48 protein-coding genes and 2 pseudogenes (1 of these 50 running past the window's edge) are annotated in these 57,671 nt (G+C 63.6%); 30 read left to right on the plus strand and 20 right to left on the minus strand.

Features of this window, described 5'->3' with window-relative positions; genetic code table 11:
- Window positions 1-157: 157 nt before the first annotated feature.
- Window positions 158-391 (minus strand): DUF2093 domain-containing protein, encoded by a 234-nt coding sequence (locus X733_RS143165; protein ID WP_023694434.1) that lies wholly within the window; start codon window positions 389-391, stop codon window positions 158-160.
- Between the two features lie 112 nt (window positions 392-503).
- On the opposite strand from X733_RS143165, the gene X733_RS143160 reads away from it, so the two are divergent.
- Window positions 504-1,103, plus strand: coding sequence for a hypothetical protein (locus X733_RS143160; RefSeq protein WP_023819546.1), 600 nt, complete (start codon window positions 504-506; stop codon window positions 1,101-1,103).
- Between the two features lie 17 nt (window positions 1,104-1,120).
- On the opposite strand, the gene X733_RS143155 is transcribed toward X733_RS143160, so the two are convergent.
- Window positions 1,121-2,047, minus strand: coding sequence for a LysR family transcriptional regulator (locus tag X733_RS143155; RefSeq protein ID WP_023819547.1), 927 nt, complete (start codon window positions 2,045-2,047; stop codon window positions 1,121-1,123).
- A 92-nt stretch (window positions 2,048-2,139) separates the two neighbouring features.
- Between X733_RS143155 and X733_RS143150 the strand changes: the two genes are divergently transcribed.
- A complete protein-coding gene (locus X733_RS143150) occupies window positions 2,140-3,033 on the plus strand; it encodes a DMT family transporter (RefSeq protein WP_023819548.1) in 894 nt (297 codons plus the stop codon).
- 79 nt (window positions 3,034-3,112) lie between these two features.
- The gene (locus X733_RS1000000169735) at window positions 3,113-3,739 is read left to right on the plus strand and encodes a hypothetical protein (protein WP_155924255.1); all 627 of its coding nucleotides are present in this window, start codon (window positions 3,113-3,115) and stop codon (window positions 3,737-3,739) included.
- A 187-nt stretch (window positions 3,740-3,926) separates the two neighbouring features.
- On the opposite strand, the pseudogene mutL reads toward X733_RS1000000169735, so the two are convergent.
- Window positions 3,927-5,797: pseudogene (gene mutL / locus X733_RS1000000168520) on the minus strand (DNA mismatch repair endonuclease MutL).
- Window positions 5,798-6,068: 271 nt separating this feature from the next.
- Window positions 6,069-6,971: a LysR substrate-binding domain-containing protein gene (locus X733_RS143145; RefSeq protein ID WP_023682936.1), complete on the minus strand. Its 903-nt coding sequence runs from the start codon at window positions 6,969-6,971 to the stop codon at window positions 6,069-6,071.
- Window positions 6,972-7,060: 89 nt separating this feature from the next.
- On the opposite strand from X733_RS143145, the gene X733_RS143140 reads away from it, so the two are divergent.
- From X733_RS143140 to X733_RS143125, 4 genes are all read left to right on the plus strand, one after another.
- Window positions 7,061-8,611: a trimethylamine methyltransferase family protein gene (locus tag X733_RS143140; protein WP_023753734.1), complete on the plus strand. Its 1,551-nt coding sequence runs from the start codon at window positions 7,061-7,063 to the stop codon at window positions 8,609-8,611.
- Between the two features lie 61 nt (window positions 8,612-8,672).
- Entirely contained in the window at window positions 8,673-10,322 is a 1,650-nt protein-coding gene (locus X733_RS143135; protein ID WP_023819549.1) for an ABC transporter substrate-binding protein, read from the plus strand.
- A 93-nt stretch (window positions 10,323-10,415) separates the two neighbouring features.
- Complete coding sequence (locus X733_RS143130) at window positions 10,416-10,895, plus strand: DUF3828 domain-containing protein (RefSeq protein WP_023694426.1); 480 nt, start codon at window positions 10,416-10,418, stop codon at window positions 10,893-10,895.
- Window positions 10,896-10,899: 4 nt separating this feature from the next.
- Window positions 10,900-11,511: a hypothetical protein gene (locus tag X733_RS143125; RefSeq protein ID WP_023819550.1), complete on the plus strand. Its 612-nt coding sequence runs from the start codon at window positions 10,900-10,902 to the stop codon at window positions 11,509-11,511.
- Window positions 11,512-11,729: 218 nt separating this feature from the next.
- On the opposite strand, the gene queF is transcribed toward X733_RS143125, so the two are convergent.
- The gene (gene queF, locus X733_RS143120; protein WP_023682931.1) at window positions 11,730-12,191 is read right to left on the minus strand and encodes a preQ(1) synthase; all 462 of its coding nucleotides are present in this window, start codon (window positions 12,189-12,191) and stop codon (window positions 11,730-11,732) included.
- 140 nt (window positions 12,192-12,331) lie between these two features.
- Between queF and X733_RS143115 the strand changes: the two genes are divergently transcribed.
- Window positions 12,332-14,377: an NADH:flavin oxidoreductase gene (locus tag X733_RS143115; RefSeq protein WP_023705764.1), complete on the plus strand. Its 2,046-nt coding sequence runs from the start codon at window positions 12,332-12,334 to the stop codon at window positions 14,375-14,377.
- Between the two features lie 220 nt (window positions 14,378-14,597).
- On the opposite strand, the gene X733_RS143110 is transcribed toward X733_RS143115, so the two are convergent.
- Entirely contained in the window at window positions 14,598-15,005 is a 408-nt protein-coding gene (locus tag X733_RS143110; RefSeq protein ID WP_023745497.1) for a hypothetical protein, read from the minus strand.
- A 162-nt stretch (window positions 15,006-15,167) separates the two neighbouring features.
- On the opposite strand from X733_RS143110, the gene X733_RS143105 reads away from it, so the two are divergent.
- The gene (locus tag X733_RS143105; RefSeq protein ID WP_023682928.1) at window positions 15,168-15,602 is read left to right on the plus strand and encodes a MarR family winged helix-turn-helix transcriptional regulator; all 435 of its coding nucleotides are present in this window, start codon (window positions 15,168-15,170) and stop codon (window positions 15,600-15,602) included.
- Window positions 15,603-15,623: 21 nt separating this feature from the next.
- On the opposite strand, the gene X733_RS143100 is transcribed toward X733_RS143105, so the two are convergent.
- A complete protein-coding gene (locus X733_RS143100) occupies window positions 15,624-17,690 on the minus strand; it encodes an EAL domain-containing protein (RefSeq protein WP_023672920.1) in 2,067 nt (688 codons plus the stop codon).
- 308 nt (window positions 17,691-17,998) lie between these two features.
- Here X733_RS143100 and X733_RS143095 point away from each other — a divergent pair, with 308 nt between their 5' ends.
- The 3 genes from X733_RS143095 (at window position 17,999) to X733_RS143085 (ending at window position 20,951) form a co-directional block, all read left to right on the plus strand.
- On the plus strand, window positions 17,999-19,186 hold the full coding sequence (locus X733_RS143095; RefSeq protein WP_023819551.1) for a glycine C-acetyltransferase: 1,188 nt from the start codon (window positions 17,999-18,001) through the stop codon (window positions 19,184-19,186).
- A gap of 88 nt (window positions 19,187-19,274) precedes the next feature.
- The gene (gene tdh, locus X733_RS143090; RefSeq protein ID WP_023819552.1) at window positions 19,275-20,309 is read left to right on the plus strand and encodes an L-threonine 3-dehydrogenase; all 1,035 of its coding nucleotides are present in this window, start codon (window positions 19,275-19,277) and stop codon (window positions 20,307-20,309) included.
- 18 nt (window positions 20,310-20,327) lie between these two features.
- Window positions 20,328-20,951 (plus strand): DUF4304 domain-containing protein, encoded by a 624-nt coding sequence (locus X733_RS143085; RefSeq protein WP_023819553.1) that lies wholly within the window; start codon window positions 20,328-20,330, stop codon window positions 20,949-20,951.
- A gap of 31 nt (window positions 20,952-20,982) precedes the next feature.
- On the opposite strand, the gene X733_RS143080 is transcribed toward X733_RS143085, so the two are convergent.
- On the minus strand, window positions 20,983-21,420 hold the full coding sequence (locus X733_RS143080) for a MarR family transcriptional regulator (RefSeq protein ID WP_023724852.1): 438 nt from the start codon (window positions 21,418-21,420) through the stop codon (window positions 20,983-20,985).
- A gap of 124 nt (window positions 21,421-21,544) precedes the next feature.
- Here X733_RS143080 and hmgA point away from each other — a divergent pair, with 124 nt between their 5' ends.
- Genes hmgA through X733_RS143055 form a run of 5 tightly spaced genes read left to right on the plus strand, consistent with a single transcriptional unit; the run spans window position 21,545 to window position 25,610 of the window.
- The gene (hmgA, locus tag X733_RS143075) at window positions 21,545-22,858 is read left to right on the plus strand and encodes a homogentisate 1,2-dioxygenase (RefSeq protein ID WP_023819554.1); all 1,314 of its coding nucleotides are present in this window, start codon (window positions 21,545-21,547) and stop codon (window positions 22,856-22,858) included.
- A 10-nt stretch (window positions 22,859-22,868) separates the two neighbouring features.
- Window positions 22,869-23,756, plus strand: a complete 888-nt coding sequence (locus X733_RS143070; RefSeq protein ID WP_023672914.1) for an MBL fold metallo-hydrolase — start codon at window positions 22,869-22,871, stop codon at window positions 23,754-23,756.
- A complete protein-coding gene (locus X733_RS143065) occupies window positions 23,753-24,766 on the plus strand; it encodes a fumarylacetoacetate hydrolase family protein (RefSeq protein WP_023805052.1) in 1,014 nt (337 codons plus the stop codon). Before X733_RS143070 ends, X733_RS143065 begins: the two co-directional genes overlap by 4 nt.
- Window positions 24,767-24,780: 14 nt before the next feature.
- Window positions 24,781-25,077, plus strand: a complete 297-nt coding sequence (locus X733_RS143060; protein ID WP_023689625.1) for a hypothetical protein — start codon at window positions 24,781-24,783, stop codon at window positions 25,075-25,077.
- Window positions 25,074-25,610: a DinB family protein gene (locus X733_RS143055; RefSeq protein ID WP_023819555.1), complete on the plus strand. Its 537-nt coding sequence runs from the start codon at window positions 25,074-25,076 to the stop codon at window positions 25,608-25,610. Before X733_RS143060 ends, X733_RS143055 begins: the two co-directional genes overlap by 4 nt.
- Window positions 25,611-25,613: 3 nt before the next feature.
- Here the strand turns inward: X733_RS143055 and X733_RS143050 are convergent, their stop codons facing one another.
- Window positions 25,614-25,838 carry a type II toxin-antitoxin system Phd/YefM family antitoxin gene (locus X733_RS143050; protein WP_023672910.1) on the minus strand — a complete coding sequence of 75 codons (225 nt, stop codon included), beginning with the start codon at window positions 25,836-25,838 and terminating at the stop codon, window positions 25,614-25,616.
- Between the two features lie 57 nt (window positions 25,839-25,895).
- A complete protein-coding gene (gene hppD, locus X733_RS143045) occupies window positions 25,896-27,011 on the minus strand; it encodes a 4-hydroxyphenylpyruvate dioxygenase (RefSeq protein ID WP_023819556.1) in 1,116 nt (371 codons plus the stop codon).
- A gap of 139 nt (window positions 27,012-27,150) precedes the next feature.
- Here hppD and X733_RS143040 point away from each other — a divergent pair, with 139 nt between their 5' ends.
- Window positions 27,151-27,618, plus strand: a complete 468-nt coding sequence (locus tag X733_RS143040; RefSeq protein ID WP_023715237.1) for an Lrp/AsnC family transcriptional regulator — start codon at window positions 27,151-27,153, stop codon at window positions 27,616-27,618.
- Window positions 27,619-27,837: 219 nt separating this feature from the next.
- Here X733_RS143040 and X733_RS143035 read toward each other — a convergent pair whose 3' ends face one another.
- Complete coding sequence (locus X733_RS143035; protein WP_023819557.1) at window positions 27,838-28,176, minus strand: TIGR01244 family sulfur transferase; 339 nt, start codon at window positions 28,174-28,176, stop codon at window positions 27,838-27,840.
- Window positions 28,177-28,383: 207 nt separating this feature from the next.
- Here X733_RS143035 and X733_RS143030 point away from each other — a divergent pair, with 207 nt between their 5' ends.
- On the plus strand, window positions 28,384-28,728 hold the full coding sequence (locus X733_RS143030) for a RidA family protein (protein ID WP_023672906.1): 345 nt from the start codon (window positions 28,384-28,386) through the stop codon (window positions 28,726-28,728).
- Window positions 28,729-28,875: 147 nt separating this feature from the next.
- On the opposite strand, the gene hutC is transcribed toward X733_RS143030, so the two are convergent.
- A complete protein-coding gene (gene hutC / locus X733_RS143025) occupies window positions 28,876-29,616 on the minus strand; it encodes a histidine utilization repressor (RefSeq protein ID WP_023819558.1) in 741 nt (246 codons plus the stop codon).
- A complete protein-coding gene (locus X733_RS143020; RefSeq protein WP_023819559.1) occupies window positions 29,613-30,965 on the minus strand; it encodes a formimidoylglutamate deiminase in 1,353 nt (450 codons plus the stop codon). Before X733_RS143020 ends, hutC begins: the two co-directional genes overlap by 4 nt.
- Window positions 30,966-31,053: 88 nt before the next feature.
- Here X733_RS143020 and hutI point away from each other — a divergent pair, with 88 nt between their 5' ends.
- The 10 genes from hutI to X733_RS142970 all read left to right on the plus strand — a co-directional run bounded on the left by hutI (window position 31,054) and on the right by X733_RS142970 (window position 51,424).
- Window positions 31,054-32,289 (plus strand): imidazolonepropionase, encoded by a 1,236-nt coding sequence (hutI, locus tag X733_RS143015; protein WP_023819560.1) that lies wholly within the window; start codon window positions 31,054-31,056, stop codon window positions 32,287-32,289.
- Window positions 32,286-33,824, plus strand: coding sequence for a histidine ammonia-lyase (gene hutH, locus X733_RS143010; RefSeq protein ID WP_023819561.1), 1,539 nt, complete (start codon window positions 32,286-32,288; stop codon window positions 33,822-33,824). The genes hutI and hutH overlap by 4 nt, the downstream gene beginning before the upstream one ends.
- Window position 33,825: 1 nt before the next feature.
- Complete coding sequence (gene hutG, locus X733_RS143005) at window positions 33,826-34,638, plus strand: N-formylglutamate deformylase (protein WP_023819562.1); 813 nt, start codon at window positions 33,826-33,828, stop codon at window positions 34,636-34,638.
- A 28-nt stretch (window positions 34,639-34,666) separates the two neighbouring features.
- Window positions 34,667-36,337: a urocanate hydratase gene (gene hutU / locus X733_RS143000; protein WP_023750482.1), complete on the plus strand. Its 1,671-nt coding sequence runs from the start codon at window positions 34,667-34,669 to the stop codon at window positions 36,335-36,337.
- A gap of 12 nt (window positions 36,338-36,349) precedes the next feature.
- Complete coding sequence (locus tag X733_RS142995) at window positions 36,350-36,928, plus strand: HutD family protein (RefSeq protein WP_023819563.1); 579 nt, start codon at window positions 36,350-36,352, stop codon at window positions 36,926-36,928.
- Window positions 36,929-37,241: 313 nt separating this feature from the next.
- The gene (locus X733_RS142990) at window positions 37,242-45,821 is read left to right on the plus strand and encodes a glucoamylase family protein (protein WP_023819564.1); all 8,580 of its coding nucleotides are present in this window, start codon (window positions 37,242-37,244) and stop codon (window positions 45,819-45,821) included.
- Window positions 45,822-46,162: 341 nt separating this feature from the next.
- Window positions 46,163-47,935 carry a glucan ABC transporter ATP-binding protein/ permease gene (locus X733_RS142985; RefSeq protein ID WP_023672897.1) on the plus strand — a complete coding sequence of 591 codons (1,773 nt, stop codon included), beginning with the start codon at window positions 46,163-46,165 and terminating at the stop codon, window positions 47,933-47,935.
- A 203-nt stretch (window positions 47,936-48,138) separates the two neighbouring features.
- A complete protein-coding gene (locus tag X733_RS142980; RefSeq protein ID WP_023682911.1) occupies window positions 48,139-48,891 on the plus strand; it encodes a heme ABC transporter permease in 753 nt (250 codons plus the stop codon).
- Window positions 48,892-49,085: 194 nt separating this feature from the next.
- The gene (locus X733_RS142975; protein WP_023742739.1) at window positions 49,086-49,757 is read left to right on the plus strand and encodes an outer membrane beta-barrel protein; all 672 of its coding nucleotides are present in this window, start codon (window positions 49,086-49,088) and stop codon (window positions 49,755-49,757) included.
- 35 nt (window positions 49,758-49,792) lie between these two features.
- Window positions 49,793-51,424 carry a sulfotransferase gene (locus X733_RS142970; RefSeq protein WP_031193773.1) on the plus strand — a complete coding sequence of 544 codons (1,632 nt, stop codon included), beginning with the start codon at window positions 49,793-49,795 and terminating at the stop codon, window positions 51,422-51,424.
- A 47-nt stretch (window positions 51,425-51,471) separates the two neighbouring features.
- Here the strand turns inward: X733_RS142970 and X733_RS142965 are convergent, their stop codons facing one another.
- The 3 genes and pseudogenes from X733_RS142965 to X733_RS142960 form a co-directional block, all read right to left on the minus strand.
- On the minus strand, window positions 51,472-51,768 hold the full coding sequence (locus X733_RS142965) for an addiction module antidote protein (RefSeq protein WP_023672893.1): 297 nt from the start codon (window positions 51,766-51,768) through the stop codon (window positions 51,472-51,474).
- Window positions 51,761-52,065: pseudogene (locus tag X733_RS1000000168530) on the minus strand (type II toxin-antitoxin system RelE/ParE family toxin). The gene X733_RS142965 and the pseudogene X733_RS1000000168530 overlap by 8 nt, the downstream one beginning before the upstream one ends.
- 68 nt (window positions 52,066-52,133) lie before the next feature.
- Window positions 52,134-53,192, minus strand: a complete 1,059-nt coding sequence (locus X733_RS142960; protein WP_023819565.1) for a D-TA family PLP-dependent enzyme — start codon at window positions 53,190-53,192, stop codon at window positions 52,134-52,136.
- Between the two features lie 150 nt (window positions 53,193-53,342).
- Here X733_RS142960 and X733_RS142955 point away from each other — a divergent pair, with 150 nt between their 5' ends.
- Window positions 53,343-54,029, plus strand: a complete 687-nt coding sequence (locus X733_RS142955; protein ID WP_023711606.1) for a D-lyxose/D-mannose family sugar isomerase — start codon at window positions 53,343-53,345, stop codon at window positions 54,027-54,029.
- Window positions 54,030-54,270: 241 nt separating this feature from the next.
- Here the strand turns inward: X733_RS142955 and X733_RS142950 are convergent, their stop codons facing one another.
- The 4 genes in view from X733_RS142950 to X733_RS142935 are tightly spaced (each overlapping or abutting the next) and all read right to left on the minus strand, a layout consistent with a single transcriptional unit that may run on beyond the window.
- Window positions 54,271-55,137, minus strand: coding sequence for an RDD family protein (locus X733_RS142950; RefSeq protein ID WP_023742734.1), 867 nt, complete (start codon window positions 55,135-55,137; stop codon window positions 54,271-54,273).
- Window positions 55,124-56,143, minus strand: coding sequence for a stage II sporulation protein M (locus X733_RS142945; protein ID WP_023819566.1), 1,020 nt, complete (start codon window positions 56,141-56,143; stop codon window positions 55,124-55,126). Before X733_RS142945 ends, X733_RS142950 begins: the two co-directional genes overlap by 14 nt.
- On the minus strand, window positions 56,140-57,450 hold the full coding sequence (locus tag X733_RS142940) for a DUF58 domain-containing protein (protein WP_023724874.1): 1,311 nt from the start codon (window positions 57,448-57,450) through the stop codon (window positions 56,140-56,142). Before X733_RS142940 ends, X733_RS142945 begins: the two co-directional genes overlap by 4 nt.
- On the minus strand, window positions 57,447-57,671 hold the end of the coding sequence (locus X733_RS142935; RefSeq protein ID WP_023724875.1) for a MoxR family ATPase. Its footprint extends 732 nt past the window's final position; only the last 225 of its 957 coding nucleotides appear in the window; its start codon lies beyond the right edge, outside the window; the stop codon is at window positions 57,447-57,449. The genes X733_RS142940 and X733_RS142935 overlap by 4 nt, the downstream gene beginning before the upstream one ends.

A 57,671-nucleotide genomic window follows, 5' to 3' on the forward strand; every position in this document is an offset into this window, starting at 1 on the left:
CCGTCATCAACAAGCGATTCGTGTGTCATCGCAGTGTAGAATCACACCCGATTCCGCAGGGCAACACCTATCTTAGCGCCTATGCCCTTGCGGGGGAGATGTCCGGCAGGACAGAGGGGGGTGTGAAGGAACGCGACCAACGGCTCTGTGCGCGCCTTTAACCCCGGCTGCGCAGGTCCGGATGCATCTCGATCTCGCGGCGCAGCGAGGCGGCGGCGCTGACATAGGGCTCCTGCCTGGCGACGCTCCAATATTTGAGCTCGTCCAGCGGAATGCTCTCGCCGGTCACCGCGCAACGCACGAAGGCGCCGGGGCTGGTGACCTGGAAGTCGCCGTCGAGATAGCGGATACGGGCTTCCTTGCCGCCGGGGCCTTCGAAGCGGTTCATCATGGAGTGGTGCCAAGGTTCATGCTGATTTCATCGCCATAAATTGCCGGCAAGGTCAAGCTTGACGCAATGCTGAGGCGCTATTGTCGCTCCAAACCATTCTTATGGGACCGGTATGGACATTTCATCCGCCCGCCTGACCGCGCTGCTGCGTGAGGCCATGATGTTGGCAGCGTTGCCGTCGACGAAGGCCGATCCGGCGAAAGCAGCACTTATAAAGGCGCTGGTGCAGCCGCCGACGCCGTCCGGCGCGCCTTTGCAGCAGGCAGCGGCGCCGGCGCTGCAGGCGCTGTTGTCCGCAGCCACCGCAAAGGGGCAGCAGACGGGTTCTGCCGAGGTCCTGCAAGCCTATCTGGCCCTTGCTGAACCTGGCGTCGAGGCGCCAGACAAGGTCGCGCCGACAAGGGTCGTTGCGGTCTCGCCGGCAAATGACGACACACAGCGCGATCTGCCGCTGCCGCCGGCCAAGGCCGAAGATGGCGCTCCCGCAAAGCCCGTAGGACTGCCCTGGTTTGCGCTTCTCGCACCCGTGGTTTCGCCGCAGCGCCGCGCTGCCACCACCGATATGCCAATGAAGCGGGAGCAGGCGACGTCTGGGCCGAATGATGCGGCCCAGCCGCAAGGCCGAAAGCAGACGCGTGTCGGTCTGATGGCGCTGGCAACCGGGTTTCTGGCCGTCGCCATTGTCGGGCTAGCCCTGCTGGTGCTTCGCTGAGCACCGAACGATCGCCGCTATCGCTCGGCTTCGAGGAATGCTTCCATCTTGTCCATCGCCAGCCCCGCCTCGACAGCGATACGGCGTGAAAGTTCGGCGGCAGCCCTGCGTGGCCGCCCCAGCGGCCGGTCGAGCCAGTACGACACCGGGTTCAGCGCCGTGCGCTCGTCAACGGCGACGATGCGGCCTGCCTCCAACTGGTGTCCGGTCAGCGGTGGCCGCGCCAGCGCGATGCCGAGCCCGTAAGCTGCGGCGTCGAGCACCAGATTGTAGTCCTCGAAGCGGCGATCCTGCGGGCGCGGGCGGTAGTCCATCCCTTGCGCGGCAAACCAGGCACGCCACCCCGAAGCGTCGGAATCGTTGATCAGCGGAAATTTGAGCAGCCGGGCCGGGTCGCCGCGACCGATCTCGTGGGCAAGGCCGGGCGCGGCGACGGGAAAGACATGTTCCTCGAACAGCTTCACCGAGATGCGGCCCGGAATGCCGCCGCGGCCGCAGCGGACCGACAGGTCGATGCCTTCATCGGCAAGGTCGGCCTGGCGGATGTCGACGTCGAGCACGATGCGCAGCTTGGTGGGATTGTTCTCCAGCGCCGCCATGCGTGGCATCAGCCACAGCCCGCTGACGGAGGGTATCGAGGTCAGCCGCACCACGGCGGTGCCGCGCGGCTCGACCCAGCGGTCGGAATGGCTGGAGATCAGCGCAAAGGCTTCGGCCGTGCGCAGATGCAAGCGGTTGCCCTCGATGGTCAGCGAGACGCCGCGCGCGCCGCGGTCGAACACTTTCAAGCCCAGCCAGTCCTCCAGCTTGGCGATCTGCCGGCTGACGGCGCCGTGGGTGATGTTGAGCTTCTCGGCCGCGGCCGAAAAGCTCCCCGTTCGCGCCGCCGCATCGAAGGCGCGCAGGGTCTCGAGCGGCACCATTGTGTCTGAGCTGTGATCCATAGTCACAGGTGATCCTCGATTTGATCGTTTGTCAACGGCGCCGAAAAGGCGCTTTCTGCCTTTCAACACTCTGGGAACCCGAGGACAGGCAGATGAGCGCAACGACCAGCACGTCGAATCCGACACAGCGGATGGACACCACGGCGGCCATCGCCGTGGCCTTGACGGTGGTTGGCTGGGCCTCGGCCTTTCCCGCGATCCGTGCCGGCCTCGCCGCTTTCGGGCCGCTGGAACTCGGTGCGCTGCGCTTTGCCATTGCCGCGGTGCCGGCGGCGATCTTTCTTGCCGTCAAGCGCCCGGCGCTGCCGAGGCTCGACGAGGTGTGGCGCCTGGTCTTTGGCGGCGCCATCTTCGTCGCGCTCTACACTGTCATGCTCAATTTCGGCGAATTGACGGTTTCGGCGGGTGCCGCCGGTTTCATCATCAATGTCAGCCCGATCTTCACCGCCATCATGGCAATGGCATTGCTCGGCGAGCGCTTCTCAAGCTGGGCCTGGTTCGGCACGGCGATTTCTTTCGCCGGCATCGGCATCATCGCTGTGGCTGACGGCAATGGCTTGAGTTTCGACACCGGCGCGCTGCTGGTTCTTGGCTCCGCGCTGTGCTCGGCCGTCAACACGATCGTCCAGAAGCCGCTCTTTGCCCGCCATCACCCGCTGACCATTTCGGCCTCGAACATGATCCTTGGCGCTCTTTGCCTGGCACCCTTTCTGCCGAGCGGCTTTGCGCAGGCCGCGGTCGCCAACACGGCCGGTATCGGCGCCGTGATCTTTCTTGGCATCGTGCCCAGCCTGATCGCCTATGCCGCCTGGGCAACCGCACTGTCGCGTCTTCCGGCAGCGCGCGCCTCGAACTTCCTCTATCTGGTCTCGCCCATGTCGGCCCTGATCGGCTTCTTCTGGCTGGGCGAAGTGCCGACGCTGCTCGGCATAATCGGCGGTGCGTTGGCCCTCGGCGGCGTGATCGTGGTGAATTTCAAGCGTTAAAACAAAAAGTTGGAACCGTTTCCGGACTCAAACCGGGAACCGTATCCCCAGCATGCAGACACCCGGAGGAAGGACCGTTATGGTGAGTTGCCTGGCTGGGGGATGGAATGGGAAAACTGTTCATATCGGCAATCTTTTGCGTTTTGCTGCTGACCGGGAAAGCCTTCGCTGGCTGGTACCAGGTCGAAAACTACGAAGGGTCATCGGGCCTAATCCAGTCCATCTGTCACTGCAGAGATATGACAGTTTCGGCAGCGGGATTACGGTCGAAGGAAGCTATTTCTACGACGCGAAGCAAAGCCCGATAGCGGTGTACGGCAAGATCACCGGTACCAGCGTCTCCCTTTGCGAGATTGCGGACGACAAGGAATTCGACCGGGGCCTGGTCATGGGATCGAAAACGCCGGTCGACACCGCCCGATGTCCGTTTTCTCTCGACCTTGGCGAAAGCGGCGCAACGGGGACCTGGAACAGAGGCCTGGACAAGTTCCCGATCGTGCTGAAGAAGGTCGCAAGCCTCGACGATACCGGTGAGGCGAAGGTTGACGGGACCGTCGAGATCCCCTTCTGGGCGCAGACAGCCACCCACAGATTTGCCGGGGTCTACGAGAAAGCCGGCTTTCTCGTCTGCATGAGTAAGCTGCGGGTCATCGACAAGAAGAAAAAGAAGGTCGTTCAGGAGATCGTTTTCGATGACGACGATTGAGATGCCGGCATGCTGATGACTCCCATCTACATGAATGTTCTAAAACAGGTTGGGGGAAGCTTCGAGATAATCTCCGTGAATTTTCGCGGCGGTAGCGCCGGCTACTCAACGGATTACGTTTTCTCTCATAGATTCAAGGACTATCGCCTGTTGGTGAATTGAGCGTGTGCCCTGACCTGGCTTGTGCTCACCGCCGTCCGAACAGCCGCTCGATATCGGCAAGCTTCAGCTCGATATAGGTCGGGCGGCCGTGGTTGCAGGTGCCGGATCCCGGCGTCGCCTCCATCTGGCGCAGCAGCGCGTTCATCTCCTCGGCCTTGAGCAGACGGCCGGAACGCACCGAGCCGTGGCAGGCCATGGTGGCGGCAATCTTGTCCAGGCGCTCTTTCAGCGTCTCGACTGTATCATTGTCGGCGATCTCATCGGCAAGGTCGCGCACCAATTGCTGGACATTGGTTTCGCCCAGCATAGACGGCGTCTCGCGCACCGCCACCGCACCGGGGCCGAAGCGCTCGATGCCGAGACCGAACCGGGCAAGTGTCTCCGAATGCATGGCCAGCCGCTCGGCGTCTTCTTCCGGCAGGTCGACGATCTCCGGCAAAAGCAGCATCTGCGAGGGCACCGCGCGTAAGTGCAGCGCATTCTTCAGCGCCTCATAGACCAGCCGCTCATGCGCGGCATGCTGGTCGACGATGATCAGAGAATCCCGGGTTTGCGCGACGATATAGTTTTCGTGCACCTGCGCGCGGGCGGCCCCCAGTGTCGTGCCGAGCAGCGTCTCGGCCGGCTCGGCTGTGCCGGCGCGCGCATCGGCGCTGGCCAGCGGCCCGGAATCGAACGCCGCCTGATCGTTTTCGCGGAAGCCGCCGCTATCAAAGCCCATTTCCAGCGGCCGCTGCGGCGAGCGGTCGAAACCGGCAAAGCCCGACGCGCGGTNAAGCCCGACGCGCGGTGGGCCGCGTCGTAGCTGCGGTGGCCGTTGGCGGGGCCGGCATGGGCGTAGGAAGCAGCCCCCGGCCGGAACGCCGCCATCATACCGGCGGCCCCGCTGGTGGCGGCGCGGATGCCGGCATTGGCCAGCGCCTCGCGAATGGCGCCGACGATCAGCCCGCGCACCAGGCCGGGGTCGCGAAAGCGCACATCGGCCTTGGCTGGGTGGACGTTGACGTCGACGGTCGCCGGATCGAGCGTCAGGAACAGCACGGTCACCGCGTGCCGGTCGCGCGGCAGCACATCGGCGAAAGCGCCGCGAATGGCGCCGGCAATCAGCTTGTCGCGCACTGGCCGGCCGTTGACATAGGCATATTGCTGCAGCGCGTTGGCGCGGGTGAAGGACGGGATCGAGACGTGGCCGGTCAGGTGCACGCCGTCCCGGCTGGCGTCGATAGCGATGGAATTGTCGGGAAACTCGGCGCCCATCACCTGAGCGACGCGGCGCAGGCTGCCCTCGGTACTGTCATCGGTCGCCGGCAATTCCAGCGTCGAGCGGTCCGAGCCGGCCAGCGTGAAGCGCACGGCGGGGAAGGCGATGGCGATGCGCTTGAGCACGTCGCTGGTGGCGGAGCTTTCGGCGCGCTCGCCCTTCATGAACTTGAGCCGGGCCGGCGTGGCGAAGAACAGGTCGCGCACCTCGACCGTGGTGCCGCGGTTGGCCGCCGCCGGTTTGACCGCCGAAACGCGGCCGCCTTCGATGGCGATCTCGGCTGCAGCGTCGCCTGCGGCCGTGCGCGAGCGAACCGACAGTCGCGACACCGAACCAATTGACGGCAATGCCTCGCCACGGAACCCGAGCGAGCGGATATCGTGAATGTTGTCGGCAAGTTTCGAGGTGCAGTGGCGCGCAATGGCCAGCGCCAGTTCCTGTTCGGGGATACCGGAGCCGTCATCGGTGACGCGGATCAGGTTCAGCCCGCCGCCGGCAGTGACGACCTCGACGCGGGAGGCGCCGGCGTCGAGCGCGTTTTCGACCAGTTCCTTCACCACGCTCGCCGGACGCTCGATGACTTCGCCGGCGGCGATCTGGTTGATCATCGTTTCGGAAAGCTGGCGAATGGGCATGGGGGTATTATAGGCGGATTCGAAGGGTGTGCGGAAGGCTTCAATGAATGCCGGACATTGGACGCCAGCGGGACAGCACCCCCCTCTGGCCTGCCGGCCATCTCCCCCGCAAGGAGGGAGATCAGATGTCACGACGGCTTTCGCCAATCTTCAATGCTTGAAGGGTGACGCGAATATGAACTGCCAATCTCCCCCCTTGCGGGGGAGATGTCCGGCAGGCCAGAGGGGGGTGTGAAGGAACTCCGCGATAGTGACTACGCTGCAACCGATTTCAAGCCTGCGCCGCCAGCCAGTCCCTGACTTTCCGCGCATTCTCGCTCAGCTCACGGTTCTTAGGCCAAACCACGTAGAACGCCTTGCCGGTTCTCAGCACATGGTCGGTCACCGGCACCAGCAGCCCCGAAGCCAGGAGCCGTTCGGCCAGATGCCGCCAGCCGAGCGCGATGCCCTGGCCCTCCATGACGCCCTGGATCACGAGGCCGTAATCGTTGATGCGCAGGCCGCGCGCGGTGTTGTCGAGGCTGCCGCCCGCCGACTGGAACCATTCGTCCCAGCTAGCCGCCTCGCGGTAGGGCTCCTCGAGGTGGATCAGGCGATGCGTCGCCAGCTCCGCGACGCTCCTTGGCATGCCGAATTTCGCGAGATAGCTGGCGCCTACGACTGGAAAAATCTCCTCGTCGGCCAGCGGCAGCGAATGATAGTCGGCCCAGTCGCGCGGCTCGCCGCCGCGCACGGCGAGCGGGATGCCCTCGGCGATGATGTCGAGATCGCGGTCGGCGGTCTGGATGCGCAAGTCGATGCCCGGCAGTTCGTCGCGGAACTGCTGCAGCCGCGGCATCATCCAGAACGAGCCGAAGGCGGTCGACGCCGCCAGCGTGACATGACCGCCGGTCGCCTGCAGGCGCAGATCCTCCGCCGATTTGCGGATATGCGACAGGCCGAGTGAGACGTCGGCATGGAAGCGTTCGCCCGCTTCTGTCAGGACGACCTGGCGGTGGCGGCGCTGGAACAGCTGGGCGCCAAGCTGTTCCTCCAACCCGCGCACCGCATAGGAGACGGCGGCCTGCGTCATGCCGAGCTCGCGCCCGGCAGCGGTGAAGCTCGACAGCCGGCCCGCCGCCTCGAAGACGATCAGGCTGCCGGCCGAGGGCAGGAGGTGGCGCAGGCTTCGCATAAGCTGAGCTTATACAAGAGATCAGGATTTTCCAGCATCACATCCATATTTCCTCTCGCTAACTTGGTTGGACGGAATGAGGAGGCTCCATGAACGCACCGGCCACTGAACTGACCGAGCAAACCCACCGCCGCGGCGGCGGTCGCCTCGGACGCAAGGCGCTGAGGAGCGCCCCCGTCACCTCGTTCCCGACGCTGGTCCGCGAGATCCCCACCTACCAGATGGTCCCGGACGAGGCGGTGGAACTGATCCACCAGGAGTCACTCGCCATCCTCGAAGAGGTCGGTTGCGAGTTCCGCGACGACGAGGCGATCGCCATGTGGAAGGCGGCGGGCGCCGACGTGTCCGAGACACGCGTCCGCATCGACCGCGGCCTGCTGATGGAACTGGTCGCGAAGGTTCCGTCCGAATTCACCCTCAATGCGCGTAATCCCGAGCGCACCGTGCGCGTCGGCGGCAAGAACTCCATCTTCGCGCCGATGTATGGCGCGCCTTACGTGCGCGACCTCGACAACAACCGGCGTTATGGCACGCTTGAAGACCTCAACAATTTCCACAAGCTCGCCTACATGGCCCCGGCGCTGCATTCGTCGAGTTCGATCATCTGCGAGCCGATGGAGATCGCGGTGCCGAAACGGCATCTCCACATCATCCATTCGGCGCTGAAGCATTCCGACAAGCCGTTCATGGGCATCGTTACTTCCAAAGACCGGGCCGAAGACACGATGGCGATGGCGGGCATCGTCTTTGGCGAAGATTTCGTTCGCGACAACCCGGTGCTGGTGTCGATCACCAACTGCAACTCGCCGCTGGTGTGGGACGCCACCATGCTGGACGCGATGAAGGTCTATGCGCGCAGCAATCAGCCGCTGATCCTGGCGCCCTTTGCGCTGTGCGGCGCATCGACTTCGGCCTCGGCCGTCGGCGCGGTGGCGCAGGTCAATGCCGAAGCATTGGCCGGCGTCGCTTTCACCCAGCTGCTGCGCCCGGGTTCGCCCCAGATCTACGGCCAGTTCATGGTGACGGTTGACATGAAGACCGGCGCGCCGATGGGCGGCACGCCGGAGGCTGCGCAGATGATGTATCTGATGGGCGCGTTGGCGCGGAAATACAAACTGCCCTGGCGAACCTCCGGCTTCCATGTCGGCTCCAAGCTCAACGACGCCCAGGCCGGCTATGAATCCAACATGCTGATGCATGCCGCCATCCTCGCCGGCGCCAATTACATCTGGCACTCCGCCGGCTGGCTCGAGGCCGGGCTCACCTGCGGCTATTCGAAATTCGCCACCGACTGCGAGCAGCTTGTCGGCTGGTACAAATATGCCGGCGGCCTGTCGTTCGACGACTTCAAGGAGGCCATGGCGGCGATCCGCGAAGTCGGGCCGCAGGGCCATTTCCTCGGCACCCAGCACACGCTCGATCACTACGAGTCGGCATTCTTTATGCCCACCATCATGGATTTCAACTCCTACGAACAATGGAAGGCTGGAGGGGCGAAGGACCACGACACGCGCGGCCGCGAGAAAGCCCGCAACATGCTGGCCGACTATGAAGAGCCGAAACTCGATGAGGGCATTGCCGAGGGCCTCAGGGACTTTATCGCGCAGCGCGAGGAGAGGCTGCCCGACAGCGTTAGCTAAGAGAACGACGAATGAGTTGATAACGGGCGAAGACCCGATGGGAACCGCAAGGGAGAAAGACATGACACTTTTCAAAAGCAATGGCGATCGCGTGCCAACGGCCATCGAGGCGATGGCGCAAGAGACGCGTGCTGGCCGTATGGACCGGCGCGAGTTTCTTGCATTGGCGAGTGCGTTCGGCGCATCGACGGCGCTGGCCTACGGCATGATCGGCCTTGCCGCGCCGGGACAGGCTTTTGCCGAGGAGCCGAAGAAGGGCGGCACGCTGCACATATCGATGTCGGTCAAGGCCCAAAAAGATCCGCGCACCTATGACTGGGTGGAACTCGCCAACATCTCGCGCTGCTGGCTGGAGCCGCTGGTCCGCTACACCAGGGAATTCACCTTCGAGCCAGTGCTGCTCGAAAGCTGGGACATCAATGACGACGCCACTGAATACACGTTGCATGTGCGCAAGGGCATCACCTGGAACAATGGCGATGCCTTCAACGCCGATGACGTGGTCTTTAATGTTACCCGCTGGTGCGAGAAGAATGTCGCCGGCAATTCCATGGCCGCGCGCGTCGGCGGGCTGATCGATGAAAAGTCGGGCAAGGCCAGGGAAGGCGCCATCGCCAAGGTCGACGACAACACGGTCAAGCTGACGCTCAGCGCGCCCGACATTTCGCTGATCCCGAACCTTACCGATTATCCCGCGCTCGTCGTCCACCGCAATTTCGACGCCGAAGGCGCTGATCCGGTCAAGAAGCCGATCGGCACGGGCCCGTTCGAACTGGTCTCCTACGATGTCGGCCAGAAGGCGGTGGTCAAGCGTCGTGAAAACGGCAAGTGGTGGGGCGGCGAAGCGCCGCTCGACAGCGTAGAGTTTATCGACTACGGCACGGATTTCAACGCTTCGATCAACGCCTTCGAATCCGGCGAGATCGACCTCAATTTCGAGACGCCGGCCGACTTCATCGACATCCTGGACAAGATGGGGCTGGAGAAGTCCGAGGTTGCGACGGCAACCACGCTGGTTGCCCGCACCAACGTTACCCACAAGCCCTATGACGACCAGCGGGTGCGCAACGCGCTGCAGATGGCGGTCGACAACAATGCGGTGCTGGAACTCGGTTATGCCGGGCGAGGGACGGTGGGCGAAAACCACCATGTCAGCCCGATCCATCCGGAATATTTCGCGCTGCCCAAGAAGACGCGCGACGCGGCCGGCGCCAAGAAACTGATGGCGGACGCAGGGCAGGCCGATTTCGAGCACGAGCTGATTACCGTCGAGGACGACTGGCAGAAGAACACCGGCGACGCGATTGCCGGCCAGCTGCGCGACGCCGGCATCAAGGTCAAGCGCACGGTGCTGCCGGGCTCGACCTTCTGGAACGACTGGACGAAATATCCCTATTCGATGACCATCTGGTACATGCGCCCGCTCGGCGTCCAGGTGCTGGCGCTTGGTTATCGCACCGGCGAAGCCTGGAATGAATCGGCCTATTCCAACCCGGACTTCGACGCCAAGCTGAAGCAGGCGCTGGCGCTGATCGACGTGGAGAAACGGCGTGAGGTAATGAAGGATGTCGAGCAGATCCTGCAGGATTCCGGCGTCATCATTCAACCCTTCTGGCAGAAGCTCTACAGCCACATGAACAAGAAGGTGAAAAACTACGGCGTCCACCAGACCTTCGAGATGGACCTGCAGAACGTCTGGCTGGATGGCTGAGAGGGTGTAAGCCGGGGCTTCATGAGCCGCAAAAAAGCCGATATGCAGGATGTCTGGTATTGCACCTTGCCGCCAAACGTCCGGAGATCCTGCATGAAACCGATAGTGCTTGCCGCTGTCTTTTCGATTGCCTTGCCAGCGACGGTGCTGGCCGGGCCGGCTTCCAACGCCGTCAAGTTCTTTTATGTGCCTGAAGTGAAATTCGAGGGAGACGCAAAGTACCGCGACCGCTTCACCGAGCCGGTGACCAAGCTGTTCGATCTCAACGACCAGGCAACGAAGAACAAGCCCGACGAAGTCGCCTGCCTCGACTTCGATCCCGGCCTCGACGCCCAGGATTTCGACCAGAAGTCGATTGCCAAGACATTGAAGCTGGCCGAGACCGTCAATGGCGATACGGCCGAAGTCACCGCCACCTTCAGCCTTTTTGCGGAAGGCGATGATTCCAAACGCGAAATGCTGTGGTCGCTGAAGAAAATCGACGGCAAATGGAAGGTTGCCGACATCACCTCCAAGACCAGCAGCTGGACGCTGAGCGCGCTGGAATGCATGCCCGACAAAGCGCCGGAGTGATCCCGTGCTCCGCCGTCTTGCCCTGGCGCTGTCGCCCATTTGCGTGCTGGCGGTGGGTATGAGCGCAGCCGCAGCACAAGGCCTGTTGGGCCCGCCGCCAGCCAATGCGCCGGCCGTGGCGGCACCGGCCGGCGCAGCACCGCCCGCAAATCCACCCGGGACAGCGGTGGAACCGGCGACACCGCCGGTTGGGTGGCCGCCGGCCGACGCCGCACCGGCCGCACCAATTCTGCCGGGATCCCCGACGGCGGTGGTGCGGCCATTTTACGATCAGGTGGGACTGGAGCTCGATCCGACCCAGCGCAAAAACTTCGTCGACCCGGCCAAGACCGTACTCGACAAGAGCGACGCGTTGCGCAAATCCGGGCAGGGCGAATGCCTCGACCCCAACATGGCGCTCGACAATGCCGACTATGACAAGGCCGAGATCGACAACAGCCTGAAGACGCTCGAAGCGATCAATGGCGACCAGGCCAAGGTCATTGTCGCCTTCGTCGTCGCCGGCAATCCACATCGCCTTGAATGGAAGTTCAGGAAGGTCGACGGCGACTGGAAGATATCCGATCTGCTTTCGGTGACCGGTGAATGGGCGCTCAGCCAGTACCAGTGCGAATAATGTTGATTGAGGATCAGCGCCTGCGATCCTTCGCGCCCCTCTCTGTCCTGCCGGACATCTCCCCCACGGGTGGGGAGATCAGCAGTTCCAGCGTCTCGCCCGCTTCGCATCATTTGAGATTAGCGAAAGCCTATGTGGCGGCCAATCTCCCCCCGTGTGCGGGAGATGTCCGGCAGGACAGAGGGGGCGCTGTCCCGCTAAAGGTCCGCAAAATAGCTTCAGCCCCTTCCGCGATAGGGGGCAACGCCGGTGTCGGGCAACCAGGCGCCTTCGGGCGGAGCGCCGGTCTGCCAGAAGACATCGATCGGAATGCCGCCGCGCGGATACCAATAGCCGCCTATGCGCAACCACAGCGGCTTCGTTGCCGCCACAATGCGGCGGCCGATCATCACCGTGCAGTCTTCATGGAAAGCGCCATGGTTGCGAAACGAGGTCATGAACAGTTTGAGCGACTTCGATTCCACAAGGGTCGCATCGGGTGCGTAGTCGATGACGATATGAGCGAAATCCGGCTGTCCGGTGACCGGGCAGAGCGAGGTGAATTCCGGGCAGGTGAAGCGCACGATCGCCGGCGGTCCGTCGCCGCGCTGGAACGGCACGGTCTCCAGGACCGCGGTCTCCGGGCTCTGTGGCGTCTCGACGTGGGCGCCGAGCTGGGTGAGGGTTTTGGTATCGATCATCGCGGTTTTCCTGGGGATTTTCCGCGCTCATTAGCACCGGACCGAAAAGTGTGCAGCGATTTTCGAATAAATTCGATGCTTAAGACAAGAACTGGAGCAGCACGCGCTGCTCCGACACAAATTGGAATGGCAGGAAGATGATGACCAGCAACGACCCGCTTCTCCAGCCTTACCAGCTCAAACACCTGACGCTGAAGAACAGGGTGATGTCGACCAGCCACGAGCCGGCCTATTCCGAGGACGGCATGCCGAAACAGCGCTACCGGCTCTACCACGCCGAAAAGGCCAAGGGCGGCATGGCGCTGACCATGACGGCGGGCTCGGCGATCGTCTCGCGCGACAGCCCGGCCGCCTTTGGCAATCTGCATGTCTATGACGACCGCATCGTGCCGTGGCTGGCCGAACTGGCGGACGCCTGCCACGAGCATGACTGCAAGGTGATGATCCAGATCACCCATCTTGGTCGCCGCACCGGCTGGAACAAGGCCGACTGGCTGCCGGTGCTGTCGGCCTCGCCGGTGCGTGAGCCGGCGCACCGCGCGTTCCCGAAAACTATCGAGGACTGGGATATCGAGCGCATCGTCGCCGACTATGCGTCCGCTGCGCAGCGCTGCCAGGCGGCCGGCCTCGACGGCATCGAGTTCGAATCCTACGGCCATCTGATGGACGGCTTCTGGTCGCCGGCCACAAACCATCGCGACGACGAGTTCGGCGGTTCGCTCGACAACCGGCTGCGCTTCACCGACATGGTGCTGGATGCCGTGCGGGCTGCCGTCGGTGAAAAGTTCATCGTCGGCATCCGCATGGTCGCCGATGAGGACTTTGACAAAGGCCTGTCGAAGGCCGAGGGCGTCGAGATCGCGAGACGGCTCGCCAATTCTGGCAAGGTCGATTTCCTGAACATCATCCGCGGCTCGATCGAAAGCGACGCGGCGCTCACCAAGGTTATCCCGGTGACCGGCATGCGCTCTTCGCCGCATCTCGATTTCGCCGGCGAGGTGAGGGCGGCAACAAAATTCCCGACCTTCCATGCGGCGCGGATTTCCGATGTCGCCACGGCGCGCCACGCCATCGCGACCGGCAAGCTCGATATGGTCGGCATGACCCGCGCCCATATCGCCGACCCGCACATCATCAAGAAGGTCATGGAAGGTCGCGAGCACGAGATCCGGCCTTGCGTCGGCGCCACCTATTGCCTCGATCGTATCTATGAAGGCGGCGAGGCGCTGTGCGTCCACAATGCCGCGACCGGCCGCGAGGCCGAGATTCCGCATATCATCCTGAAGACCGAAGGGCCCAGGCGGAACGTCGTTGTCGTTGGCGCTGGCGCTGGCGGGCTCGAGGCAGCTCGCGTGATGGCCGAACGCGGCCATCATGTCACGGTGCTTGAAGCCTCCGGTCAGGCCGGCGGCCAGGTTCGGCTGGCGACGCAGAACCCGCGCCGCAAGGAGTTGATCGGCATCATCGACTGGCGGCTGGCCGAACTCGACCGGCTCGGCGTCGGGATCCGCTACGACACATGGGCCGAGCAGGACGAAGTGCTGGCGCTGTCGCCCGACGTGGTGGTGATCGCCACCGGCGGCCTGCCGCAGAACCCGCCGCTGACATCAGGCGACAATCTCGTCACGTCGAGTTGGGACATCATGGCCGGCAGCATCAAGCCGGCGGAGAACGTGCTGCTCTTCGACGACAATGGTGGCCACCAGGGCATGGGCGCGGCGGAGCTGATCGCCAATGCAGGGTCAAAACTGGAGCTGGTTTCGCCGGAGCGCTTCTTCGCCCCCGAAATGGGGGGAATGAACCACGTGCCCTATATGCGCGCCTTCCAGGAGAAGGGCGTCACCATCACCATCAACACCAGGCTGCGCTCGGTACGGCGCGAGGGCAACCAACTGGTCGCCGAACTCGCCTCCGACTTTGCCGATGGCTGGCGTGGCGAAAGGCGGGTCGACCAGGTGGTGGTCGAGCACGGCACGGCGCCGCTCGACGATCTCTATCTCCAGCTGAAACCGCTGTCGAAGAATGGTGGCGCGGTCGATTACGAGCGGCTGGTCGGCGGCGGCGATATTTTTCCTTCACGCAACCCCGAAGGCGGCTTCGTGCTGTTGCGCATCGGCGATGCGGTCGCCTCGCGCAACATCCACGCCGCCATCTATGATGGCATCAGGTTCGGCTTGCGGGTTTGAGCCTACAAGCCGGCCTACGGCTTGTTCCAAAGCTCGATCTCACCCTTCCGGCGGGCGCAACTCGATCGATCAAAGTGATGGGTGGCGCGCAGCCAAACCTCTGTGCGGAGAGCCACCTTGCACATCCGTCCGAACTGCGCGCCGCGTACGCCACCAGCCGAGAGCCAGGCGACGCACGATGCGGAATGCTTTTCAACCGGGAGGCAACGCGCGGCAGGGCTCAAATCATCCTGGCCGTCGCCATGCAAAGTACGGTGAGCACCAGAAGCCAGGCGGCGATGCGCTCGCCGCGGGCCATTTTGGTGCGCAGCGCCGCTTCCGTTGCGGCGTCCGCGCCGGCAAGCTGCCGGCTGGTCTTGCGGACGACGACGCTGAGAACGCCGGCAGCGGCGAAGGCGGCCAGGATGCCTAGCGCCAGCACCATTTCCATCGAGCCGAAATAGGCGCCGTGGAAGAAATACCAGAGCAGGGCCCCGGTCACGAACACCATGCCGGCCGAGCCCATTTGCGGTCCGATAAAGCGCTCCGCCCTGATCTCGGGGTCGCGGGCAAGCGTGATGGTGGTGCCGGCCCAGAACACACCGGCCATGACGTGAAGGCCGATAACGACGATGTAGACATATTGCATGACCGCTTCCTCCTTGCCCGCCGCCCGTCCTCGGATCCCTGTCGAATGCAGGATGATACGAACTCGGTAGATCGACACGCATGATAGTTAGGTATCAAATGGTTCGATGTCAATGTATAATGCCGCGTTCCATCGCTCGGCGCCTTGTTCTACTGTCGGCGCATGACTCCCTTTGACCGTCCGCCAATCGGCATGAATCTCGCGCGCACCTCCAAGCTGGTGGCGCAGGCCTTTGACGCCGCTTTGGTCGAGGCCGGCGGCACGCTGCCGGTGTGGCTGACCTTGCTTTCGGTCAAGTCGAGCGAGCTTGCCAACCAGCGCGAACTTGCCGGCATGATCGGCATCCAGGGCGCCACGCTCACCCACCATCTCAACGCCATGGAGGCGCAAGGCTTGCTGACGCGCCGCCGCGATCCGGACAACCGCCGGGTTCATCTGGTCGAGCTGACGCAGGCGGGCGAAACGATGTTCCTGAAGCTGCGGGCGGCGGCTCTCATCTTCGACAAGCGGCTGCGCGCGGGATTGCCGGACGACAGGCTGGCGGAGTTCGCCGAGGTGCTGGCGGCATTGCGGGCGAATGTCGCGCCGGCCAAATGACCGGCACCGGTGGGCAATAGTCTAGGCTAAATTGCCCTGAAGCACCTTCAGCTTGGCTTTCTTCGGGCTGCGCGCCAGCAGCCATTCGCGCGCTTTGTCCTGCGGCATCGGGAAGGCGATGGAATAGCCCTGCACCTGGTCGCAGCCGATTGCCATCAGCGAATCGAGCTCGGCTTCGGTTTCCGCGCCCTCGGCGACGATCGAAATGCCGAGACCGCGCGCCAGCTCGGTGATGGCGCGCACGATCTTGGTGTTGTCGCCATTCTCGTTGATGTTCTGGACGAAGCGGCGGTCGATCTTCAGCCGGTCGATCTCGTTGGGATTGACGTGGCTGAGCGAGGCATAGCCGGTGCCGAAATCGTCGAGCTCAAGATGGACGCCAGCAGCGCGGATGTGGCGCAGCTTCGCCGCGATGCCCGTCTTCTCGTCGTCGAGAATGACGGATTCGACGATTTCAAGCGACAGTTTCTGCGGCGCCAGGCCGGCCTTTTCCAGCGTCGCGAACAGGAAGCGGTCGAAGTCGGGTTCGCGCAGCTCGGTGCCGGACACGTTGACGGCGAGCCGGCCGAAGGCAATGCCGGCGCGATCCCATTCGGCTGCTTGCTCGATCGCCTTGGTAAAGACGATGCGGCCGATCTCGGGCATGAAGCCGCATTTTTCGGCGACCGGAATGAACTCGCCCGGCGCAATCATGCCGCGCTCGGCATGCTTCCAGCGCACCAGCGCCTCGATGCCGCTGATGGCGCCGTTGCTCAGCGACACCTGCGGCTGGAAATAGACCTGGAAGGCGTTCTCCGAAATCGCGACCTTGATGTCGTGCTCGAGCTGCTTGCGGTAGTCTAGCTCGCGCCTGAGTTCCTCGGAGAAGAACGAGAAGCTGCCGCCGCCGAGCTTCTTGGCGGAATAGAGCGCGAGATCGGCGTGGACGAGCAGATCCTCGGCATTGTCGGCGTCGATGGGATAGACAGCAATGCCGGCGCTGGCCCCCGGAAGGATGGTCGTGCCCTGGAAGGTAATCGGCTCGTTGATCTCCTCCAGGATGCGACGGGCCAGCATGTTGATGTCCTCGGGGCCGCCGGCGCCATTGAGGATCATCACGAATTCGTCGCCGCCAAGGCGCGCGCACAGATCCGACGCGCGGCAGGAATCGCGCATGCGCTGGGCGGTGACGACCAGCACATAGTCGCCGGCGGCATGGCCGAGTGTGTCGTTGATCTGCTTGAACCGGTCGAGGTCGAGCTGGATCACCGCCAGCCTCTCACGCCGGCGATGCGCGCCCTTGATCAGCGTTTCGAAGTGATCGGTCAGGAAGGTGCGGTTGTGCAGGCCGGTCAGCCCGTCATGTACGGCGATGAAGGCCATCGAGTTGCGGGCATCGACAAGCTCGTGCGTCTTGCGCAGGATCGCCTTCGACATCGGCCGGAAGATGAAAAGCGCCACCAGCACGATGACGCCGATGGTGGCGTAGAACAAGGTGCGGTGGAGATCGAGGAGCTTTTCCGACCGCTCGTCGGCGAATGCGGCGATGCGTTGGCCGAGCGCGGCATAACCCGACAGCGTCGCATTGGCGACGGAAGCATCGAGATTGACGCGCTCGCCGCCGCCCTTGTAGGCGGCATTGCCGGAGAGCTGGGATTCGAAGGACGAGATCAGCCTTTCGCCATTGGCGACCAGCCCGACCGAGAAATAGTCGAGGTGGAACGGCTTGCCGTAAAGGACGCTCTCGATCGACTTTGGGTCGGACAATGCCGGCGACAGCGGGTCGGCTCCCGTCTGTTTGAGGAGCAGGTCGTAGTTGGTCTCGAACTCGGCGGTCGCCTGTTTCAGCGCGGCAACCAGGGCCGGCTGCTTGTCACGCGCGGCGGAGCCGGTTGCGCTGGTCAAAAAGACGATGCGCTGCGACAGCGCCTTCTGGGTGCTGACGATGTCGAGCAGAGTATGGTTGTGCTGTTGCGCCGCCATCATCTGCTGCAGCAGGATGAAGGAAGCCATCACCATGGCGGCGATGATCAGCAGCGCCAGCCAGTAGCCGCTCTTGATCAGCAGGATGAGTTTGCCCGAGACGGTTTGCGCCGGCTGCTGCGACATATTCTAGGTGACCCCTCGGTCGACTGATTCTGCCACCGATTCGTGGCGAGAAGACCATTGGCTTGAAAGGGTTAACAGGTCTGGAAGCCGGCGGAACTGTTGCTTCCGCAGTAAACGAAAGCTGCTGAAATGGTTATCATGTTCTTTCGCGGCACGGCCGTATTCGCGTGCCTGCTACTCCAGCATGCTGGCCATGCGATCGGATCGCGCCAGGGTTGAGCCCGCCGTGCCACCGAAACGGTCGCTTTTGCGATGGATTTTTAGTGCGCGTAGCGCGACAGTCGCGCCAATCTCAACAGGACCTGATCATGAGCGCGGCATTCCTCTCCCATATCGACAATGAACTGCAAGGTCTGAAATCCGCCGGGCTCTACAAATCCGAGCGGGTGATCACCTCGACCCAGTCGGCTGAGATCGAGGTCGGTGGCGACAAGGTGCTGAATTTCTGCGCCAACAACTATCTCGGCCTCGCCGACAGCGCCGAATTGCGTAACGCAGCCAAAGGCGCGTTGGACCGCTATGGCTACGGCATGGCGTCGGTGCGTTTCATCTGCGGCACGCAGGAAGAGCACAAGCAGCTTGAATCAACGATTTCATCTTTCCTCGGCATGGACGACACCATCCTCTACGGCTCCTGCTTCGACGCCAATGGCGGCCTGTTCGAGACACTGCTCGGTGAGGAGGATGCGATCATCTCCGATGCGCTGAACCACGCCTCGATTATCGACGGCGTGCGACTGTCGAAGGCAAAACGCTTCCGCTACGCCAACAACGACATGGCTGATCTCGAAGCGCGGCTGAAGGAAGCGAAGGATTGCCGCTTCCGCCTGGTCGCCACCGACGGCGTGTTCTCCATGGACGGCATCATCGCCAATCTGAAAGGCGTCTGCGACCTCGCGGAAAAATACGACGCCATGGTCATGGTCGATGACAGCCATGCCGTCGGCTTCGTCGGCAAAAACGGCCGCGGCTCGGCCGAGCATTGCGGCGTCGAGGGCAGGGTGGACATCATCACCGGCACGCTCGGCAAGGCGCTGGGCGGCGCGTCGGGCGGCTATACCTCGGGCAAAAGCCAGGTGGTCGACTGGCTGCGCCAGCGCTCGCGGCCCTATCTCTTCTCCAACACGCTGATGCCGGCGATCGCCGGCGCCTCGATCAAGGTTTTCGAGCTGATCCGAAATGGCGATGCGCTACGCGAGCGCCTCTATGCCAATGCGGCGCGGTTCAGGTCCGAGATGGGCAAGCTCGGCTTCACATTGGCCGGCGCCGATCACCCGATCATCCCGGTGATGCTGGGCGATGCCAGCCTGGCGCAGGAAATGGCGGCGCGCATGCTGAAGCGCGGCATCTATGTCATCGGTTTTTCGTTCCCGGTGGTGCCGAAAGGCCAGGCGCGCATCCGCACGCAGATGTCGGCGGCGCATTCCGCCGCCGACATCGACCGCGCCGTGGCGGCATTCGCCGCAGTCGGCAAGGAACTGGGCGTGATTGGCTGAGAGTTTTACCCTCCCCCTTTGTGGGGAGGGTCGACTTTCGACCGCNCGGGCCACCCTCCCCACAAGGGGGAGGGTAAGGAGTTGTAGCATGTCGAACATGATGAAGGCGCTGGTGAAGGCCAAGGCCGAACCGGGCATCTGGATGGAAGAGGTACCGGTGCCGGAGATCGGCCCCAACGACGTGCTGATCAAGGTCAAGAAGACGGCGATCTGCGGCACCGACGTCCACATCTACAATTGGGACCAGTGGGCGCAGAAGACCGTGCCGGTGCCGATGGTGACCGGCCATGAATTCGTCGGCACGGTGGCCGATTTCGGCGCTGCGGTCACCGAATACAAGGTCGGCCAGCGTGTCTCCGGCGAAGGTCACATCGTCTGCGGCCATTGCCGCAATTGCCGCGCCGGCAGGGGGCATCTCTGCCGCAACACGCTCGGCGTCGGCGTCAACCGCCCCGGCGCCTTCGGCGAATATCTGGCGATCCCGCAGCACAATGTCGTGCCGATCCCCGACGATGTGCCCGACGAGATCGCCGCGATCTTCGATCCCCTGGGCAATGCCGTCCACACCGCTCTGTCCTTCGACCTGGTCGGTGAAGACGTTCTGGTCACCGGCGCCGGGCCGATCGGCATCATGGGCGCGCTCGTTGCCCAATGTGTGGGGGCGCAAAAAGTCGTCATCACCGACATCAACCCGGTGCGGCTGGCGCTGGCCAAAAAGCTCGGCCTCCAGCATGTCGTCGATGCCTCGAAGGAAAAACTGCGCGACGTTATGCCGGCGCTGGGCATGACCGAGGGTTTTGACGTCGGCCTCGAAATGTCGGGCGCCGCGCCCGCCTTTCGCGACATGATCGACACCATGAACAATGGCGGCAAGATCGCCATTCTGGGCATCGCGCCGACCGGCTTCGAAATCGACTGGAACAAGGTCATCTTCAAGATGCTGCACTTGAAGGGCATCTACGGCCGCGAAATGTTCGAGACTTGGTACAAGATGATCGCCCTGGTGCAGGGGCCGCTGGATGTGTCGGGTCTGATTACGCACCGCATTGGGATCGACGATTTCCAGACGGGGTTTGACGCGATGCGGAGCGGCAGTTCGGGCAAGGTGGTGATGGATTGGTGAGGCACGTGTGGGTGCAAGATGGCGGACAATGAGCACGGTCGTATCATTGCCTCGCAGGCAAAGCTCGTACTGAAGCCGGCCGGATTTCGACGCAAAGGGCAGTCCCGAATCTGGATCGCCGATCGCGGCTTCTGGCTAAGTGTAGTCGAGTTCCAGCCCAGTTCCTGGTCCAAGGGCACTTACCTTAACGTAGCAGTCCACTGGCTCTGGGGTTCGCTTCCGGAAACGATTACCTTCGATCGCGTTGAGCACATTGGACAGTTCGTTCCGTTCGAGAGCCCGCCACAGTTTCTTCTCGCGGTTGATCAAATGGCCAAGAAGGTCGTCGAAATCGATCAGGTTCACCGATCGATGTTCCCTTCCGTCCAGGCGACAGCGAAAATCCTCGTGAGTGAACTGCAGCCGGGCGCCTACGGCGAGTGGGCGGCCTTCCACGCCGGGGTGGCGGCTGGTTTGGCCGGTGATTTTGAAACGGCAAGGCGACTATTTGAAAGCGCTCAAAGACACGCGGCTTCGCAAGCGCAGGCGCTTCTAGCCTACATTGATGATCCGGCGGCATTTCGAAGCCGTGTCAGAGGCTTCATTGAAGCCGAACGCGCCTATTACGGTCTAGGGGCGTTGCCTGCCGCATTCGCGATCTGATTTCAGCGACGGTCGAACTTATGGGAAGATCTCAACCCAAGGTGAGTTTTGCCTCCAGCGCCGCCACCCCATTCACAATCGCCGCCCGCTCTTCCGTACCAAGCCTCGCCAGCAACTGCCGTTCAAAGGCTTTCGCCAGCGGCACCATCTCGCGATAGGCGGCCAGTCCCGCCTTGGTCAGCGCCAAATGCTCCACACGCCGATCATTCTCGTCCGGCGTGCGCGTCAGCCAGCGCCGCCGCTCAAGCTCCGCCACCGCCCGCGAAACCTTGGTCTTGTGCATGGCCGACTGCTCGCCGAGCGCCGTCGCGGTCATCGTGCCGCGCTGTCCGAGCCCAGAGAGTGTGCGCCATTCCGGCCGCGTCAGACCGTGACGGTCGCGGTAGATTTTTGAAAATTCTCGGCTGACAGCGTCGGCCAGCCGGTAAAGCCGGTAGGGCAGGAAATTTTCGAGTTCGAGGGTTTCCATATGCGCACCGTGGATGCGGCATCAGCCGTTGATAGTTACATTTTCGATGGTTACAAATGAAACCAGTTTGGTCAACATCGCCGGCAGGCCGCGCTTCGCGGCGGTCGGGATCAGGGAGGATCGGATGGAATTTTCCTACATGCCGGGCTTCGGCAATGATTTTGAGACCGAAACGCTGCCCGGCTCGCTGCCGCAAGGGCGCAATTCCCCGCAGCGGCCGGCTTACGGACTTTATGCCGAGCAGCTCTCGGGCTCGCCCTTCACCGCCCCGCGCGGCACCAATGAGCGCTCCTGGCTCTACCGCATCCGGCCGAGCGTAAAACACACCGGCCGCTTCAAGGCGGCGAGCTATCCCCTGTGGAAGACCGCTCCCAATGTCGGCGACCACGAGCTGGCGCTCGGCCAGTACCGCTGGAACCCGGTGCCGATGCCGAAGGAGCCGACCGATTTCATTCAAGGGATGCGCACCATCACCACCGCCGGCGACGTGCTGGGCCAAAGCGGCATGGCGGCGCATGTCTATGTCGCCAACCGCTCGATGGTCGACGATCATTTCTTCAACGCCGACGGCGAGTTGCTGGTCGTCCCCCAGGTCGGCGCCTTGCGCTTCGTCACCGAGATGGGCGTCATCGAGCTGCGGCCCGGCGAGATCGCCGTTTTGCCGCGCGGGCTGGTGTTCAAGGTCGAGCTCATCGACAAGGAAGTGCGCGGCTATGTCTGCGAAAACTATGGTGCCAAGCTGACGCTGCCCGACCGCGGTCCGATCGGCGCCAATTGCCTCGCCAATCCGCGCGACTTCAAGACGCCCAGCGCCTGGTTCGAGGAGAAGGAGACGCCGTGCCGGCTGACGGTGAAATGGTGCGGCAATTTCCATGTCACCGAGATTGGCCATTCGCCGCTCGACGTCGTCGCCTGGCACGGCAACTACGCGCCCTACAAGTATGATCTGGCGACGTTTTCTCCGGTCGGCGCCATCCTGTTCGACCATCCCGATCCGTCGATCTTCACCGTGCTGACGGCGCCGAGCGGCGAGGAAGGCACTGCCAACATCGACTTCGTCATCTTTCCGCCGCGCTGGCTGGTGGCGGAGGATACGTTCCGGCCGCCCTGGTACCACCGCAACATCATGAGCGAGTTCATGGGCCTGATCCACGGCCAGTATGACGCCAAGGAGGAAGGTTTCGTGCCCGGCGGCATCAGCCTGCACAATCTGATGCTGGCCCACGGCCCAGACGCGCCTGGCTTCGAAAAGGCCTCGCGCTCCGAGCTGAAACCGGTCAAGCTCGACAACACCATGGCCTTCATGTTCGAGACCCGATTCCCGCAAATGCTCACCCGCTACGGCGCCGAGCTTGAAACAAGGCAGGACAATTACATCGATTGCTGGACCGATCTGAAGAAGCGTTTCAACGGCACGCCGGAGGGCGACTGGTCTTGAGATCAGCCCGATGAACGACCGGCTGGTGCTTCTCGGCTCCAAGGGCGGCCCGGCGCTGCGGCCGGGCGGGCCGTGGCCGAGTTCGTCGCTGCTGGAACTGGGCGGGCGAACCATCGTCGTCGATTGCGGGCTCGGCGTCACGCGCGGCCTGGTCGATTCCGCCGTCAGCCTGAAGGCGCTCGACCTGGTCTTCATCACCCATCTGCATTCCGACCATGTGCTGGAACTGGGTCCGTTGCTCCACACCGCCTGGACCGCCGGCCTCGCCAGCCCGGTGACGCTGTTCGGACCGCCCGGCACCGGCCAATACTGGCGCCGCTTCTGCCAGGCGATGGAGTTCGACATTGAAATTCGCATCGTCGATGAGGGCAGGCCGGACATTCGCGAAATGGCTTCGATCGTGGAATTCGGCGAGGGCGAGATTTTTGCGCAGCGCGGCCTGAAGGTCTCGGCACTGCGCGTCGACCATCCGCCGGTCACGGACTGTTTCGCGCTGCGTTTCGACCACGCTGGCAAAAGCATCGTCTTCTCGGCCGACACAGCCTTCTTTCCGCCGCTCGCAGGCTTTGCCCGAAATGCCGACATTCTCGTCCATGAGGCCATGCTGGAAGAAGGCATCGAGCGGCTGGTCGCCAGGACCGGCAACGGGGCGCGGCTGAAAGAGCATCTGCTTGCCAGCCACTCATTTGCCGAGCAGGCAGGTCGCATCGCCAGCGATGCCGGGGTGAAGAGGCTGGTGCTCAACCACCTCATTCCGGCCGATGATGCCGCGATCGGCGAGGCCGACTGGGAGGCGGCCGTCAGGAAATCGTGGGCGGGTGACTTGACGATTGCCCGCGACGGCCTTGTTGTGAACTTAGACGGCGCCAAAGCCGCATCAGGAGAGGAAACCGCATGAAGCTTGCCACATTGAGGGACGGGACGCGCGACGGAAAGCTTGTCGTCGTCTCGCGCGACCTGACGCGCTTCACCGACGCCTCGTTCCTGGCGCGCACGCTGCAGGCGGCACTCGACGACTGGCAGCGGATTTCGCCGCACCTGGCGACGATCGCCGAATCGCTGGAGAACAATGCGGTGCCGTCGGCACGCTTCCATGAGCATGACGCCCATTCGCCGCTGCCGCGCGCCTATCAATGGGCCGATGGTTCTGCCTATGTGAACCACGTCGAGCTGGTGCGCAAAGCCCGCGGCGCCGAGATGCCGGCAAGCTTCTGGACCGATCCGCTGATCTATCAGGGTGGCTCGGATTCCTTTATCGCGCCGCGCGATCCGATCCGCGCGGCGGACGAAGCCTTCGGCATCGACATGGAGGCGGAGGTCGCCGTCGTCGTCGACGATGTGCCGATGGGCGCCAGCCTCGACCAGGCGCGCGCTGCGATCCGGCTGGTCATGCTGGTCAATGATGTGACGCTGCGCGCGCTCACCGGACCCGAACTCGCCAAGGGGTTTGGCTTCTTCCAGTCGAAGCCGTCCTCGGCTTTTTCGCCGGTGGCGGTGACGCCGGACGAACTCGGCGACGCCTGGGATGGCGGCAAGGTCAACCTGCCTCTGCTCGCCGACGTCAACGGCAAGCCGTTCGGCCGTGCCAATGCCGGCGTCGACATGACCTTCGACTTCCCGGCGCTGATTGCCCATGCCGCAAAGACACGGCCGCTGGTTGCCGGCACCATCATCGGCTCCGGCACCGTCTCCAACAAGCTGGATGGCGGGCCGGGCAAACCGGTGGCGGCCGGCGGCGCCGGCTATTCCTGCATCGCTGAACTGCGCATGATCGAGACCATTGAGTCTGGCGAGCCCAAGACGCCGTTCCTGCGCTTTGGCGATACGGTGCGTATCGAGATGAAGAATAAAAGCGGAAACTCGATCTTCGGCGCCATCGAGCAGAAGGTCGAGAAGTCCCAGGCATAAGAGGGGGCAATGCAATGACGGGCGAGGCGTTCTACCTGCTGGCCGGCGTCTGGGCGTTGGCCATTCTGATGGTCTTCATCCAGGCGATCCGGCTGAGCTACCGCATCGAGGCGCGCTCGCCCGATCTGACCAACCGCAGCGGCTACCCGCGCAAGGCGATGATGTTCCACACCATCACCAACACCAATGTGGCGCGGGACGAGGAGACGCAGGCGACGCGGCGGCGCATGAACCGGCTTTTGCTGATTGTTGTCGCCGGCTTCGCGGTGATGGCGGCTGGCATTGGCCTGATCAGACGAATGAACGCGTGACCCTGCTCGAGCATTTCAGCCGCATGGCCGGCAACAATCTCTGGTCGAACGACCGGCTCTATCGCGCCGTGCTGCAGCTAAAGCCCGGCGAATTCGGAGCCGAACGCACAAGCTTCTTCCCGTCGATCAAGGCGACGCTCAACCACATCCTTGCGGTCGATCATCTCTATCTCGATTTTCTGGAGGAGGGCGGCGTCGGCGCGGCCGCTTATGACGACTACGTGCCGTTCGATGAGCCGCAGGCACTGTTTGCTGCCCAGACCGCGGCCGACAGGCGGCTGATCGCCTTTTGCGACGGCCTGTCGGAGGACGATCTCGACCGCCGCGTCATCACCGACCGGCGAGAGGACGGCATGATCCCGGAAAAGATCGGCGACATCCTCGGTCATGTCTTCCTGCACGACATCCACCATCGCGGCCAGGTGCACGCGATGCTCTCCGGCACGTCAGTCGCGCCGCCGCAACTGGACGAGTTCTTGCTCGATTATGATTTGAAGGTGAGGAGGGAAGAGGTCGTGCGGCTGGGCCTCTGACCTTTATCTGGTGTACTCGTTCCATTCAGGGCCGAGTTTGTCGAAATCGTCAGAAATCCAAATCTTGCCCTTCAGGGCACCTATGCGCGACAACAAGTCTTCTCGAACTGGTGGCACGAGCCGCGCCGCGATCTTGCCGTGATGAGTGATGACTATCTCCTCGCCGGCCTCCGCGCGGCCGACGAGTTCCGATAGTTTGGCCTTTGCTTCGGTTATGGAGACGTTCACGGCTTGACCCTTGTGATCGAAATTTAGATCAAAGCCGATCGAGCCGCAAACGGGGTTTCAGGCCGCTTTCCCGTCGACCTTGATCACGCCGCGCTTGATCTGGTCCTGCTCGATCGACTCGAACAGCGCGCGGAAATTGCCTTCGCCAAAACCTTCGTCGCCCTTCCTCTGGATGAATTCGAAGAAGATCGGGCCGATCACGGTTTTGGAGAATATCTGCAGCAGGATCTTGGTCATGCCGCCGTCGACCACGCCTTCGCCGTCGATCAGGATGCCGTGCTTCTTCATCCGCTCGATCGGCTCGTCATGCCCGTTCACCCTGTTGTACGACATGTCGTAGTAGGTCTCCGGCGGACCGGGCATGAACTTCAGCCCATTGTCGGCAAGCTTGTCGGTGGCGGCGTAGATCTCGTCGGTGCCGACAGCGATATGCTGGATGCCTTCGCCATTGTACTTCTTCAGATACTCGGCGATCTGGCTGGTGTCGTCCTTGGACTCGTTCAGCGGGATACGGATCTTGCCGCAGGGCGAGGTGATGGCGCGGCTGACCAGGCCGGTGATCTTGCCGTCGATGTCGAAGAAATGGATCTGCTTGAAGCCGAACAGTTCGCGATAAAAGTCCCACCATTTGTCCATCTGGCCGCGATAGACATTGTGGGTGAGGTGGTCGAGGAAATAGAAGCCGACGCCTTGCGGCCGCGGGTCGCGTTCGCCCAGCCACTCGAACTCGGCATCATAGGCCGAGCCCTTCTTGCCATAGGCTTCGATGAAATAGAGCAGCGAGCCGCCAATGCCGACAATGGCCGGCACGTCGAGCGCCTTGTCGTTGCCGTCGTAGGGCGTGGCGCCTTTCGATACCGCATGCTCGAACGCATGCTTTGCATCGACCACGCGCCAGGCCATCGAGGCGGCGCAGGGGCCGTGCTTGTCGACGAATTTCATCGCATGCGAGCCGGGCTCGGCATTGACCACATAGTTGATGTCGCCTTGGCGCCAGACGGTGATGTCCTTCGTGCGATGCTTGGCCACCGCGACATAGCCCATGCGGGTGAACAGCTCGGCGAGCTTCTGCGGCTCCGCATGGGCGAACTCGACGAACTCGAAACCGTCGGTGCCGGCGGGGTTTTCCTTGCTGATCTTGGCGGGCGGTGCGTCGTGCGGGAAGGGACCCATGGCATTCCTCCAAACGGATGGTGGCCGCATCGGACCACAAGATGACGCATGATAGCGCGGAGCGGCCGCACGGTGCTTGCATTCAAACGCTTGAAATGATCATCTCGTGCGTAATTCATGCATGATTGGGGATAAATCCATGGATGACGCGCGCATAGACCAATTCGACCGCAAGATAATGGCTCTCTTGCAGGGCGACGCGCGGCTTACCAACAACGACCTCTCGGAACGCGTGAACCTGTCGGCATCGCAATGCTCGCGCCGCCGCCAGCGGCTGGAGGAAGACGGCTTCATCAAGGGCTATCGGGCCGTGCTCGACCGCGACAAGCTTGGATTCTCGCTGGTCAATGTCATCTCGGTGACGCTCGCCACCCATAACCGCGACAATGCCAGGCGCTTCGGCGAGCTGCTGGCGCGGCTGCCGGAGGTGCAGGAGGCGCACGCGCTGACCGGCGAGATGGATTATATCTTGAAGGTGGTGACGCCCGATCTGAAATCATTGTCGGAATTCGTCAACGGTGTGCTCCTGCCGCACGAATCCGTGCAGCATGTGAAGACGGCGATCGTGTTGGAGACGCTGAAGGAGACCGGCGCGCTACCGATCTAGTTTGAGAGAGTTTCAGTTGATACGTCGGCGGGACAGCACCCCTCTCTGGCCTGCCGGCCATCTCCCCCGCAAGGAGGAGATCAGCAGCTTAGTCCAGCGCTCATCCTGCAACGTCGGCGATTGGCGAAGAGCGAAGGCGACATCCGATCTCCCCCCTTGCGGGGGAGATGTCCGGCAGGACAGAGGGGGGTGTGAGGGATCGCCAGCGCCTCAGGATGCTCACCCCTTGGACTGCTGAATCAGCCCGTAGAGATTGGTGCAGCGCGCGCCGGAGCGGCAATAGGCAAACACCGGGCCTTCGAGCGCGTCGAGCGCTTCGGCCTGATCTTCGACATTCTCGGCCGTGATCTGGCCGCTGATCACCGGGATGTAACGGAAGGCCAGCCCCGCGGCTTCGACCGCCTCCTTGACGCTGTCGGCCGAAGGCTGGTCGGGCTGCTCGTCATCCGGCCGGTTGCAGATCACGCTCTTGAAACCGGCTTCCTTGATGGCGGCGGCATCTTCGGGCTGGATCTGGCCCGAGACCGAATAGTCGTCGCTGATTTCGCGATATTCCATGGCTCTCATCCTCGCAATCTGGTTTGGCGCGAAGTCTTGCCACTCTCACACGAGGTCGGCAATCCGCGCCGGAAAGAAATCCCTCGGCGCAGATAGACATTTGCGGCCCAAGATCCAACCCAGGCTCAAGAGGTTTCGCGCTGTTGGCCTTGCCCGGAGGCGGCAGCGACTCTAAACAGGCGCACCGACAAACGAAGGAACCATCCCATGAGCATTCGTCGCATCGATGTTGGCCCGCGCATGAGCCAGATCGTCATCCACGGCAACACCGTCTATCTCGCCGGCCAGGTCGGAACGCCCGGCGCCAGCGTTGGCGAACAGACCAGGTCGATCCTCGCATCTATCGACGAACTGCTGGCCAAGGCCGGCACCGACAAGACCAAGATCCTGCAGGCGATCATCTGGCTGGCCGATATGGGCACCTTCGCCGAGATGAACAAGGAATGGGACAAGTGGGTCCCGCAAGGCAACACGCCCGCCCGCGCCACGGGTGAGGCCAAGCTTGCAGGGCCGGAATACACCGTCGAGATTATCGTTACGGCGGCGATTTAAAGTGCAGCCTTCTACCTCCCCCTTGTGGGGAGGTCGGACCGAAGGTCCGGGTGGGGGGCTGGCGCCGNAAGATCGCGGTGTTCGATTTGTAGACCCCCACCCCGCTGCCTCGCAGCGACCCTCCCCACAAGGGGGAGGGTAAAGGAGCTACCCCTGCGAAGGCCTGAACCGCGCCACCAGCGTGTGGCTCTCCGCGGCGTAGGTGAACCTCACCTGCGTCACCGGGTGCTCGGCGCTCCAGGTTCGGCGCTCGACTACCAGGCAGGGCGCGCCGGTTGCGACGTCGAGGGCTTCGGCAATACGCCTGTCGGCCGCCACCGCGCGGATGCGGTGCTCGGCCTCACTCCATGGCACGCGGCCGATCAGCCAAGGGCCGGGGGCGATGTCGAGAAACTCCTCCTCGGCGGCTTCCGCGACGGCGGCGAGATTGATCAGCCGCTGTTCGTGCGCGAACGGCCGCTTGCCGGCGAAATGCCGGCATTCAAGCGCCAGCACCTGTCCGGCTGCGTCCAGTTCCAGCAAGGCGCGATCCTCGGCGCTGCTGCGCCTTTTCTGCCGCGCCAAGCGCTCGTAACGATAAGCCAGGCCAAGCGACTCAACCTCGATCCTGATGTCGTGGATTTCCAGCACCGCGGCCTGCGACTGCGGCTGGCGGACAAAGCTGCCCGAACGGCGGCGGCGCTCTATCAGCCCGGCCTTGGCCAGCTGCGACAGCGCCTTGTTCACCGTCATGCGCGAGCAATTGTATTCGGCCGTCAACTCGTGCTCGAACGGGATACGGTGACCCGGCGCCCAGGCGCCGGACATTATTTTCTCGCTGATGTCGGACAGGATGCGCTGGTGCAGCGAACCGCCGCCTTCCACCGCCGCTGTCTCTGATATGCTCATGCCGAAAGCGCCGTCATCACATGGCGAAAGCGCTCGGCGATCGTCTCACGCGCTGCATGCCGGCCGCCGCTGACCTGTTTTTTTCCGTGCACCCAGACGCAATCGACCTTGCCGCCATTGGCAAAGATCCAGGCGTCGAGGATCTCATCGCCACTTTTTCCGGCCAGCGAAGGATGGTTTTCGTCGAGGGAGACGAAATCAGCCGCGGCGCCGGCGGCGATCCGCGACGGGCCGGCGCCGAGTGCGGTGCTGCCGCCATCGAGGGCGGCGTCGAACAGAGCCCGCCCGGTCGAGCCGCCGGCCACCGCCAGCACATTGCGGGCGCGGTGTGCGAGGCGCTGCGAATATTCGAGCTGGCGCAATTCATCCGGCAGGCCGATCAGCACGTTGGAATCCGAGCCGACGCCGAAGCGGCCGCCATGTTCGATGAACAGAGGTGCTGAAAAGGTGCCGTCGCCGAGATTGGCCTCGGTGATCGGGCAAAGCCCGGCAATGGCGCCGCTTCTGGCCATGCCGGATGTCTCAGCCTCGGTCATGTGGGTGGCGTGAATCAGGCACCAACGCTTGTCGATCCCGGCATTGGCGAGCAGCCATTCGACCGGTCGCGCACCCGACCACGCCAGGCAATCCTCGACCTCCTTCACCTGCTCGGCGACATGGATGTGGATCGGTCCGTCCGGCGCAATGGCGGCAACAGCGCTGAGTTCCTCCGGCGCCGCGGCGCGCAGGCTGTGCGGGGCGACGCCGACGACAGCCTGATTCAACGCACGAACCGATTCGCGGCTTTTCTCAAGCAAGCGTTCGAACCGATTCACATCGTTGATGAATCGCCGCTGGCCTTCGTTGGGCGCAGCGCCGCCGAAGGAAGAATGGGCATAAAACACCGGCAGCAGCGTCAGGCCGATACCGGTCTCGCCAGCCGCAGCGGCAATGCGCTCGGCCATCTCGGCAAGGTTGGCGTAGGGTTTTCCGTCACGATCGTGATGGAGATAATGAAACTCGCCGACGCGCGAGAACCCGGCCTCCAGCATCTCGACGTAAAGCTGTGCGGCGACCGCCTCGACCTGGTCCGGCGTCATCGACAGCGCGAAGCGGTACATCACCTCGCGCCAGCTCCAGAAGCTGTCGGCGGAGGGACCGCGCAGTTCGGCAAGCCCGGCCATGCCGCGCTGGAAGGCGTGGCTGTGCAGGTTCGGCATGCCGGGGACCAGAATGGCGTGGCGTTCGTCACCGCTCCGCGGCGACGTGTCGACTTCGACGGTTGCGATGCGACCGTCCGTGACGACGATCCGCACCTTGTCATGCCAGCCATCGGTCAGCAGCGCCTGTTCCGCAAAGATCGCCGTCACGTTTTTCTCCGAATTCCATAAACAATGCACTTGCAGCGCGTTTCAATATGTATATACATAATCGCCATCCAAGCAACGGAAAAAGATGATGGCGGCACAAGACAAAAGCCGGGCAGGGGGCCTTCAGCTTTGGCGTGATGCGCGCCTGGCAACCATGGCCGAAGGCGTTGCCGGACTTGGCATCGTCGAAAAGGGCGCGATCGTCTCCCGTGACGGCATCATCGTCTATGCCGGCCCGGAAGCCGACATGCCGTCAGCGTTGGCTCAGGGCGGCGAGACTACCGATTGCGAAGGCCGCTGGATCACGCCCGGCCTGATCGACTGCCACACCCATCTCGTCCATGCCGGCAACCGTGCCAACGAGTTCGAGATGCGGCTGGCCGGCGCCACCTATGAAGAAGTCGCCCGTGCCGGCGGCGGCATCGTCTCCTCGGTCGAATCCCTGCGTGCCGCGAGCGAAGACGCACTGGTTGCGCAGACGCTGCCACGCCTCGATGCGCTGATGGCCGAGGGCGTCACCACGGTAGAGGTAAAGTCGGGTTACGGGCTCGATCTCGAACATGAACAGAAGTCGCTTCGCGCCGCGCGGCAGCTGGACAAGCAACGCCCGGTCACGGTCCGCACCACCTTCCTCGGCGCGCATGCGCTGCCGCCGGAAGCAAAAGGCGACAAGGACGCTTTTGTCGATCTCGTCGCCAACACGATCCTGCCCGCAATCGCCGCCGGGGGCCTGGCTGACGCCGTAGACGGCTTTTGCGAGGGCATTGCCTTTTCGCCGGAACAGATTGCCCGCGTCTTCGACAAGGCCAAGGCGCTTGGCCTGCCGGTCAAACTCCATGCCGACCAGCTGTCGAACCTGCATGGCGCCGAACTCGCCGCCCGCTATGGCGCGCTGTCGGCCGACCATCTCGAATACACCGACGAGGCCGGCGCCGCAGCGATGGCCAAGGCCGGCACCGTGGCGACCATCCTGCCCGGCGCCTATTATTTCATCCGCGAAACCAGGAAGCCGCCGGTCGGCCTGTTCCGCCAGCACGGCGTCAAGATGGCGGTCGCCACCGACAACAATCCCGGGACGTCGCCGCTGACCTCGCTGTTGCTGACCATGAACATGGCAGCGACGCTTTTCGGCCTGACCGTCGAGGAATGCCTGGCCGGCACCACTCGCGAGGCTGCCCGCGCGCTTGGGCTGCTTGGCAAGACCGGCACGCTTGAGGCAGGAAAATCCGCCGACCTGGCGATCTGGGACATCGAGCGTCCGGCCGAACTCGTCTACCGCATGGGCTTCAACCCGCTCCATGCCCGCATCTGGAGAGGACAATGACCGAACTTAACCTGAAGCCCGGCAATGCGACGCTGGCCGACTGGCGCGCTATCTATCGTGGCGCCATGCCGAAGCTCGACGCCTCCTGCCGGCCAAAAATCAAGGCCAGCGCCGAGGCAGTCGCCCGCATCGTCGCCAAGGGTGAGCCGGTCTACGGCATCAACACCGGCTTCGGCAAACTGGCCAGCGTCCGCATTCCGGCCGAGGATCTAGAGACCCTGCAACGCAACATCGTTTTGTCGCATGCCGCCGGTGTCGGCGAGCCGATGCCGGTTTCGGTGGTTCGGCTGATGATGGCGCTGAAGCTCGCCAGCCTTGCGCAGGGCGCGTCGGGCGTACGGCCGCAAACCATCGAGTTGCTGGAAGCGATGCTGGCCAACGACGTCATCCCCATGGTGCCGGCGCAGGGCTCGGTCGGCGCCTCCGGCGATCTCGCGCCGCTGTCGCACATGACGGCGGTGATGATCGGCGTCGGCGAATGCTTTACACCGCATGGCCGCTTCCCGGCCAAGGTCGCTTTCGTCTCGCACGGCCTGGAGCCCGTGACGCTCGGCGCCAAGGAAGGTCTGGCGCTGCTCAACGGCACGCAGTTTTCCACCGCCTACGCGCTGGCCGCTCTGTTCGAGGCCGAAGTGCTGTATCAGTCGGCGCTGGTCGCCGGGGCGCTGTCGACCGACGCTGCCAAGGGCTCGGACGCGCCCTTCGATCGGCGCATCCATCTCCTGCGCAAACATCCCGGCCAGATCGAGACGGCGGAAGCGCTGCGCAACCTGATGGCCGGCAGCGCCATTCGTGAATCGCACCGCGTCGGCGATGAGCGCGTGCAGGATCCGTACTGCCTGCGCTGCCAGCCGCAGGTGATGGGTGCGGCGCTCAACGTGCTGCGCCAGGCCGCCGATACGCTCGGCACCGAGGCCAATGGCGTCACCGACAATCCGCTGATCTTCGCCGAGGACGATACTGCGCTTTCAGGCGGCAATTTCCACGCCGAGCCGGTGGCTTTCGCCGCCGACATGATCGCGCTCGCCGTCTGCGAGATCGGCTCGCTGTCGGAACGCCGCATCGCCATGCTGGTCGACCCAGCACTCTCCGGCATGCCGGCCTTCCTGACGCCGAAGCCCGGCCTGAACTCCGGCTTCATGATCCCGCAGGTGACGGCGGCGGCACTCGTTTCCGAAAACAAGCAGAAGGCCTATCCGGCAAGCGTCGATTCCATCCCGACCTCGGCCAACCAGGAAGACCATGTCTCGATGGCCGCACACGGCGCGCGCCGGCTGATCGGCATGGTCGAGAATGCGACAGCCGTCATCGGCATAGAACTCCTGGCCGCCGCGCAGGGCTGCGATTTCCATGCACCGCTGGCATCGAGCGTAGCCCTTGAAGCCGTGCGCAAACTGGTCCGAGCAGAAGTGCCGCATCTCGACAATGACCGACATTTCCATCCCGATATGGAAAAAGCCATCGCCATGGTGCGCAGCGGCGCTGCCATCAAGGCTGCGAGCGCGGTGACATTGCCTTCGATCTCGGGAGTCTGACATGACCGACTGGCTGACAGTGACGGAAGGCACGGCACCCCTGTTGGTGTCCATCCCGCACACGGGTATCGATCTCGCCGGCATCGACAATCGGCTGGTCTCGCCCTGGCTCGGCCGCCGCGATTGCGACTGGTGGATCGACAATCTCTACGATTTTGCCGCCGGCCTTGGCGCGACTGTCGTGCACACGTCGATCTCGCGCACCGTCATCGACGTCAACCGCGATCCCTCCGGCGCCTCGCTCTATCCCGGGCAGACGACAACGACGCTATGCCCGACCGAGACCTTCGACGGCGATCCGCTGTATCTGCCCGGCGCGGAACCGACGCCGTCGGAGATAGACCAGCGCCGCATAGCGTATTTCGTGCCCTACCATGAAATGCTGGCGGCCCAGGCCGTCAGGCTGCGCGGCCTGCATGAGAAGGTCGTCATTTACGATTGCCACTCGATCCGTTCGGTGCTGCCGCGGCTGTTCTATGGCACGCTGCCGGTGTTCAATCTCGGCACCAATGACGGCCAGACCGCGGACCCAATGCTTCAGGCGCTGGTCGGCCAGATCATGGCCGAAAGCGGTGAAAGCAATGTCATCAACGGTCGTTTCAAGGGCGGCTGGATCACCCGCTATTTCGGCAATCCGCCAGGCGGCTACCATGCGCTGCAAATGGAACTTGCCGATCGCGGCTATTTGCGCGAGCCCGAGGGCAAGGGCGAACCGGACAATTGGCCGGTGCCTTATGATGCCGAGTTCGCCGCGCCGATGCGCGCCACACTGACGAAAATCCTCCAATCCGCCATTGACTGGGCCGGGCGCTGAGACGCCGCCTTACTCCAAAGGGACAATGATGAACAATCCTCGCCACAACATCCGCGAAGTGCGCGCGCCCCGCGGCGACAAGCTCAACGCCAAATACTGGACGACCGAAGCGCCGCTGCGCATGCTGATGAACAACCTCGATCCCGATGTCGCCGAAAACCCCAATGAGCTCGTCGTCTATGGCGGCATCGGCCGGGCCGCGCGCACCTGGAACGATTTCGACAGCATCGTCGCCTCGTTGAAGACCCTCAATGAAGACGAGACGCTGCTGGTCCAGTCCGGCAAGCCGGTCGGCGTCTTCCGGACGCACACCGATGCGCCGCGCGTGCTGATCGCCAACTCCAACATCGTGCCGCATTGGGCGACCTGGGACAAATTCAACGAGCTCGATAAAAAAGGCCTGATGATGTACGGCCAGATGACGGCCGGCTCTTGGATCTATATCGGCACGCAAGGCATCGTGCAGGGCACTTACGAGACCTTCGTCGAAGCCGGCCGTCAGCACTACGATGGCAATCTTAGGGGCAAATGGATTCTGACCGGTGGCCTCGGCGGCATGGGCGGCGCCCAGCCGCTTGCCGCCGTCATGGCTGGCGCCTGCTGCCTGGCCATCGAATGCAACCCGGACTCGATCGATTTCCGGCTGCGCACCCGCTATGTCGACGAGAAGGCCGAGACGCTCGACGAAGCGATGGAAATGATCGAGCGCTGGACCAAGGCCGGCGAGGTGAAGTCGGTCGGCCTGCTCGGCAATGCGGCCGACATCGTGCCGGAAATGTTCAAGCGGGGCATCCGCCCCGACATGGTCACCGACCAGACCTCGGCGCATGACCCGATCAACGGCTACCTGCCCAAGGGCTGGACGATGGCTGAGTGGCGCGAGAAGCGCGTCTCCGATCCCAAGGCTGTCGAGAAGGCCGCCCGCGCCTCGATGCGCGAGCATGTCGAGGCGATGGTGGATTTCTGGAACGCCGGCGTGCCGACGCTCGACTATGGCAACAACATCCGCCAGGTCGCCAAGGACGAAGGCTTCGAGAACGCCTTTGCCTTCCCGGGTTTCGTGCCGGCCTATATAAGGCCGCTGTTCTGCCGTGGCATCGGCCCGTTCCGCTGGGCTGCTCTTTCGGGCGATCCCGAGGATATCTACAAGACGGACGCCAAGGTGCGCGAACTCACCCCCGGCAACACCCATCTGCACAACTGGCTGGACATGGCACGTGAGCGCATCGCCTTTCAGGGCCTGCCGGCGCGCATCTGCTGGGTCGGCCTCGGCGACCGCCACAGGCTGGGGCTCGCCTTCAACGAGATGGTGGCCAGGGGCGAACTCAAGGCGCCCGTCGTCATCGGCCGCGACCACCTCGATTCCGGCTCGGTGGCTTCGCCCAACCGCGAGACGGAAGCGATGAAGGACGGCTCCGACGCCGTCTCCGACTGGCCGCTGCTCAATGCGTTGCTCAACACCGCGTCGGGCGCAACCTGGGTGTCGCTGCATCATGGCGGTGGCGTCGGCATGGGCTTCTCGCAGCATGCCGGCATGGTCATCGTCGCCGACGGCACGCCGGACGCCGCAAGGCGCCTGCAGCGCGTGTTGTGGAACGATCCGGCGACAGGCGTCATGCGCCACGCCGATGCCGGCTACGACATCGCCATCGAGTGCGCGAAGGAGCACCAGCTCAATCTGCCCGGTATTTTAGGCTGATTGGCTTAAATGATGCGCATCCTACGGGCCGCCGACTACCGGGTCATGCCGTGGAAGAATGGCGGCGGCACGACCACCGAGATCGCCGTCTTGCCGGACGGCGCCGGCCTGGACGATTTCGACTGGCGCGTTTCGATGGCGCGAGTCGAGGATAGCGGGCCGTTCTCGGGCTTTGCCGGCGTCGACCGCACGCTGGCCGTGCTGGAAGGCGAGGGCATCGTCCTCGACATTGCTGGCCGGCGGCCGGCCGAAGTGACGGCGGCTTCCGCCCCGCTGTCCTTCCCGGCCGATGTGCCGACCACGGCCGCGCTGATCTCCGGTCCGATCACCGACCTCAACGTCATGACCCGCCGCGGGCGGGCAACGCACTCGGTCCAGCGCCTGGTGTTCTCGGTTCCGACCGATATCCGGCCGACCAGCGCTATGACCCTGATCCTGCCGTTCGACGGTGAGGTCGGCGTGACCGGCGCGACATCGTCGCGCCTTGGACCTCGCGACACGCTGTTGCTCGGACCGCAGGCCGCGAAACTGCGGCTTGAACCGGTGCGGCCGACGATCGTGTTCGTCGTCCGGATAGCCAGCCTGGGCTAGCCGCACCGCCAGCACAACGATTAACGCCTGTTGCCAAACATGATCGCACGCCGGAGAAATCTGGCGTAAGCTGTTGTCTGGATCACGAAAAAGCCCGAATCCTTCCGTCGTTCCAAGGCGGACGGGAGGGCAGGGGTGCTCGTCCTTGAGTTGTCGAAAGCCCCACTTAAAATGTCGAAGGGATAACGCCTCTGGCGTGGTGCGAAGCAAAACTTTCGGCCAGTGTAATCATGCAACCAATTGCATTTGAATCGGTTTTAGGGACATTGCCGTGGCGGTGGCGCCGCATCGCGTCCCCCATGCGGAATTTTCAATGAATATCCAGACAAATCCTGCCCATATCGAAAAGTCCAGCGCCGGCTTCCCGGTCATCACCGAAGAGCCGATACGCTCCAATTTCCTGCCCGAAGAGCGGCTGCGCGCGCTGGGCGAAAGCCTCGCCAAGGGCGACATCAAGGACCTGTTCGGCCTGACGCAGTTCGATTTCCAGGCCCGCATCCGCGACAGCGCAAAGAAAATCCTCGAAGTCTACCGCTCGACCAATGCCGCCCAGGCCAAGGGCGAAACCATCACGCCTGCCGCGCAATGGCTGCTCGACAACAATTATCTCGTCGAGGAGACCATTTTTCAGGTGAAGCGCGACCTGCCGCGCCGTTTCTACCGGCAGTTGCCGACCCTGGAAGTGGCCGATCGCGCCGCAGTGCCGCGCGCGCTGGCCTTGGCCTGGAGCTATGTTGCCCATTCCGACAGTTCGGTTTCGGCGACCATGTTCAAATCCATCGTCGAGGGTTTTCAGTCGGTCGAGCCGCTCAAGATCGGCGAGCTCTGGGCGCTGCCGTCGCTGCTGCGCTTCGTTTTGATCGAGAATCTGCGCCGCATCGCCGTGCGCGTCGACCGCACCAGGCAGATGCGCCATATCGCCAACGAGGTCGCCGACCGCGTGCTGGCGACCGACGACAATGCAGACCGCCGGAAGATCCTGTCGGGCTACGGCGCGCATGCGCAGGACACCACCTTCGCCACCCAGTTGCTCTACCGCCTGCGCGACGGCTCGCAGAATGCCGGCAGGGCGCTGGAATGGCTGGAGGTCGAGCTCGAGAAAACCGGCTCCGACGCCGAGGAAATCATCATTTCCGAGCATCGCACGCTGTCCAGCGGCAATGTCACCACCGGCAACATCATCCGCGGCCTGCGCCTCATCAACGACGTCGACTGGACGGTGTGGTTCGAGGGCGTCAGCCGCATCGACACGCTCTTGCGCGAGCGCACCGATTTCGCCGCGCTCGATTTCTTTTCGCGCGACCAGTACCGCACGTCGATCGAGCAACTGGCGCGCCGCTCCGACCTGTCCGAATTCCGTGTCGCCGAAAAGGCCATCGAACTGGCCAGCCATGTCCCCGGCGTCACCGATGCCTCCGGCGTGCCGGATGCATCAGCCGATCCGGCCATGCATACCGATGTCGGCTTCTTCCTGGTCGGCCCGCGCCGGCCGGATCTGGAAGAGGCGATCGGCTACCGGCCGCCCTTCCATGTGACCTTCAAGCGCGCCTTCACCGCCACGGGCTGGCTCGGCATCGTTGTGCCGGTCTTCCTGCTTACGGTGCTACTGCTGGTTGTCTCCGGCAATGCGCTTGCCCATCTTGGCCTGTCGGTGGAATCCATCACGCTGATGCTGGCGCTGTTTGCGGTGCCTGCCAGCGAAGGCGCGCTCGCCTTCTTCAACACCGTTGTTTCACTGTTCCTGAAGCCGACGCGGCTCGTCGGCTATGATTACAAGCACGGGATTCCAGCGGCATCACGCACCTTGGTCGTGGTGCCGTCGCTGATCGGCTCGCGCGATGATGTCGAGGAAAACATCCGCAACATCGAGGTGCATCACCTCGCCAACACGGCCGAAGAAATCCATTTCGCGCTGCTGTCCGACTGGCCGGATTCCAAGACCGAGATCGACGCCGCCGACATCGAGATCCTGCAATATGCGCGCGACGAGATCGCCAGGCTCAATGCCCGTTATCCCTCGGAAGGCGCGCCGCGTTTCTATATCCTGCATCGCCGCCGGCTCTACAACCAGGCGCAGGGCGCCTGGATGGGCTGGGAGCGCAAGCGCGGCAAGCTGCATGAGCTGAACCTTCTCTTGCGCGGCGACAGCGACACCACCTTCCTGCCGCTCGACGTGCCGCTGCCGGAAAAGGTCGTCTATGTCATGACGCTCGACGCCGACACGCGCACCACGCGCGACGCCGTGTCGTCACTGGTCGGCAAGCTCGCCCATCCGCTCAACCGCCCGCATTTCGACGCGACAAAGCGCGTCGTTACCGCCGGCTACACCATTCTGCAGCCGCGCATCACAGCCTCGCTCACCAGCGGCGACGACGCTTCTTTCTTCCAGCGCGTCTTCTCGTCCAACAGCGGTCTCGATCCTTACGTCTTTGCCGTCTCGGATCTCTACCAGGACGTCTTCAGCGACGGCTCCTTCACCGGCAAGGGCCTTTATCACGTCGACGCTTTCGAGGCGGCGCTGCAGGGCCGCATCGAGGAAAACACCGTCCTCAGCCACGATCTGCTCGAAGGTGCGCTGGCGCGCGCAGCACTTGTCACCGACGTCGAACTGGTCGAGGACTATCCTACCCGCTACTCGGTCGACGCCTCGCGCCACCACCGCTGGGCGCGCGGCGACTGGCAGCTGCTGCGCTTCATCTTCTCGCCGCGTTCCGGCGTGCCGGCGCTGTCGCGCTGGAAGATGGTCGACAATCTGCGCCGCTCGCTGACCCCGATCTTCTGGGTGATGGCGGCGATCGCCGGCTGGACGCTGCTGCCCTTCACGCAGGCCGCGCAGTGGCAGGCGCTGCTGATCCTGTCGCTGTTCATGGCGCCGACCTTCGATGTCGTCAACGCCATCCTGCCCAAGAGCGGCGACCAGACGCCGCGCGGCCATTTCTCCGCGCTGGCGCACGACACCGTCTTCGGCACGGCCCTTGTGGCGCTGAAAGTGCTGTTGATGGCGCACAATGCCTGGATGATGGGCGACGCCATCGTGCGCACGCTCTACCGCCTGTTCGTCAGCCGCCAGAACCTGCTGGAATGGCGCACCGCGTCGCAGGCGCACAAGGGCGGCGACAACGATATCGGCTCCTATTACAGCATGATGTATGGCGCCGTGATCATCGGCGTCGTCGGTCTCGCTATCCCCGTGCTGGCCGATTCCACCGGTGCCTTCGTCGCCTTCTTCTTCGCTCTGTTCTGGATCGGTTCGCCGGCGGTTGCCTGCTGGATCAGCCGCTCGGCCGAGACCGAGGACCGCCTGCGCATATCGCAGGCCGACATCCACGCGCTGCGCACCGTGGCGCGCCGCACCTGGCATTATTTCGAAACCTTCGTCACGGCCGAGCACCACAATCTGCCGCCCGACAATTTCCAGGAAAGCCCGGCGCCCGTTGTAGCGCCGCGGACGTCGCCGACCAATATCGGCGTCTACCTGCTGTCGGTGGTGTCGGCACGCGATTTCGGCTGGATTGCGCTCTCCGACGCCATCACCCGGATCGACGCCACGATGACGACCATCGAGAGCATGCCGCGCAACCGTGGCCACCTCTTCAACTGGTACGACACCACGACGCTCAAACCGCTCTATCCGCTCTACATCTCCGCCGTCGACAGCGGCAATCTCGCCGGACATCTGGTCGCGGTGGCGGCTGCCTGCGCCGAATGGGCGGAAGCCCCGTCCGTTCACCTGCAGGGCGATTTCGAAGGCGTCCTCGACACGGTGAGTATCCTCGACGAGAGCCTCGAGGAATTGCCTGACGACCGCCGGCAACTGCGGCCGTTGCGCCAGCGTCTGGCCGATCGCCTCGATGGCATGCGGCGCGCCGTCATGACCATCAAGGCGCAGCCGGAGATGGCCTCGATCCGCACGATCAACCTGGCCGTGCTTGCCGGCGAGATCCGCAAGCTCGCCACCGCCATCCACACCGAGGCCGGATCGCAGCGGAGCGACATTATCGCCGACTGGGCGGCCCGGCTGGAAGCGACCTGCGAGGCGCATGTGCATGACTCGCACAGCGACGAAAACGCCGTCGAAGCCTTGCGCGCCAAGCTGCTGGCGCTGCGCGAACGCTGCCGCCGCTATGCCTTCGAGATGGATTTCTCTTTCCTGATGCGTCAGGAGCGCAAACTGCTCTCGATCGGCTACCGGGTCGAGGAGCACCAGCTCGACGAGAGCTGCTACGATCTGCTCGCCTCCGAGGCGCGGCTGACCAGCCTGTTCGCCATCGCCAAGGGTGACCTGCCGACGGAGCATTGGTTCCGGCTTGGAAGGCCGATCGTCGAGATCGGCTTCCAGGGTGCGCTGATGTCCTGGTCGGGCTCGATGTTCGAGTATCTGATGCCGCCTTTGGTAATGAAGGAGCCGCAGGGGTCGATCCTCAACCAGACCAGCAAGCTGATCATCAAGCGCCAGATCCAGTACGCGCGTTCGAAGAACGTGCCCTGGGGCATTTCGGAAGCGGCCTACAATGCCCGCGACCGCGAACTGACCTACCAGTATACCAATTTCGGCGTGCCCGGACTTGGTCTCAAGCGCGGCCTTGGCCAGAACACGGTGATCGCGCCTTACGCCACGATCCTCGCGGCGCAGTTCACACCGCGCGAATCCGTCCAGAATCTGGCCAGGCTGCGCTCCATCGGCGCTCTCGGCCGGCATGGCTTTTACGACGCCGTCGACTTCACGCCGCAGCGCGTGCCGGAAGGCACCGACCATGCCGTTGTCCTGAACTACATGGCGCATCACTCCGGCATGTCGATCGCCGCCGTTGCCGACGCCATCTTCGAGGGCCGGCTGCGCGACCGCTTCCACAGCGATCCGGTGATCGAGTCTGCCGAACTCCTGCTGCAGGAGAGGGCGCCGCGCGACATCCCGACCGCCACGGTCAGGACCGAAGCCGACGAGCGTTCGAAGGACGAGACCGAGGTCGAGAGCCCGGACTCGCGCATTATCCTCGACCCGCTGAGGGCGTTGCGCGCCACCAGCGTCATGTCCAATGGCCGCTACTCCGTCATGGTCTCGGCCACCGGTTCCGGTTACAGCCGCTGGGGCGAACTCGCCGTCACCCGTTGGCAGCCCGACCCGACCGAAGACCGGCTCGGCTCCTACATCTTCCTGCGCGACGCCGGCAGCGGCGACTGGTGGTCGGCCACCGCAGAGCCGAAGCAGGCGACCGGCGAGAGAGTGCAAACGCTGTTTTCCGACGACAAGGCGAGCTTCGTCAAAACAGTGGGCTCGCTGCGTTCGGAGGTCGAATGCATCGTCATCTCGGAAGGCAATGGCGAGGGACGGCGCGTCACGCTCTACAACGACGGCGCCACTGACCGGCATATCGAGGTGACCTCCTTTGCCGAGCTGGTGCTGGGCAACGAAGCCTCTGACAATGCCCATCCTGCGTTCTCGAAAATGTTTATCGAGACCGAGATCGCTGCCAACAACGGCGCCATCTTTGCCACCAGGCGCAAGCGCGAGAAGAACGAGCCTGACGTCACCATGGTGCATTTCGTCACCGATCCGTCCGGGTCGGCGCGCGATGCCGAGGCCGAAACCGACCGCCGTGCCTTCATCGGCCGTGGCCGTACCATCGCGGAAGCGGCGGCCTTCGATCCCGGCGCCAAGCTTGGCGGTCACCACGGCTTCACCCTCGATCCGGTAGCGGCCCTGCGCCGCCAGGTGCGGGTGCCGGCCAACAAGAAGATATCGCTGACCTTCTGGACCGCCGTCGGCGCCAACCGCGCCGAACTGGACGAGGCCATCGCCAGGCTCGACCATCCCGAAAGTTTTGCTCGCCAGGCGATGCTTGCCTGGACGCGTTCGCAGGTGCAGACCCGCCATCTTGGTCTCAGCCTGACCGACGCCGCCAACGTGCAGAAGCTGGCGCGCTTCCTGATCTATCCCGATCCGTTCCTGCGCCTGCCCGGCGAATCCATCGCTTCGGGGCTGGGCAAGCAGTCCAGCCTGTGGCCGACCAGCATTTCGGGCGATTTCCCGATCTTCCTGGTCCGCATCGGCGACGTGGCCGACCTCGAAATTGTCGCCCAGGCGCTGCGCTTCCAGGAGTATATGCGCGCCCGCGGCATGATGATCGACTTCGTGGTCGTCAACGAGCAGGCATCGTCCTATGTCCAGGATCTGCAGCGCGCGGTCGAGACGCTGTGCGAAAACAGCCGCCTGCGCGGCAAGGAACTCGGGCCGCGCCAGCACATCTTCGCCGTGCGCCGCGACCTGATGGACGAGGCGACGTACAAGACGCTGCTGGCGGTTGCCCGCGTGGTTCTGCACACGCGCAACGGCACCATCTTCGACCAGATCGAACGCGCCGAGGCGGCAGCCTTGCAAGCACGCGATGCCCTGCAGCCGGTGGCCCCCGCGTCGCTGCGCGAGCCGTCTCTGCCGGTGCCGGCGGCGCCTGCATACCATGCCGCGTCCGACAGCAGCGCCGACGGCAGCGGCCTCAGCCAATGGAACGGCTTTGGCGGTTTCGAGGGCGACGGCCGCCACTATGTCACCCGCCTTGCCGGGCGGCGCTCGACGCCGCAGCCCTGGATCAACGTCGTCTCGAACGCCTCGTTCGGATTCCATGTCTCAGCCGAAGGCGCTGCCTTCACCTGGAGCCGCAACAGCCGCGATTACCAGCTGACGCCATGGTCGAATGATCCGGTCACCAACCGGCCGGGCGAGGGCATCTACATCTACGATCAGGCCAGCGGCAAGGCATTCTCGCCGCTGGCTGCCGTGGTCCGCGATCCCTCGATGACCTATGAGACATGGCACGGCCAGGGCTTCTCCACCTTCCGGTCCAAACGCGGCCCGCTGTCGATGGATCTGACGCACGTCGTCGATCCCGTCGATCCAGTGAAGATCACGCGGCTGCGCATCCAGAACTCAGGCTCGGCGCCGGCGCGGCTGCGCGTCTATGCCTATGCCGAATGGGTTCTCGGCAGCCATCGCTCGAGCACTGCTGCGACCATCATCCCGTCCAGGGATCCAGCGACCGGCGCGCTTCTGGCGCAAAACCCCTACGGTCTCGATTTCGGCGACCGGGTGGCCTTCCTGGCCGCCACCGGTCCGGTGCATTCGGTGACAGCCGATCGTGGCGAGTTCATCGGCAGGCACGGCACCAGCGCCTTCCCGCACACTGTCGTCAGCGGCGCCGGCCTGTCGGGCCGCGTCGAGGCCGGCGACGATCCGTGCGCAGCTGTCGCCAGCGACATCGACATCCCTGCCGGCGGCGACGTCACGCTGGTCTGGCTGCTTGGCGACGCCGCTACATCAGCCGAAGCGAGCGCGTTGGTGCAGACCCATTCGGGCAAGGATTTCGACCAGCGGCTGGCCGATAATGAACGCGTCTGGCGCGGCTTCCTCGACACCATCCAGGTCGAGACGCCCGACAAGGCGCTCGACGCCATGGTCAATCACTGGCTGCCCTATCAGAGCCTGGCCTGCCGCATCCGCGCCCGCTCGGCCTTTTATCAGGCAAGCGGCGCCTTCGGCTTCCGCGACCAGCTGCAGGACACGCTGGCCCTGCTTGCGCATGATCCGAAACTGGCGCGCGACCAGATCCTCAATGCGGCGCGCCGGCAGTTCCCCGAAGGCGATGTCCAGCATTGGTGGTTGCCGCGCACCGACGCCGGCGTGCGCACCATGATCTCCGACGATGTGGTCTGGCTGGCGCATGCCACCAATCGCTACATCGAGGTGACCGGCGATACAGGGATCCTGAAGGAGCAGCTGCCTTTCATCGACGGGCAGGTGCTGGGCGAGGGCGAGCACGACGCCTTCTTCACGCCGGAAATCTCCAAGACGAACGCTTCGCTCTACGACCATTGCGCGCGCGCGCTCGACCTTGCGGTCAAGCGCAGCAGCCCGGCCGGGCTGCCGCTGATCCTCGGCGGCGACTGGAACGACGGCATGAACCGCGTCGGCGAAGCCGGCAAGGGGGAGAGTGTCTGGCTTGGCTGGTTCCTTTTGAAGACGCTGGGCGACTTTACCACCGTGGCCAAGGGGCAGGGCGACACCAAGCGGGCGCAGGCCTGGACAAAACACGCCGATGTGCTGAAGCGGGCGCTGGAAAGCACCGCCTGGGACGGCCAGTGGTATCGCCGCGGCAGCTACGATGACGGCACGCCGCTTGGCTCGCACAATTCGGACGAGTGCAAGATCGACTCCATCGCGCAGTCGTGGAGCGTGCTCTCCGGCGAGGGCGACCCCGCGCGCTCGACCACGGCGATGCAGCAGGCGACGAACCTGCTGGTCGACGACAAGCTCAAGATCGTCAAACTGTTTACCCCGGCCTTCCAGAACACGAGAAAGGACCCTGGTTACATCAAGAGTTATCCGCCGGGCGTGCGCGAGAACGGCGGCCAGTACACCCATGCGGCGACCTGGTTCGTGATCGCGCTCGCCGAAATGGGCCGCACCGACGATGCCTATCGCTGCTTCTCGATGCTGAACCCGGTCAACCATGCGCTCGACGATGCATCGGCCGAGCATTATCGCGTCGAGCCGTACGTCGTCGCCGCCGACATCTATTCCGGTGAGGACAAGGGCGGTCGCGGCGGCTGGACCTGGTATACGGGCTCAGCGGGATGGCTCTACCGTGCTGCGGTCGAAGGCATTCTGGGCATTGAGCGGCGGGGCAAGCAGATCACGTTCCGGCCGAAACTGCCCAGCCATTGGGACGGCTATTCTGCCACGCTGAAGATGCTGGGGTCGGAGATCAAGGTTCGCGTCATCCGCGACAAAAAGGCCAAATCCATCTCGCTCGAAGTCAATGGAACCAAGACAAAATGTTCCGGTTTTCAGCCGAAAGCCGGCGACAAGACCGAGGTGGTCGTCAAGATACCCTCGTAAAATCAAAGGCTTCAGGTTATTGACGCGCGCCTTTCGAGGCGCGTTTTCTACTTCGGCATGCTCCTGGCGCAGAACGGCGTGCCTTCCCGAAAACGGCGGTCCAAGCGTGCAGTGACTAAAAATGTGGCAGGGCCAGCTGCTGCCATGATTTTGCCGCAAGACTGACATTTCACCTTTTATCTCAAACCGTTAGGTGATCACGGCAGATTTCGCAACGTCGTCATCTTTTGTTCGCAGAATGGGAACGGAAGAGGTAGACGGGCATTGTTTTGCGACCCGTTAACCGGTACGTGTCAAGAAATGGTGCGGTGCACAATAATGTTTTGGGCGGAGTAGCTGAAGTGTCACTTCTGCAAATCTACTGGAGAGCGCTGGGTTATCTCGCAGCCGACAGGAAGCGCGTTGCGTTTATCTGCGGTGCGAATGTCGCGCTCGCCATTATCGCCATCCTCGAGCCGATCATGTTCGGCCGGGTAATCGACGCCATCTCCGATAAGGGTTCGGTGTTTTCGACGCTGGCGCTGTGGGCCGGTCTCGGCGCCTTTAACATCGTCGCCTTCGTGCTGGTGGCGCGCGGCGCCGACCGTTTTGCCCACAAGCGGCGCAGCGAGGTGCTGTGCCAGTCGTTCGAGCGCGTGATCACCATGCCGCTCGCCTGGCACCACCAGCGCGGCACCTCCAACGCGCTGCACACGCTGCTGCGCGCCGTCGAGACGCTGTTCAGCCTGTGGCTTGAATTCATGCGCCAGCATCTGTCGACGGCTGTTGCGCTGGCTCTGCTGATTCCGACCGCTATAAGCATGGATCTTCGCATGTCGCTGGTGCTGATGGCGCTGGGCGTTCTCTATGTCGGCATCGGCCGGCTTGTGATGAAGCGCACCAAGGCGGGCCAGGCCGCGGTCGAGCGCCACTACCATCAGGTGTTCGCGCATGTGACCGACTCGGTCAGCAATGTCGCCGTGCTGCAGAGCTACAACCGTCTCGGCCACGAGGCCGATACGCTGCGCCGCTATGTCAAGAACCTGCTCGACGCGCAGAACCCGGTGCTCGACTGGTGGGCGATGGCCAATGCGTTGCACCGCCTGTCGTCGACCATTTCGATGATGGTTGTGCTTTTGATCGGCGCCTATCTGGTCACCCATGGCCAGCTCAAGATCGGCGACGTCATCGCCTTCACCGGCTTTGCCACGCTGCTGATTGCCCGCCTCGACCAGATGTCGGCTTTCGCCAACCAGATTTCGGAAGCCCGTGCCAAGCTCGAGGACTTCTATCACCTCGAGGATTCGGCCGCCGACTCCGCCGAGCCGGACGGCTTGCGCGACCTCACCAACGTCACCGGCCACGTCCGCTTCGAGAATGTCGGCTTCGAGTTTGCCAATTCGAGGCAGGGCGTCGACGACGTCTCCTTCGAGGTCCAGGCCGGGCAGACGGTTGCCATCGTCGGCCCGACCGGCGCCGGCAAGACGACGCTGATCAACCTCTTGCAGCGCGTCTTCTCGCCGTCTCATGGCCGTATCCTGATCGACGGCATCGACACCCGCACGGTGACCCGCAAGTCGCTGCGTCATTCGATCGCCACCGTCTTCCAGGATGCCGGCCTGCTCAACCGCTCGATCGAGGACAACATCCGCGTCGGTCGTGCCGAGGCGACTTATGACGAGGTTCACGCCGCCGCCAATGCGGCTGCCGCGCAGGATTTTATCCTTGCCAAGAGCGCCGGCTATGACACCGTCGTTGGCGAGCGCGGCGGCCAGCTTTCGGGCGGCGAGCGTCAGCGCATCGCCATTGCCCGCGCCGTGCTCAAGGACGCACCGATTCTGGTGCTCGACGAGGCGACCAGCGCGCTCGATGTCGAGACCGAGGACCGCGTCAAGGAAGCCATCGACGAACTGAGGCGCAACCGCACCACCTTCATCATCGCCCACCGCCTGACCACCGTCCGCGACGCCGACCTGGTCGTGTTCATGGACAAGGGCAAGGTGGTCGAGATGGGCGGCTTCGCCGAACTGTCGCTGCGCAATGGCCGTTTCGCCAGCCTGCTGCGCGCCGGCGGCCTGCTCAACGACGAGGAAGTCCGCCGTCTCAGCCGCACGGTGAATATCGAAGCGGCGTAGCTTTTTTACCTCCCCCTTGTGGGGAGGTCGGACCCGTAGGGTCCGGGTGGGGGTAGTGCCCCACCACCCCCCCCCCCCCCCCNTAGTGCCCCACCACCCCCACCCCGCTGCTTCGCAGCGACCCTCCCCACGAGGGGGAGGGTAAATAAGACTGCGACACTCCCTCGATTGCCCCGAACGCGCCGCCGGTCTATCTAGACCTTATGAGCGATACCTCCTCACGCCTCGCCGGCTGGACCGACCTCGCCAACCCCACGCGCTTTGTCGGGCTGGCCGATAGGCTGGTGCCGTGGCTGGCGTCGATCGCCGCGATCCTGCTCGCCATCGGTCTCTATATGAGCTTTGCCGCGCCTGAGGATTTCCAGCAGGGCATCACGGTGCGCATCATGTATATCCACGTGCCTTTCGCCTGGCTCGCCATGATGTGCTACACGGTGATGGCCGTCGCCGCGCTCGGCACGCTGGTCTGGCGCCATCCCTTGGCCGATGTCGCGCTGAAGTCGGCAGCCCCGATCGGCGCCACCTTCACCGCGCTTGCGCTGGTCACCGGCTCGATCTGGGGCAAGCCGATGTGGGGCACCTGGTGGGTCTGGGACGCCCGCCTGACCTCGGTCTTCATCCTGTTCCTGATGTATCTCGGCATCATCGCGCTGACGCGTGCGCTCGATGACGCCAGCCGCGCCGCCTGGGCCGCCGCCATCATCACGCTCGTCGGCTTCATAAACATCCCGATCATCAAATTCTCGGTCGACTGGTGGAACACGCTGCACCAGCCGGCCTCGGTGTTCCGGCTCGGCGGACCGACGATCGATCCCAGCCTGCTATGGCCACTGCTGGTGATGGCGCTCGGCTTCACCGTGCTGTTCTTCGCGCTGCATTTGACGGCGATGCGCACCGAAATCCGCCGCCGGCGGGTGATCGCCATGCGCAGGGTGGCGGCACGGCAGGCCGACTAGCGCGATTTTCAAAACCGAAGCCATACGCCTGCCGCCAAACATTAGCATGTGCTGCTATGTTGCGGTGCAGCAACAAGAATTCTCAAAAGATTGTTCCCGACTTCGCTTGGCTCCTTGATCTCGTTTGCTTTCTTGACAGCTCGGCCGCGAAGCAAGAGTGATACCAGTCACTAGTTGTAGCGAGGGAATCGGCGATGAAACTGCGCTTGTTGGCTGGCGTCTCGACATTTGCATTGGCGCTTGGTTGGAGTTCGGCCTACGCCGCCGACGCGATTGTCGACGTTCCGAGGGCGGAGGATCTCTGGTACGTCACGCTCTTCGGCGGCGCCAGTTTCCCGAACCATGTGAAAACGGACTACAATGGTACTGGCTATTCAGTCGATCTTGATACCGGGTTCGTAATCGGCGGCGCTGTCGGTCGGCGCATCAACGATGTGTTTCGTGTCGAAGGCGAACTGTCCTACGCGCGCTACAAGGCAAGCGAATACAGCTACACGGGCGTCGGCAACTATCCGGCTTCCGGCAATCTGTCGGCCACCTATCTTCTCGCCAACGTCTGGGCCGATGTTGCGCATTTTGGTGATGCCAAACTCTATGTCGGCGGCGGTGTCGGCGCGGCCTATGTTACCGCCGATACTCACTTTGATGGCCACGCCTTTGGATACGGGCCTGGCGGCTGGGGTTTCGCCGGCCAGGTGGGCGCCGGTGTTACCTACGCGGTAACGCAGAATGTCGACCTCGATTTCGGTTACCGCTTTAAGGCCGTGACAAGCGTGGATCTAGACGACAATGATGGCGGCGGCACATACGAGAACGCCAAATTGTACTCCCACAATCTCCAGCTTGGCGTTACCCTGAAGTTCTGATTGGTTCGTCGCAGGCCGCGACCGGGATTTGACGGATGCCGCTCTTGCCACGCCGGCAACCCCTGGGCCTGCCGGCAATGATCCCAGCCTCGCTGCCGACCGCCGGTGAGCCGGCGGAAAAGACATTGCAGCGCGGCATCGACCTGCAACGGCGCAAGCGTTTTCGCGAGGCCGAGTTCTGCTACCAGACGGTGCTTCGCACGCAGCCCAAAAATGCCATGGCGCTGAACCTGATGGGCACGCTCGCCATCGAGGCCGAGCATCATGACGCCGCCATTGCCTATATGGAAAGGGCGGTCAAGCTCGAACCGGACAACGCCATCTTCCGCAACAATCTCGGCAATGCCTACAATGTCACCGGCAACGTCGACAAGGCGCGCAGACATCTGAGAAAGGCGATCGAGCTCGACGGAGGGCTCATCGAAGCGCTGTGCAATCTCGGCCGCTCCTACCGCAGCCAGCTCGAGGGCGACATTGCCGAAGGGTTCTATCGCCAGGCGCTGGCTATCGACGGCCAGTCGGTGATGGCACTTGCCGGTATGGGCGATTTGCTCACCGACATTGGCCGGCCGGCCGAGGCGGTCGAATGCTTCAGCAAGGCCCTTGCCATCGACCCGGGCCATGTCGAGGCGCTGGCTGGAATGGCGCTTGCGCGCCGGGCGGTCAAGGACGATCCGACGTTGCCTTTGGTGCTGAAACGCCTGGAATTGCCGACAACCACCGATCGCGAGCGGGTAGTGCTGCACCACGCCGCCGGCAAGATGCTCAATGATCAGCGCGATTATGGCCCGGCCATCCGCCATTTCGCGAGGGCCAAGGCGATTTCCGGCAATGACTTCGACATCGACCGGCACACCCAGCTTTACGACAGCTTCATCAACACCTTCGACGCCGGCTTCTTCGAGGCGCGAGCCAATTTGGGAAATCCATCCAGACGCCCGGTCTTCATCGTCGGCATGCCACGGTCGGGAACGACGCTGACCGAGCAGATATGCGCCAGTCATCGCGATATCCATGGCGCCGGCGAGTTGTCGACCATTCGTTCACTTGCCGGCGAACTTGGGTTCGACAAGCTCGACCCAGCCATTTTCACCGAGGCCATGGCGGCGCTCACTGCGGCCAAGGCCAAGGAGCTTGGATCGAAATATCTCGACGCTCTCAAAAAGCGCAACAACACGGCGCGGCTTGTCGTCGACAAGATGCCGCATAATTTCGAGCTGCTGGCCTTCATCAGCCTGATCTTGCCGAATGCCCGCATCATCCATTGCCGGCGTGACCCGATGGACAATTGCGCGTCCTGTTTCATGCATAATTTTTCCGAGGCGCACGGCTACAACGCCGATCTGACCAAGCTTGGGCAGTATTACCGGCAGTATGAGCGCCTGATGCGCCATTGGGCCAAGGTCATCCCGCTGGATATCCACGACATGCCCTACGAAGAAACGGTCGCCGATTTCGAAAATCGCGCCCGCGGATTGATCGGATTCCTCGGCATCGAGTGGGACGATGCCTGCTTGCGTTTCAACGAAACCGAGCGCACCGTGCGGACGCCGAGCCGCTGGCAGGTGCGCCAGCCGATCTATTCATCCTCGGTCGAGCGCTGGAAGCTGTATGGCGACGCGCTGGATCCGCTGAAGGCGGCGCTGGGTCCGGTTTATCAGTCCTGATTTCAGTTGGCCCGAACAACCTCGCGCTCGACGCGCGCTGGCGTAGATTAGACCTGAGTTGCATCGTGCTTTGGGGCCAAATGAAAGCCGAATGCTTTCATGACCGCCAGTGTGGTTTCCAGCGTAGGATTACCGTTTTCGCTGAGCGAGGTATAAAGATGCTCGCGAGCCAAGCCGGTCTTTCTGGCAATGTTGCTCATCCCCTTGGCGCGGGCAACGACACCGAGGGCGGACGCGACGAATTTGGCGTCTCCGGTTTCCATTGCCTCTGCCAGAAACGCCTCGATTGCCGTATCGGAATCGAGCATTTCGGCGGGATCGAAATCGTAGATTTTTTCAACCATTGTCGTCACTCCATTCTACGGCCAGGCGCTTTGCTGTCCGTATGTCGGTTTCTTGTGAACTTTTATCCCCGCCGCACAGGAGCAGGATGACCGTTTCACCGCGCTTGTGAAATAAACGCGATAGCCGGGCCCATAGTGAATGCGCAATTCACTGATGCCTTCACCCACTGGGGCCACGTCGCCGGGATTTCCTACAATCAAACGTTGCAGCCGAACGGCAATTGCCGCCTTGGCTCTTCCGTCTTTCAGCTTTTGGTGCCACCTCCGAAAGGTGGCTGTCTGCTTCAGGATTGTCATGGGGACTAGTAAGTTATAAATTACAATTCGTCAATGCCGAAATAGGGCGAGCCTCCAAAACGAAAGCCTCACCCCATCCGTCCACGCGCTTCCACCTTCAGCGTTTCCAGCACCTTGTCGCCCTCGATCAGATGCACCTGGTCGAACAGGTTGGTCACCACGCAGCAATGATCCGGAACCAAGCGCACGCGCTCGCCAATGCGAAGCTTCGCGCCATTTTCAAGCGTGACCGTGCCATGTTCCTCGCTCAAGCTGGTGACGCGGGCTCCGGGCATGCCGAGCAGCTCGCCAAAATCGGCGAGCCCCAGCGTGTCGCTGGACAGCGCCTTGCTGCCGCTGTCGAGGATGGCCCGGGCCGGCGTCGGATGGCTGACCACTGTGGCGAGCACCGTCAGCGCACAATCGTCGAGCGTGCCGACGCCTTTGGCGACCTGGTAGCGGTCGAGGTAGATGTAGGTGCCGGGGCGGTATTCGGTCACCACGCTGTCCTCGCCGGAGCGCCACATTTCAGGCGTGCCGCCGCTTGAAATGCGATCACAGGCGAGACCCGAGGCCGCGAGCGTTTGCTTGGCGCCGGCCAGCCAGGATTCAGCCTCGGCGGCGCGGCCGGCCGCGGGGTAGGTCATCAGCCCGCCGAAGGTGAGCCCCTTGGCTTGGTCGATCAACTTCGCCAGTGCCAGCGCCTCGGCGGCGCTCTGCACGCCGCAACGGCCCATGCCGGTGTCGCATTCGACCAGGAGGGGCAGGGGGTGCCCGGTATCGGTGAAGGTGGCGGCGAGCCCATCCAGCGTTTCGAGGCTGTCCACCGTCACTGACAGTGTCACACGGCCATGCAGCGCCTTGAGGCGCTCCAGCTTGGCGCGGCCAAGGATGTTGTAGGGCAGGAAAATATCGGTCAGCCCGGCATCGGCCATCACCTCGGCTTCGCCGATCTTCTGGCAGGTGATGCCGACCGCGCCGGCCGCCACCTGCTTCTTCGCCCAATAAGGCAGCTTGTGCGTCTTGATGTGCGGCCTGAGTTTCAGCCCCTGGCGGTCGGCATGCGCCTGCGCTCGTGTGATGTTGGCTTCGGCGCGGGCTGCGTCGATGAGGATCGCCGGCGTGTCGAGGTCGTCTATGCCTTGCATGAAATATCACCTTGGGAAATCTGGCTGACTTATGGCCCCGATCCGCACGGATGTCATGGGGCCAGCACGCAGTTTGCGTCGACACCGCAGCGCTGTTCGGCTATGCGCTTCAGATAACTCCAGGGAACGCGACGCGAAGGGATCACGATCATGAAACGCTCCACCGTCAACGACATCATCCGCGATGCAGACGCCTTCATCCGCTCGTTCGGCTACATCATGCCGCCCTTCGCCTACTGGAGCCCGGAAGAGATGAAGGCGCGCAAGGCCGACTCCGCCGCCATTTTCACCTCGCGGCTCGGTTGGGACATCACCGATTACGGCCAGGAAAAATTCGACGAACTCGGCCTGTTCCTGTTCACCGTTCGCAACGGCGTCTACGCCGACATGAAGAAGGGCATGGGCATGCTCTATGCCGAGAAGATCATGATCTCGCGCAAGGATCAGCTGTCGCCGATGCACCGCCACAACATCAAGGCCGAGGACATCATCAACCGCGGCGGCGGGAAGCTGGTGCTCGAACTGTTCATGCACGATCGCGACGGCGGCATCGATCCGAAGGCCGAAGTGTCGGTGCCGGTCGACGGCACCATCCACAGGCTGCCGGCAGGCGGGCTGCTGAAGCTCGACCCGGGCCAGAGCGTGACGCTGATGCCCGGCGTCTGGCACGCCTTCTGGGCCGAGGGCAAGGATGTGCTGATCGGCGAGGTCTCGACCGTCAATGACGACCTTACCGACAACGTCTTCCGCGAGCCGATCGGCCGCTTCTCCAACATCGACGAGGACGTCGCCCCGTTGCACCTGCTGGTGTCCGACTACGAGAAGTGGGTGGGGTAGGCGAGAGGCACTCCATATCCATCGGCTGGTGCTGCCCCTCATCTGCCTGCCGGCATCTTCTCCCCGTATAGTGACGGGGAGAAGGGGCTGACCGCAAACCTCGGCGTCCATTCTGCCGAGCTGGCAAAATCCTCGGCAACAGCCTCTTTCTCCCCGTCACTACGGGGCGAAATGCCCGGCAGGGCAATGAGGGGCGGCGCCGACGGTTGGACTCACCCATCGCAGCAGTGGGCCCCTCTTTCTACCGCTGGTACTTATCCGCCTTGCGCGTCCCCAGCAAAAGCTTGCGCTCAAGCTGTGCCCGCAGCTCGCCATAATAGGCGGTGAGGAAGGCCCTGGAATCGACCGGCTCGATTGTCATGCCGATTTTGCGCCCGATCGTCTCGGCCACGGCTTTCAGGGCGAAATAGTCGTCGCGGCGCAGCACCTCTTCCAGCTTGTGCAGTTCGGCGATGCCATAGGCATCGAGCTGCGCCTGGGTGAAGCGGAAGGCGCGGGTGGTGGTGTCCTGGCGTTGCGACAGGTCTTCGACCAGCGCCAGTTTCGGCGCCTCGACCACCCAGGTTCCGGCCAACAGGTCGCCGATGCGCATGCGGTCGCGGTTGAACAGCGGGAAGAGCGCAAACAACAGCGTCCACACCAGTCCGAAGATCGTCGTCAGCGTGTCGGCGAGCCCCATCTCGCTGCGGCCGAGGATGATCGACAACGGCAGGAAGATCTCGATCTCGCGCATCAGGTTGCGGGCAATGACCTGATCGACTGACAGGCCGGCGCCGCTGCGCGACGCCACCCGGATGCCGAGCATCCGCTTGCCGGGCGTGGCGGCGCGGCGGCCGGCTTCGAAGACGATGAAATAGGCGTTGCGCAGGAAGAAGATCAGGATGATCCAGACGATGAACAGCGGCTGCGCGCCTTCGCCTTTGAGGCCGGCCAGCCCGAACAGCGCGACGATCGAGATCACGATCGCCGTGACGATGATGATGACAAAGTCGAGCAGGAAGGCGGCGGCGCGAGTGCCGGCATCGGCGAGCTTGATCCGGAGATCGACCCCTTCCGGCGTGATCAGCGGCCGTATCGTCGAGACGGCAGCACGCCTAGCGGTCGCCATGCCACACCACCCTGAACACATAGAAATAACAGAGCCACAGCGTCAGCATGCCGCCGCCAATGGCGTAGCGTGTCACGTCGCTGGTGATCACCTGCCTGCCGATGCCTTCGAGCAGGCCGGCAAACAAAAGCATGATCGTCACCCCGACCATGGTGGTGGCGGCCACGCGCCCGGCATCGGCAGCAGCCGTCATCCGCGTCAGTTCGCCGGGGAAGGCGATGCGCGTGCCGATGCGCATGCCGGCGGCGCCCGCCAAGGCGATCGCGAACATCTCGGTGGTGCCATGGATGGACAGCCATACGCCCAGCTCCAGCCCAAGCCCCTTGGCGACGTAGATCTGGAACATCGCGCCAAGCAGGCAGCCATTCATCAGGATCAAGAGCACGCTCGGCACCGCGAAGGCAAAGCCCAGCGCGAAGGCCAGGATCGCCACCTGGACATTGTGCGTGAACAGATAGGCGGCGAAGCCCGACAGGAAATTGCTGTCGGCGCCGTCATAAAGCACCTGTCGCAGCACGTCGGCCGAGGCATCCGGGTTGCGCCCGCCGGCCAGGCTCGGCGGAATGATGGCGTCGAACCAGCCCTTGTCTTTGGCCACCAGCCAGTAGCCGGCGCCGGCGCCGACAAAGGTCAGGACGACCGACAGCAAGGTCTCGCGCCACAAATCGCGAATGGCATGCGGCCAGTCATGCAGGAAGAAGTCGCCGATGCGCTGCCGCAAGCCGCGACGTGCGCCATAGAGGTAGAAGTAGCCGCGCAGGCAAAGCGCTTCGAGATAGCTGACCAGCGCATTGTCGAGCGACGTCGCCCGCGCCACCGAAAGCGAGGACAGCGCCGAGCGGTAGAGCAGCGGCAGCGACAGCAGTTCGTCTTCCGATAGCGTGCGTGGCGCACGTTTCTCGACCCGGGCAAGCAGCGCCTCGAACGCCTTCCAGTCGGCCTCGCGCTCCGAACGGAAGCTCGCCAGCGACTGGCGCACCGCATCCTTGCCGACCAGCGCGTTCACAACAGATCCTCTCGCTTGAGCTCGAGATAGCGCTCGACCAGCGCCGGCCCGAGCCTCTGATGGTCGGCTTCGATGACATGCGCGCCGAGCAGCCTGAGCCTGCCGATGACGACCTGCCTTTCGCGCAGCAGCCCGCCGGCGACGACGGAGCGCGCCACATCCTCCGGTGCGTCCGGCGGCATGTCGGCCAGTGTCTCCAGTTCGACATCCCTCATCATCATGAACAGCACCAGATGCCGTTCGGTGAGCCGGCCGACGGTGCGCAGCATCAGTTCGGCGCTGATCGGATCGACGAAGTCGGTGAAGATGATCACCAGCGAGCGCCGGTCGAGCCGCGCCGCCAGCGTCGTCAGCGCCAGGGTGAAATTGGTCTCTTCGGTGGAATAGTCGATCTCCGCCGCCCGCTTCTGGATCATGGCGAAGCTGGCGGAGCCGCGCACGGCGCCGCTGGAAACGCGCGGCCGCGCGTCGAAGCCGAACAGGGAGACCATGTCGCCGCCCTTCAGCGCAATGAACGCTGACAGCAAGGCTGCGGTGACGGCGCGGTCGACCTTCGGCACGCCGTCGACGGGCTCGCACATCAGCCGGCCGCTATCGATGGCCAGCACGATGTTGTTGTTCTCCTCGATACGGAATTCGCGCGCCAGAAGCCTGCCGTGGCGGGCGCTGCGCTTCCAGTCGATCATGCGCCGGCCCATGCCGGGCTGGTAGTCCTTGAGCGCCTCGAATTCGCGGCCCTGGCCGGCGCGGCGCTGCGCATGGCCGTCGGGCAGCGCCTGACGCTGCAGAAGCGTGATCGCCTCGTCGCGGGCGCTGCTGACATCGGGCAGCACCGCGACTTGGCTCGCCATCGGCAGCACCACCTGGTTCCAGACCAGCCCGAACGGCCCGCGCCAGCGCACCCACAGGCGATCGAACCTGGCGATGCCGCGCCGCAGCGCCTGAAATTTGAGATCGAGCGATGCGCTGTCGGCCTCGGCGGTCAACGCGCCGCCGGTGCCGCCCAGCGGTTCCAGCCGCTCGTCATGGCCAAGACGCGCCTGCACGGCGCGCGGCCGTCCGCTGAGCCCGGCGATGACATGGACGGTGAACTGGCCGCCGACGCTGACCTGCGGCGGGGCATGGATGCTGGCATCCAGCGAAGCCCGTCCGGGTCCGGCGGCGGCGTCCACGGCCAGGAAAGCAAGCAGCACGCAGATCCACAACAGGCCGAGATACCACAGCGACGGCAACGCGAGCGCGATCAGGAAGGCCGGTATTGCACCTGCCGCACCTGCCCAGACTGCCCGGCCGCTCGGATATATCAACGTGGCGCTTCCGTCTGGTCGACCAAGTCGGTGACGATCTGCTCGACCAGGCGGCCGTCGATCTGCGCCGCCGGCGACAGGATCACGCGATGGCGCAGCGCCGGCACGGCAAGCGCCTTGACGTCGTCGGGGATGACATAGGCGCGCCCGTCGAGCGCTGCCCGGGCGCGTGCGGCTCTCGCCAGCATGGCGCCCGCACGCGGGCTGGCACCGACTTCCAG

Source organism: Mesorhizobium sp. L2C066B000 (assembly GCF_000502335.1).
Classification (GTDB): Bacteria; Pseudomonadota; Alphaproteobacteria; order Rhizobiales; family Rhizobiaceae; genus Mesorhizobium.

Coding starts and splice junctions, on each gene's coding strand:
- X733_RS143060 (WP_023689625.1), top strand. CDS start 24,781: ATGACGGGCGAGGCGTTCTACCTGCTGGCCGGCGTCTGGGCGTTGGCC.
- X733_RS142980 (WP_023682911.1), top strand. CDS start 48,139: ATGAGCGATACCTCCTCACGCCTCGCCGGCTGGACCGACCTCGCCAAC.
- X733_RS143095 (WP_023819551.1), top strand. CDS start 17,999: ATGAGCGCGGCATTCCTCTCCCATATCGACAATGAACTGCAAGGTCTG.
- X733_RS143040 (WP_023715237.1), top strand. CDS start 27,151: ATGGATGACGCGCGCATAGACCAATTCGACCGCAAGATAATGGCTCTC.
- X733_RS142950 (WP_023742734.1), bottom strand. CDS start 55,137: ATGGCGACCGCTAGGCGTGCTGCCGTCTCGACGATACGGCCGCTGATC.
- hutI (WP_023819560.1), top strand. CDS start 31,054: ATGGCGGCACAAGACAAAAGCCGGGCAGGGGGCCTTCAGCTTTGGCGT.
- X733_RS142995 (WP_023819563.1), top strand. CDS start 36,350: ATGCGCATCCTACGGGCCGCCGACTACCGGGTCATGCCGTGGAAGAAT.
- hmgA (WP_023819554.1), top strand. CDS start 21,545: ATGGAATTTTCCTACATGCCGGGCTTCGGCAATGATTTTGAGACCGAA.
- X733_RS142960 (WP_023819565.1), bottom strand. CDS start 53,192: ATGCAAGGCATAGACGACCTCGACACGCCGGCGATCCTCATCGACGCA.
- X733_RS143130 (WP_023694426.1), top strand. CDS start 10,416: ATGAAACCGATAGTGCTTGCCGCTGTCTTTTCGATTGCCTTGCCAGCG.
- hutC (WP_023819558.1), bottom strand. CDS start 29,616: ATGAGCATATCAGAGACAGCGGCGGTGGAAGGCGGCGGTTCGCTGCAC.
- X733_RS143140 (WP_023753734.1), top strand. CDS start 7,061: ATGAACGCACCGGCCACTGAACTGACCGAGCAAACCCACCGCCGCGGC.
- X733_RS142955 (WP_023711606.1), top strand. CDS start 53,343: ATGAAACGCTCCACCGTCAACGACATCATCCGCGATGCAGACGCCTTC.
- X733_RS143065 (WP_023805052.1), top strand. CDS start 23,753: ATGAAGCTTGCCACATTGAGGGACGGGACGCGCGACGGAAAGCTTGTC.
- X733_RS143080 (WP_023724852.1), bottom strand. CDS start 21,420: ATGGAAACCCTCGAACTCGAAAATTTCCTGCCCTACCGGCTTTACCGG.
- X733_RS142965 (WP_023672893.1), bottom strand. CDS start 51,768: ATGGTTGAAAAAATCTACGATTTCGATCCCGCCGAAATGCTCGATTCC.
- queF (WP_023682931.1), bottom strand. CDS start 12,191: ATGATCGATACCAAAACCCTCACCCAGCTCGGCGCCCACGTCGAGACG.
- X733_RS143135 (WP_023819549.1), top strand. CDS start 8,673: ATGACACTTTTCAAAAGCAATGGCGATCGCGTGCCAACGGCCATCGAG.
- X733_RS143160 (WP_023819546.1), top strand. CDS start 504: ATGGACATTTCATCCGCCCGCCTGACCGCGCTGCTGCGTGAGGCCATG.
- X733_RS142975 (WP_023742739.1), top strand. CDS start 49,086: ATGAAACTGCGCTTGTTGGCTGGCGTCTCGACATTTGCATTGGCGCTT.
- X733_RS142970 (WP_031193773.1), top strand. CDS start 49,793: ATGCCGCTCTTGCCACGCCGGCAACCCCTGGGCCTGCCGGCAATGATC.
- X733_RS143105 (WP_023682928.1), top strand. CDS start 15,168: ATGACTCCCTTTGACCGTCCGCCAATCGGCATGAATCTCGCGCGCACC.
- X733_RS143100 (WP_023672920.1), bottom strand. CDS start 17,690: ATGTCGCAGCAGCCGGCGCAAACCGTCTCGGGCAAACTCATCCTGCTG.
- hppD (WP_023819556.1), bottom strand. CDS start 27,011: ATGGGTCCCTTCCCGCACGACGCACCGCCCGCCAAGATCAGCAAGGAA.
- X733_RS143155 (WP_023819547.1), bottom strand. CDS start 2,047: ATGGATCACAGCTCAGACACAATGGTGCCGCTCGAGACCCTGCGCGCC.
- X733_RS143110 (WP_023745497.1), bottom strand. CDS start 15,005: ATGCAATATGTCTACATCGTCGTTATCGGCCTTCACGTCATGGCCGGT.
- X733_RS143150 (WP_023819548.1), top strand. CDS start 2,140: ATGAGCGCAACGACCAGCACGTCGAATCCGACACAGCGGATGGACACC.
- X733_RS1000000169735 (WP_155924255.1), top strand. CDS start 3,113: ATGGTGAGTTGCCTGGCTGGGGGATGGAATGGGAAAACTGTTCATATC.
- X733_RS143030 (WP_023672906.1), top strand. CDS start 28,384: ATGAGCATTCGTCGCATCGATGTTGGCCCGCGCATGAGCCAGATCGTC.
- X733_RS142990 (WP_023819564.1), top strand. CDS start 37,242: ATGAATATCCAGACAAATCCTGCCCATATCGAAAAGTCCAGCGCCGGC.
- hutU (WP_023750482.1), top strand. CDS start 34,667: ATGAACAATCCTCGCCACAACATCCGCGAAGTGCGCGCGCCCCGCGGC.
- X733_RS143035 (WP_023819557.1), bottom strand. CDS start 28,176: ATGGAATATCGCGAAATCAGCGACGACTATTCGGTCTCGGGCCAGATC.
- hutH (WP_023819561.1), top strand. CDS start 32,286: ATGACCGAACTTAACCTGAAGCCCGGCAATGCGACGCTGGCCGACTGG.
- hutG (WP_023819562.1), top strand. CDS start 33,826: ATGACCGACTGGCTGACAGTGACGGAAGGCACGGCACCCCTGTTGGTG.
- tdh (WP_023819552.1), top strand. CDS start 19,275: ATGTCGAACATGATGAAGGCGCTGGTGAAGGCCAAGGCCGAACCGGGC.
- X733_RS143070 (WP_023672914.1), top strand. CDS start 22,869: ATGAACGACCGGCTGGTGCTTCTCGGCTCCAAGGGCGGCCCGGCGCTG.
- X733_RS143165 (WP_023694434.1), bottom strand. CDS start 391: ATGATGAACCGCTTCGAAGGCCCCGGCGGCAAGGAAGCCCGTATCCGC.
- X733_RS143085 (WP_023819553.1), top strand. CDS start 20,328: ATGGCGGACAATGAGCACGGTCGTATCATTGCCTCGCAGGCAAAGCTC.
- X733_RS143145 (WP_023682936.1), bottom strand. CDS start 6,971: ATGCGAAGCCTGCGCCACCTCCTGCCCTCGGCCGGCAGCCTGATCGTC.
- X733_RS143115 (WP_023705764.1), top strand. CDS start 12,332: ATGACCAGCAACGACCCGCTTCTCCAGCCTTACCAGCTCAAACACCTG.